The sequence below is a fragment of the Halalkalicoccus tibetensis genome, from assembly GCF_037996645.1.
Lineage (GTDB): Archaea > Halobacteriota > Halobacteria > Halobacteriales > Halalkalicoccaceae > Halalkalicoccus > Halalkalicoccus tibetensis.
On record NZ_JBBMXV010000004.1, the window covers coordinates 110,403 to 164,162 of the forward strand.

At 67.7% G+C, this 53,760-nt stretch carries 62 protein-coding genes (2 of these 62 running past the window's edge); 25 read left to right on the top strand and 37 right to left on the bottom strand.

What is annotated here, in order from left to right; all coding sequences use genetic code 11:
- The 4 genes from WOA58_RS13270 to WOA58_RS13285 form a co-directional block, all read right to left on the bottom strand.
- Positions 1–1,233 carry the 5' portion of a cbb3-type cytochrome c oxidase subunit I gene (locus WOA58_RS13270; protein ID WP_390220961.1) on the bottom strand. 507 nt of this gene lie to the left of the window's left edge, so the window shows 1,233 of its 1,740 coding nt (coding positions 1–1,233); the start codon lies at positions 1,231–1,233; its stop codon lies beyond the left edge, outside the window.
- Between the two features lie 121 nt (positions 1,234–1,354).
- The gene (locus WOA58_RS13275) at positions 1,355–1,582 is read right to left on the bottom strand and encodes a DUF6684 family protein (protein ID WP_340604723.1); all 228 of its coding nucleotides are present in this window, start codon (positions 1,580–1,582) and stop codon (positions 1,355–1,357) included.
- Between the two features lie 47 nt (positions 1,583–1,629).
- Complete coding sequence (locus WOA58_RS13280) at positions 1,630–2,013, bottom strand: DUF7541 family protein (protein ID WP_340604724.1); 384 nt, start codon at positions 2,011–2,013, stop codon at positions 1,630–1,632.
- Positions 2,014–2,051: 38 nt separating this feature from the next.
- Positions 2,052–2,315, bottom strand: coding sequence for a DUF7410 domain-containing protein (locus WOA58_RS13285; protein WP_340604725.1), 264 nt, complete (start codon positions 2,313–2,315; stop codon positions 2,052–2,054).
- An 88-nt stretch (positions 2,316–2,403) separates the two neighbouring features.
- On the opposite strand from WOA58_RS13285, the gene WOA58_RS13290 reads away from it, so the two are divergent.
- On the top strand, positions 2,404–3,309 hold the full coding sequence (locus tag WOA58_RS13290; protein ID WP_340604726.1) for a cytochrome c oxidase subunit 3: 906 nt from the start codon (positions 2,404–2,406) through the stop codon (positions 3,307–3,309).
- 109 nt (positions 3,310–3,418) lie between these two features.
- Here WOA58_RS13290 and WOA58_RS13295 read toward each other — a convergent pair whose 3' ends face one another.
- The 3 genes from WOA58_RS13295 to coxB form a co-directional block, all read right to left on the bottom strand.
- On the bottom strand, positions 3,419–3,751 hold the full coding sequence (locus WOA58_RS13295) for a hypothetical protein (protein WP_340604727.1): 333 nt from the start codon (positions 3,749–3,751) through the stop codon (positions 3,419–3,421).
- A 437-nt stretch (positions 3,752–4,188) separates the two neighbouring features.
- Positions 4,189–4,473, bottom strand: coding sequence for an amphi-Trp domain-containing protein (locus WOA58_RS13300; protein WP_340604728.1), 285 nt, complete (start codon positions 4,471–4,473; stop codon positions 4,189–4,191).
- A gap of 104 nt (positions 4,474–4,577) precedes the next feature.
- Positions 4,578–5,477 carry a cytochrome c oxidase subunit II gene (gene coxB, locus WOA58_RS13305; RefSeq protein ID WP_340604729.1) on the bottom strand — a complete coding sequence of 300 codons (900 nt, stop codon included), beginning with the start codon at positions 5,475–5,477 and terminating at the stop codon, positions 4,578–4,580.
- A gap of 101 nt (positions 5,478–5,578) precedes the next feature.
- Between coxB and WOA58_RS13310 the strand changes: the two genes are divergently transcribed.
- On the top strand, positions 5,579–6,991 hold the full coding sequence (locus WOA58_RS13310) for a heme o synthase (RefSeq protein ID WP_340604730.1): 1,413 nt from the start codon (positions 5,579–5,581) through the stop codon (positions 6,989–6,991).
- Positions 6,988–7,749: a DUF7546 family protein gene (locus tag WOA58_RS13315; protein ID WP_340604731.1), complete on the top strand. Its 762-nt coding sequence runs from the start codon at positions 6,988–6,990 to the stop codon at positions 7,747–7,749. Before WOA58_RS13310 ends, WOA58_RS13315 begins: the two co-directional genes overlap by 4 nt.
- 1 nt (position 7,750) lies before the next feature.
- On the opposite strand, the gene WOA58_RS13320 is transcribed toward WOA58_RS13315, so the two are convergent.
- Positions 7,751–8,764 carry an aldo/keto reductase gene (locus tag WOA58_RS13320; protein ID WP_340604732.1) on the bottom strand — a complete coding sequence of 338 codons (1,014 nt, stop codon included), beginning with the start codon at positions 8,762–8,764 and terminating at the stop codon, positions 7,751–7,753.
- Positions 8,765–8,887: 123 nt separating this feature from the next.
- On the opposite strand from WOA58_RS13320, the gene WOA58_RS13325 reads away from it, so the two are divergent.
- The 4 genes from WOA58_RS13325 to WOA58_RS13340 are packed head-to-tail and all read left to right on the top strand — an operon-like array spanning position 8,888 to position 11,782.
- A complete protein-coding gene (locus WOA58_RS13325) occupies positions 8,888–9,913 on the top strand; it encodes a Gfo/Idh/MocA family protein (protein ID WP_340604733.1) in 1,026 nt (341 codons plus the stop codon).
- A 24-nt stretch (positions 9,914–9,937) separates the two neighbouring features.
- On the top strand, positions 9,938–10,849 hold the full coding sequence (locus WOA58_RS13330; RefSeq protein WP_340604734.1) for an ABC transporter ATP-binding protein: 912 nt from the start codon (positions 9,938–9,940) through the stop codon (positions 10,847–10,849).
- Complete coding sequence (locus tag WOA58_RS13335) at positions 10,846–11,592, top strand: ABC transporter permease (protein ID WP_340604735.1); 747 nt, start codon at positions 10,846–10,848, stop codon at positions 11,590–11,592. Before WOA58_RS13330 ends, WOA58_RS13335 begins: the two co-directional genes overlap by 4 nt.
- 40 nt (positions 11,593–11,632) lie before the next feature.
- Positions 11,633–11,782 (top strand): hypothetical protein, encoded by a 150-nt coding sequence (locus WOA58_RS13340; RefSeq protein WP_340604736.1) that lies wholly within the window; start codon positions 11,633–11,635, stop codon positions 11,780–11,782.
- A gap of 7 nt (positions 11,783–11,789) precedes the next feature.
- Here the strand turns inward: WOA58_RS13340 and WOA58_RS13345 are convergent, their stop codons facing one another.
- Complete coding sequence (locus tag WOA58_RS13345; RefSeq protein ID WP_340604737.1) at positions 11,790–12,890, bottom strand: putative sulfate/molybdate transporter; 1,101 nt, start codon at positions 12,888–12,890, stop codon at positions 11,790–11,792.
- 181 nt (positions 12,891–13,071) lie between these two features.
- Between WOA58_RS13345 and WOA58_RS13350 the strand changes: the two genes are divergently transcribed.
- The 3 genes from WOA58_RS13350 to WOA58_RS13360 all read left to right on the top strand — a co-directional run bounded on the left by WOA58_RS13350 (position 13,072) and on the right by WOA58_RS13360 (position 15,496).
- Positions 13,072–13,488 (top strand): cobalamin B12-binding domain-containing protein, encoded by a 417-nt coding sequence (locus WOA58_RS13350; RefSeq protein ID WP_340604738.1) that lies wholly within the window; start codon positions 13,072–13,074, stop codon positions 13,486–13,488.
- Positions 13,485–14,468 carry a methylmalonyl Co-A mutase-associated GTPase MeaB gene (gene meaB, locus WOA58_RS13355; RefSeq protein WP_340604739.1) on the top strand — a complete coding sequence of 328 codons (984 nt, stop codon included), beginning with the start codon at positions 13,485–13,487 and terminating at the stop codon, positions 14,466–14,468. Before WOA58_RS13350 ends, meaB begins: the two co-directional genes overlap by 4 nt.
- Positions 14,469–14,557: 89 nt before the next feature.
- Positions 14,558–15,496: an alpha/beta fold hydrolase gene (locus tag WOA58_RS13360; protein WP_340604740.1), complete on the top strand. Its 939-nt coding sequence runs from the start codon at positions 14,558–14,560 to the stop codon at positions 15,494–15,496.
- Here WOA58_RS13360 and WOA58_RS13365 read toward each other — a convergent pair.
- The 3 genes from WOA58_RS13365 to WOA58_RS13375 form a co-directional block, all read right to left on the bottom strand.
- Positions 15,473–15,850: a Zn-ribbon domain-containing OB-fold protein gene (locus WOA58_RS13365; protein ID WP_340604741.1), complete on the bottom strand. Its 378-nt coding sequence runs from the start codon at positions 15,848–15,850 to the stop codon at positions 15,473–15,475. The genes WOA58_RS13360 and WOA58_RS13365 overlap by 24 nt on opposite strands.
- Before the next feature lie 109 nt (positions 15,851–15,959).
- On the bottom strand, positions 15,960–17,126 hold the full coding sequence (locus tag WOA58_RS13370) for a thiolase domain-containing protein (protein ID WP_340604742.1): 1,167 nt from the start codon (positions 17,124–17,126) through the stop codon (positions 15,960–15,962).
- 55 nt (positions 17,127–17,181) lie between these two features.
- Positions 17,182–17,439 carry a DUF7111 family protein gene (locus WOA58_RS13375; RefSeq protein ID WP_340604743.1) on the bottom strand — a complete coding sequence of 86 codons (258 nt, stop codon included), beginning with the start codon at positions 17,437–17,439 and terminating at the stop codon, positions 17,182–17,184.
- A gap of 231 nt (positions 17,440–17,670) precedes the next feature.
- Here WOA58_RS13375 and WOA58_RS13380 point away from each other — a divergent pair, with 231 nt between their 5' ends.
- Positions 17,671–18,519, top strand: coding sequence for a M23 family metallopeptidase (locus tag WOA58_RS13380; RefSeq protein ID WP_340604744.1), 849 nt, complete (start codon positions 17,671–17,673; stop codon positions 18,517–18,519).
- 9 nt (positions 18,520–18,528) lie between these two features.
- On the opposite strand, the gene WOA58_RS13385 is transcribed toward WOA58_RS13380, so the two are convergent.
- Positions 18,529–18,792, bottom strand: a complete 264-nt coding sequence (locus WOA58_RS13385; protein ID WP_340604745.1) for a hypothetical protein — start codon at positions 18,790–18,792, stop codon at positions 18,529–18,531.
- Positions 18,793–18,890: 98 nt separating this feature from the next.
- Here WOA58_RS13385 and WOA58_RS13390 point away from each other — a divergent pair, with 98 nt between their 5' ends.
- The gene (locus tag WOA58_RS13390) at positions 18,891–19,961 is read left to right on the top strand and encodes a phytoene/squalene synthase family protein (RefSeq protein WP_340604746.1); all 1,071 of its coding nucleotides are present in this window, start codon (positions 18,891–18,893) and stop codon (positions 19,959–19,961) included.
- Here WOA58_RS13390 and WOA58_RS13395 read toward each other — a convergent pair.
- Positions 19,952–20,224: a hypothetical protein gene (locus WOA58_RS13395; RefSeq protein ID WP_340604747.1), complete on the bottom strand. Its 273-nt coding sequence runs from the start codon at positions 20,222–20,224 to the stop codon at positions 19,952–19,954. The two genes, WOA58_RS13390 and WOA58_RS13395, sit on opposite strands and share 10 nt — an antisense overlap.
- Entirely contained in the window at positions 20,221–21,078 is an 858-nt protein-coding gene (locus tag WOA58_RS13400; RefSeq protein ID WP_340604748.1) for a 3-hydroxyacyl-CoA dehydrogenase family protein, read from the bottom strand. Before WOA58_RS13400 ends, WOA58_RS13395 begins: the two co-directional genes overlap by 4 nt.
- Before the next feature lie 183 nt (positions 21,079–21,261).
- Here WOA58_RS13400 and WOA58_RS13405 point away from each other — a divergent pair, with 183 nt between their 5' ends.
- Both WOA58_RS13405 and WOA58_RS13410 read left to right on the top strand, forming a co-directional pair.
- Positions 21,262–22,083, top strand: a complete 822-nt coding sequence (locus tag WOA58_RS13405; protein WP_340604749.1) for a class I fructose-bisphosphate aldolase — start codon at positions 21,262–21,264, stop codon at positions 22,081–22,083.
- Positions 22,083–22,937 (top strand): class 1 fructose-bisphosphatase, encoded by an 855-nt coding sequence (locus WOA58_RS13410; protein ID WP_340604751.1) that lies wholly within the window; start codon positions 22,083–22,085, stop codon positions 22,935–22,937. The genes WOA58_RS13405 and WOA58_RS13410 overlap by 1 nt, the downstream gene beginning before the upstream one ends.
- A 37-nt stretch (positions 22,938–22,974) precedes the next feature.
- Here the strand turns inward: WOA58_RS13410 and WOA58_RS13415 are convergent, their stop codons facing one another.
- The 3 genes from WOA58_RS13415 to WOA58_RS13425 all read right to left on the bottom strand — a co-directional run bounded on the left by WOA58_RS13415 (position 22,975) and on the right by WOA58_RS13425 (position 25,178).
- The gene (locus tag WOA58_RS13415; protein ID WP_340604752.1) at positions 22,975–24,066 is read right to left on the bottom strand and encodes a baeRF10 domain-containing protein; all 1,092 of its coding nucleotides are present in this window, start codon (positions 24,064–24,066) and stop codon (positions 22,975–22,977) included.
- An 81-nt stretch (positions 24,067–24,147) separates the two neighbouring features.
- A complete protein-coding gene (locus WOA58_RS13420) occupies positions 24,148–24,345 on the bottom strand; it encodes a hypothetical protein (protein ID WP_340604753.1) in 198 nt (65 codons plus the stop codon).
- Positions 24,346–24,389: 44 nt separating this feature from the next.
- Entirely contained in the window at positions 24,390–25,178 is a 789-nt protein-coding gene (locus tag WOA58_RS13425) for an NAD-dependent epimerase/dehydratase family protein (protein ID WP_340604754.1), read from the bottom strand.
- A 79-nt stretch (positions 25,179–25,257) separates the two neighbouring features.
- On the opposite strand from WOA58_RS13425, the gene WOA58_RS13430 reads away from it, so the two are divergent.
- Positions 25,258–26,958: an acyl-CoA carboxylase subunit beta gene (locus tag WOA58_RS13430; protein ID WP_340604755.1), complete on the top strand. Its 1,701-nt coding sequence runs from the start codon at positions 25,258–25,260 to the stop codon at positions 26,956–26,958.
- Positions 26,959–26,993: 35 nt separating this feature from the next.
- Here the strand turns inward: WOA58_RS13430 and WOA58_RS13435 are convergent, their stop codons facing one another.
- Entirely contained in the window at positions 26,994–27,851 is an 858-nt protein-coding gene (locus WOA58_RS13435; protein ID WP_390220959.1) for an SDR family oxidoreductase, read from the bottom strand.
- Between the two features lie 132 nt (positions 27,852–27,983).
- Here WOA58_RS13435 and WOA58_RS13440 point away from each other — a divergent pair, with 132 nt between their 5' ends.
- A complete protein-coding gene (locus WOA58_RS13440; protein ID WP_340604757.1) occupies positions 27,984–28,292 on the top strand; it encodes a DUF5658 family protein in 309 nt (102 codons plus the stop codon).
- Here the strand turns inward: WOA58_RS13440 and WOA58_RS13445 are convergent.
- The gene (locus WOA58_RS13445; protein ID WP_340604758.1) at positions 28,289–28,732 is read right to left on the bottom strand and encodes a MaoC family dehydratase; all 444 of its coding nucleotides are present in this window, start codon (positions 28,730–28,732) and stop codon (positions 28,289–28,291) included. The two genes, WOA58_RS13440 and WOA58_RS13445, sit on opposite strands and share 4 nt — an antisense overlap.
- Positions 28,733–28,804: 72 nt before the next feature.
- On the opposite strand from WOA58_RS13445, the gene WOA58_RS13450 reads away from it, so the two are divergent.
- The 6 genes from WOA58_RS13450 (at position 28,805) to WOA58_RS13475 (ending at position 32,999) form a co-directional block, all read left to right on the top strand.
- Positions 28,805–29,653: an HpcH/HpaI aldolase/citrate lyase family protein gene (locus WOA58_RS13450; protein WP_340604759.1), complete on the top strand. Its 849-nt coding sequence runs from the start codon at positions 28,805–28,807 to the stop codon at positions 29,651–29,653.
- 57 nt (positions 29,654–29,710) lie between these two features.
- Complete coding sequence (locus WOA58_RS13455; protein ID WP_340604760.1) at positions 29,711–30,967, top strand: Glu/Leu/Phe/Val family dehydrogenase; 1,257 nt, start codon at positions 29,711–29,713, stop codon at positions 30,965–30,967.
- 283 nt (positions 30,968–31,250) lie between these two features.
- Entirely contained in the window at positions 31,251–31,436 is a 186-nt protein-coding gene (locus tag WOA58_RS13460; protein WP_340604761.1) for a DUF7525 family protein, read from the top strand.
- Positions 31,437–31,476: 40 nt separating this feature from the next.
- Positions 31,477–31,701 (top strand): DUF7123 family protein, encoded by a 225-nt coding sequence (locus WOA58_RS13465; RefSeq protein WP_340604762.1) that lies wholly within the window; start codon positions 31,477–31,479, stop codon positions 31,699–31,701.
- A gap of 42 nt (positions 31,702–31,743) precedes the next feature.
- Positions 31,744–32,175: a CoxG family protein gene (locus tag WOA58_RS13470; RefSeq protein WP_340604763.1), complete on the top strand. Its 432-nt coding sequence runs from the start codon at positions 31,744–31,746 to the stop codon at positions 32,173–32,175.
- Positions 32,172–32,999, top strand: coding sequence for a carbon-nitrogen family hydrolase (locus tag WOA58_RS13475; protein ID WP_340604764.1), 828 nt, complete (start codon positions 32,172–32,174; stop codon positions 32,997–32,999). Before WOA58_RS13470 ends, WOA58_RS13475 begins: the two co-directional genes overlap by 4 nt.
- A 348-nt stretch (positions 33,000–33,347) precedes the next feature.
- Here WOA58_RS13475 and WOA58_RS13480 read toward each other — a convergent pair whose 3' ends face one another.
- Both WOA58_RS13480 and WOA58_RS13485 read right to left on the bottom strand, forming a co-directional pair.
- Positions 33,348–34,880 carry an aldehyde dehydrogenase family protein gene (locus WOA58_RS13480; protein WP_340604765.1) on the bottom strand — a complete coding sequence of 511 codons (1,533 nt, stop codon included), beginning with the start codon at positions 34,878–34,880 and terminating at the stop codon, positions 33,348–33,350.
- Between the two features lie 42 nt (positions 34,881–34,922).
- Entirely contained in the window at positions 34,923–35,720 is a 798-nt protein-coding gene (locus WOA58_RS13485) for an RIO1 family regulatory kinase/ATPase domain-containing protein (protein ID WP_340604766.1), read from the bottom strand.
- Between the two features lie 99 nt (positions 35,721–35,819).
- Between WOA58_RS13485 and WOA58_RS13490 the strand changes: the two genes are divergently transcribed.
- Entirely contained in the window at positions 35,820–36,962 is a 1,143-nt protein-coding gene (locus tag WOA58_RS13490) for an acyl-CoA dehydrogenase family protein (protein WP_340604767.1), read from the top strand.
- Positions 36,963–36,964: 2 nt separating this feature from the next.
- Here WOA58_RS13490 and WOA58_RS13495 read toward each other — a convergent pair whose 3' ends face one another.
- Positions 36,965–37,147, bottom strand: coding sequence for a YHS domain-containing protein (locus WOA58_RS13495; RefSeq protein ID WP_340604768.1), 183 nt, complete (start codon positions 37,145–37,147; stop codon positions 36,965–36,967).
- A 122-nt stretch (positions 37,148–37,269) separates the two neighbouring features.
- Here WOA58_RS13495 and WOA58_RS13500 point away from each other — a divergent pair, with 122 nt between their 5' ends.
- The gene (locus WOA58_RS13500) at positions 37,270–39,180 is read left to right on the top strand and encodes an ABC transporter ATP-binding protein (protein WP_340604769.1); all 1,911 of its coding nucleotides are present in this window, start codon (positions 37,270–37,272) and stop codon (positions 39,178–39,180) included.
- Positions 39,181–39,331: 151 nt separating this feature from the next.
- Here the strand turns inward: WOA58_RS13500 and ggt are convergent, their stop codons facing one another.
- The 8 genes from ggt to WOA58_RS13540 all read right to left on the bottom strand — a co-directional run bounded on the left by ggt (position 39,332) and on the right by WOA58_RS13540 (position 46,845).
- The gene (ggt, locus tag WOA58_RS13505) at positions 39,332–40,945 is read right to left on the bottom strand and encodes a gamma-glutamyltransferase (RefSeq protein ID WP_340604770.1); all 1,614 of its coding nucleotides are present in this window, start codon (positions 40,943–40,945) and stop codon (positions 39,332–39,334) included.
- A gap of 73 nt (positions 40,946–41,018) precedes the next feature.
- Positions 41,019–42,050: a phosphate uptake regulator PhoU gene (locus tag WOA58_RS13510; protein WP_340604771.1), complete on the bottom strand. Its 1,032-nt coding sequence runs from the start codon at positions 42,048–42,050 to the stop codon at positions 41,019–41,021.
- Between the two features lie 73 nt (positions 42,051–42,123).
- A complete protein-coding gene (locus tag WOA58_RS13515) occupies positions 42,124–43,188 on the bottom strand; it encodes an ATP-NAD kinase family protein (RefSeq protein WP_340604772.1) in 1,065 nt (354 codons plus the stop codon).
- Positions 43,189–43,531: 343 nt separating this feature from the next.
- Complete coding sequence (locus WOA58_RS13520) at positions 43,532–44,221, bottom strand: competence/damage-inducible protein A (protein WP_340604774.1); 690 nt, start codon at positions 44,219–44,221, stop codon at positions 43,532–43,534.
- A gap of 29 nt (positions 44,222–44,250) precedes the next feature.
- Positions 44,251–44,997 (bottom strand): DUF5803 family protein, encoded by a 747-nt coding sequence (locus tag WOA58_RS13525; RefSeq protein ID WP_340604775.1) that lies wholly within the window; start codon positions 44,995–44,997, stop codon positions 44,251–44,253.
- Positions 44,994–45,671 carry a DUF2110 family protein gene (locus WOA58_RS13530; RefSeq protein WP_340604776.1) on the bottom strand — a complete coding sequence of 226 codons (678 nt, stop codon included), beginning with the start codon at positions 45,669–45,671 and terminating at the stop codon, positions 44,994–44,996. Before WOA58_RS13530 ends, WOA58_RS13525 begins: the two co-directional genes overlap by 4 nt.
- Positions 45,671–46,195: a transcription factor gene (locus WOA58_RS13535; protein WP_340604777.1), complete on the bottom strand. Its 525-nt coding sequence runs from the start codon at positions 46,193–46,195 to the stop codon at positions 45,671–45,673. Before WOA58_RS13535 ends, WOA58_RS13530 begins: the two co-directional genes overlap by 1 nt.
- Positions 46,196–46,296: 101 nt before the next feature.
- Entirely contained in the window at positions 46,297–46,845 is a 549-nt protein-coding gene (locus WOA58_RS13540; protein WP_340604778.1) for a tRNA (cytidine(56)-2'-O)-methyltransferase, read from the bottom strand.
- Between the two features lie 72 nt (positions 46,846–46,917).
- Here WOA58_RS13540 and WOA58_RS13545 point away from each other — a divergent pair, with 72 nt between their 5' ends.
- Entirely contained in the window at positions 46,918–47,136 is a 219-nt protein-coding gene (locus WOA58_RS13545) for a hypothetical protein (RefSeq protein ID WP_340604779.1), read from the top strand.
- Here the strand turns inward: WOA58_RS13545 and WOA58_RS13550 are convergent.
- The 6 genes from WOA58_RS13550 to acs (WOA58_RS13575) form a co-directional block, all read right to left on the bottom strand.
- Entirely contained in the window at positions 47,133–47,594 is a 462-nt protein-coding gene (locus tag WOA58_RS13550) for a universal stress protein (RefSeq protein ID WP_340604780.1), read from the bottom strand. The genes WOA58_RS13545 and WOA58_RS13550 overlap by 4 nt on opposite strands.
- Position 47,595: 1 nt before the next feature.
- The gene (locus WOA58_RS13555; protein ID WP_340604782.1) at positions 47,596–49,263 is read right to left on the bottom strand and encodes a solute symporter family protein; all 1,668 of its coding nucleotides are present in this window, start codon (positions 49,261–49,263) and stop codon (positions 47,596–47,598) included.
- Complete coding sequence (locus WOA58_RS13560) at positions 49,260–49,727, bottom strand: DUF4212 domain-containing protein (protein WP_340604783.1); 468 nt, start codon at positions 49,725–49,727, stop codon at positions 49,260–49,262. The genes WOA58_RS13555 and WOA58_RS13560 overlap by 4 nt, the downstream gene beginning before the upstream one ends.
- A gap of 83 nt (positions 49,728–49,810) precedes the next feature.
- Positions 49,811–51,802, bottom strand: a complete 1,992-nt coding sequence (gene acs, locus WOA58_RS13565; protein WP_340604784.1) for an acetate--CoA ligase — start codon at positions 51,800–51,802, stop codon at positions 49,811–49,813.
- A gap of 75 nt (positions 51,803–51,877) precedes the next feature.
- Positions 51,878–53,524 carry a bacterio-opsin activator domain-containing protein gene (locus tag WOA58_RS13570; protein ID WP_340604785.1) on the bottom strand — a complete coding sequence of 549 codons (1,647 nt, stop codon included), beginning with the start codon at positions 53,522–53,524 and terminating at the stop codon, positions 51,878–51,880.
- 103 nt (positions 53,525–53,627) lie between these two features.
- Positions 53,628–53,760: the 3' end of an acetate--CoA ligase gene (gene acs, locus WOA58_RS13575; protein WP_340604786.1), read on the bottom strand. It continues 1,823 nt past the right edge of the window; 133 of the gene's 1,956 nt are visible here — the last part of the coding sequence; its start codon lies beyond the right edge, outside the window — the gene reads right to left on this strand; the stop codon is at positions 53,628–53,630.

Below are 53,760 nucleotides of genomic sequence, written 5' to 3' on the forward strand. Positions count from 1 at the left end.
CGCGTGGAGCACCTGGTCGACGGGGATCGAGGCGAGGAACACGCCCGTAACGCCGCCGATGATGAAGTTCGAGACGAAGCCGATACAGAACAGCATCGGCACCGTCAGCCGGAGGCGACCGGCCCACAGCGTGGTGATCCAGTTAAAGACCTTCACCGCACTGGGCACCGCGATCGCCAACGACACCGCCATGAACGCCGCGCGGATCCGCGGGTCGATACCCGTGGTGAACATGTGGTGGGCCCAGACGCCGAACGAAAGGACGCCGATCGCGAGCGTCGAGTAGACGACGAACTTGAAGCCGAACAGCTTCCGGCCCGCGAAGCGGGGCAGGATCAGGCTGACCAGCCCCATCGGCGGCAGCACGAGGATGTAGACTTCTGGGTGGCCGAAGAACCAGAACAGGTGCTGGTAGAGGATATACCCCCCGCCGTCGGTGGTGAAGAAGGTCGTCCCGAGGTTCCGGTCGAGCAGCAGCATGACCAGGACGCTACCCAGAAGCGGGAAGGCGAAGAGGATCAGTCCCGACTGGACGAGCATCGTCCACGAGAAGATGTCGAGGCGCTCCCAGCCGACGTCGGGCGCGCGCTCGGTGAAGATGGTCGCGATGAAGTTGATCGCGCCCATGGTCGCGCTGATCCCCGAGAGATGCAGCCCCAGCAGCATCAGGTCGAGCCCGAGGGTGTCCTGCTCGATTGACATCGGCGGGTAGATCGTCCAGCCCGACTGTGCGGGGTCGACCCCGACCGCGAGCAGGGCGAAGGGGATCCAGATCAGGACGCCCGCGATCGGCAGCAGCCAGAAGGCGATGGCGTTGACCCGGGGGAACGCCATGTCGTCGGCTCCGATCAGAAGCGGGATGAAGTAGTTCGCGAACGCCGAGATCATCGGCGTCCCGAACAGGAACAGCATCGTGACCCCGTGGCTCGTCATCAGCGAGTTGTACATCTCGGGCTGGATGAGCACCGATTCGGGCGAGAAGAGCTCGGTCCGCATGAGCGTCACCGCGATCCCGCCGATGGCAAGCGCTATCGTTCCGAAGAGCCCGTAGAGGAGCCCGATGTCCTTGTGGTCGACCGTCGTCAGCCAGCGGGTGATCCCGCCGGGTTTCTCCTGTGTCTCGTACGCGTCGTCGTCGATCGCACGCCCACCCCCACTGGCGAGCGGCGTGTATGAGCGCCAGTCCTCGATGCGGGTGATCCAGCCTGCGACGATCAGCAGGAAGAGCCCCATCAGGACGGTCAAGGCTATTTGCCCGTCTATCTGCATACGACTCCCTCAGTAACGGAGCGTAATGAAACGTTAGGTTCCGACCGCGCGAGAAACCGGCTGCCAGCGTAGCGCCGTCAGGTTGTTAGATGCGCTTTGCGGTCGCGTAGGTCAGATGCAACAGTCCCCAGATCATGCTGATCATGATCGTCCACATGTAGATGTCCATCAACGCCCCGTCGCGCCACCCTTCGGGGATCGTCACCGCGAAGAGGACGAAGAAGAACAACAGGATGCCGAACGGCACGAGGTTCACCGTCGAGTCGAGCAGCGTCTCCTTGTTGAAGACACGGTCGTCGAGCAGTCGGCTCATACTCGGCATTGATCGCCGCCGATCAAATAGCTAGTGGTTCCCGACGGCTACACCGGGGCCTGGCGCTGGAGGAACACGCGCCCGAGGATCGAGCCCGCGACACAGAGCAGGCCCGCGACCGCGATCGAGATCGCCCGGAAGCCGACGTCGAAGGCCCCGCCGCCGCCGAGCGGGTAGAGCGTCGTGAGCACGATCCCCACGATCGCCAGGGCGGTCCCGAGCACGCCGATGAACACCCACGGGCTATCGGCGTAGCCCGACTCGCTCATGATCCCCCCGAGGCTGCCGACGAGCAACAACAGCCCCCCGACCGCGAGCGGGATGAGGTCGAGGACGACCCCGACCTCCGAGAGGCCCAACCCCAGGGCGATGAACATTGGCCAAGGGCTGGCCTTGCGGTGTCGGTCGCTTAGTCCGTTTTCCTCTTCCATGGCCGAGCTACGGGCTAGCCGACTGAAAACCCATCGAACTACGCGAGCACGAGGTAGAGATAGAGGAACGTGAAATACATCCCGATCAGCACCGCGAGCGCCTTCAGGCGGAACCGTTTGATTTCGTCGTTCTCCGCGCGGTAGACCTCGGCGAACCGCGTCCGGTCCTCCTCGGTGAGCGTCTCGGGGTGCTCGAGACCCCGATGGAACGTCACGTACTCTGCGCGCGCGAACGGCCGCCCGCACTGTGGACAGGTGTGATCCTCCCCATCCGCGGGGCGGTCGATGACGGTCCGGTCCATGGGGGGCGTCGTCGCTCGGGCTGGTTGTAGGTTCCGGACCGCGGCGAGGTTGGGAGGATTTTTGGTAGTCGACGCGAAAGCCCCTCCCATGTCCGTTGAAGACTCCGGAGACGATCACGGCCATCACCTCCCGGCCGTCGAGGACTGGCCCCACGGGTTCGGCGAGGCCAGCTGGTGGCCCTTCGTCGCCGCGATGGGCGCCTCGGGGATTTACGTCGGGGCCGCACTGTTCATCCTCGCTCTGGGCGACCTGCCATTGCAGCCGCTCGTCGGCGGGGGCGTCCTGCTCGCGAGCGTCGCCGTCTTCCTCGTCGGGCTGTACGGCTGGACGTACCACGCGTTCATCAAGGCGTTCTGGGAGGCCGACGGCCACACCGACAACAGCAGTCTCAGATGGGGGATGTTGCTGTTCCTCTGTACGGAGGTCGCGACCTTCGGCGCCGTCTTCGTTTACTACTTCCAGATCCGGATCGCCTCCTGGCCGCCCGCCGACTTCGATGTCATCTCCGGACCGCTCGTGGCGGGGAGGTTCACGCTCGGATCGATCCAGATCCCGATCATCAACGAGCTCGTCCTGCTCAACACGCTGATCCTGATCATCAGCAGCGGGACGATCCACTGGGCGCACATCCAGCTCCGGAAGAACAACCGCCGAAACTTCATCGTCGGGCTCGGAGTCACGCTCCTCCTGGGCGTTATCTTCCTCGCCGGTCAGGGCTACGAGTACTACGAGTTCATCGTCGAGTACGGCTTCACCCTCGCCGCGGCCGAACAGGCGCTGTACGCGAGCGCCTTCTACGGGCTGACCGGCCTCCACGGCCTCCACGTCGCGATGGGTGCGGTGCTGCTGGCCATCGTCTTCGTTCGCGCGCTCTACGGGCAGTACTCCGCCGAGCGCCACACTTCCGTCTCGACGGTCTCGATGTATTGGCACTTCGTCGACGTCGTCTGGGTGTTCCTCGTCGTCGTCCTCTACCTGGGCGCGGTCGTCTGAGGATACAGTATTTCCCTGGCTTCTGCGCAAGACCTACGATGCTCCAATTGCTCCTTCCTGAGCCGGATCCACAGATAGTGTAATAACAAGCACCAGTGATCTACCAGTGCTACTCCCGTATTAGCTCATTTAGACCATTCAAATTCAAAAGGAGGTTAATTAACAAAAGGCACTTTTCGGCGATTTCTTCTGCACGGAGAGTCCCAGATGTCGTATCAAATATCTTATTTAATAGATCATTGTTCTCAACAAGAATAAGATTGTATCTAGTAACATCTGAAACCTCGTTGGCATCCACATCATAGAATTCTGCGATAGTCTCTGATTCTATACGTATATCTGTGCCCGAACCAGAAAATTCAGAATTAAACGCCTGCAGGTGAGCGTTGGATACTAGTAACCCGTATTTAGACTGGGAATCTGCTGTTGAGACGTTTACCATTTCTGTAGAGCCGCCTGCTATGTCAACGGCTATTTCATCCTCCCACTCACTTGCGTATTCTCAATAACCGTTGATTCTCCCTTATCAACGACGCTATCAAAATCACAATTCCGAATTGTGATATTCCTGCAATTCTCTCCAATCCGCATAAGTTGCATGTCTTACTATTCACGCGTGCATTAGTGTTTGGGAATTTTACATCTATATATGCGAAGAATGTTCGAACGAATCAATACATAATTTCCGAGCCGGATTGGGATTATCACCTGAGGTAACTTGGAATTTCGCGTGAGCAGCTTTTCTGGTTGTTTACTTTCGGCTGTTGAACATGTAAACCTCCGTGACCAACTACAAGCCCTTGACTTGCTGTGTCCTGGCCTTGCCCGCAATCTCTGATATTATTATTGAAACTTTTGGCCAGTACTACCGACCACCAATCACTCGATCGTTAGTTCGCCGCCCGCGCCGTCGCCCCCTTCCTGTCCCTCGTCCCACTCGAGCTCAAACTCGACGCTGAGCTCGGTCCCGTCGCTCTCCTGCTCGCGCTCGGCCTTGATCTCGAACGTCGGGCGCTCGGGGACGTCCATCTCGACGGACTCCCCGCCGGCGCTGAGCGAGAGCCGGCCATCCCCGTCGAGCTTGTCGGCGACCGTCCGGAGGTACTGTGCGATCTCGCCGCGCGATCGGGACTGTTCGGTCTCGAAGAGCACTTCTTCCGTCATGGCTCGATCTACGCGCTCCCGGGTATTAAATCACGATACGAACGAGCCGTCGCCGTCGTCAGCCACAAGTCGAATGCAGCGATGAAGAAAACCGGACCGGCGGGTTACTCGCCGTCCTCGCCAGCGTCGTCTTCCGCGTCGTCAGCGTCCTCGGTGTCTTCAGCCTCCTCCTCTTCCTCCTCGGCCTCATCGTCGGTCATCTCCTCTTCTTCTGCGTCCTCGGCGTCCTCAGCGGCTTCCTCCTCTTCAGCCTCTTCGTCCATCTCCTCCTCCTCGGCCTCCTCGTCATCGCCGTTGGCCTGCTGCTCGGTCACCCAGTCCTCGTACTCGTCCTCACCCACCGCGTCGAGAGTGAAGTACATGTTCGAGTGGCCCACGCCACAGTACTTCGAACAGTAGCCCTGGTACTCGCCCTCGTCGTAGACCTCGGTCTTCACCGTGTTGGTCTCGCCGGGGTTCGCGTCCTGTTTCAGCCCGAGATCAGGCACGTGAAAGCCGTGTATGTAGGAGTTCTGCTCCGCGTCCGCAGTTACGTTGAAGTAGACCTCCGTGTCGGTCGGGATCACCGCCTCACCAGTCGACTCGATCCCCTCGTCCTCGTAGATGAAGTCCCAGCCGTAGTTGTACGCGACGACATCGATCTCGACGTCGTCCTCGCCGGGGACGTCGTCGTGTTGGTGCGTGATGAACGGGTCGGCCATTACCTGATAGGAGGCCAGCCCGACGAACAGCAGCACGATCGCGGTCGCGACCGTCCAGGTGATCTCCAGACGGCGGTTCTCCTGGGTCGGTCGGGGTTCGTCGTTGTTCCGGAACTTGATGACCGCGTAGAGCAGGATCACCTGTACCAGCAGCGTGATCGGGATCGCGGCGTACAGCAGGACGTTGTTGAGGTCGCCGATGAGCTGATCGTTGATCGAGCTTTGGGCCGCGACGGGCTCCGCCGCGATCAAAAACAGCCCCGCGAGGAGCAGTCCCACGAGCGTGGACCGGGTCCGTTTCATACCGCGTTACTTTGCGAGGGCGGGCATAAATGTGTGCGTTTTCGGCCGGCGGCGGGCACATCGCGGAATCTAAGTAGGCCCGCTCCAAGGGCTAGACAGACGTGTCTACCGAACGGATCGGCGACCGGCAACGGTCGCGCTTCCTCGCGGTACTTGCCACGACCGCAATAGGAGCCTATCTGCTCGTGATCGCGGGCGCGACGACCGCGCTCACAGACGCGACGGCTGCCTGTTCGACCTGGCCCGCCTGCGGCGGGGGCTACCCGTTCGAGGGGACCGCGGTGACGATCGCTTGGACCCACCGCCTGCTCGCGCTGGTGGTCGGCGCCGGCGTCCTCTACAGCGCCGTCGTCGCCTGGCGAACGGAGCCGACGCGAGTCCGGGCGGCGCTTTCCGTCCCAGCGCTCCTCTATCCCGTCCAGATCGGGATCGGCGCGGTCGTCGCCACGACCGGCGCGCCCGCGACCCTCTCGGCGGTCCACCTGCTGCTCGGAACCGTCATCTTCGGCGGCCTGCTCGTCGGGCTGGCCTGGTCGCTCGAACGGCGGTTCCCGACCCGCGAGCGCGACGAGCCGCTCACGAAGTCGCCCGAACCGGCACCCGAGGCCGACGCCGCGTTCGGGCCCGAACCCGGCCCGCGACCCGCGGGGATCCGGGCCACCCTGGGAGCGTACTTCAGCCTGATGAAGCCCCGGCTGATGTGGCTGCTCTGTCTCGTCGCGGCGGCGGCGATGGCGCTCGCCGTCGGCCCCGCACTCACCGTCGACACCATCGTCGCAACCCTCCTCGGGGGCGTGCTCGCGATCGGCGCGAGCGGCACCTTCAACCACGTGCTCGAGCGCGACATCGACCGGCGCATGAAACGTACCGCCGACCGCCCGCTCGCGACCGAGATCGTCCCCGTCCGTAACGCGCTGGCGTTCGGCGTGCTGCTGGGGCTGGCATCGCTCGCGACCTTCTACGTGTTCGTCAACGCGCTGGCGGCGCTGTTGGGGCTGACGGCGATCGTCTTCTACAGCGTGATCTACACGCTCGTCCTGAAACCCAACACCGTTCAGAACACCGTCATCGGCGGGGCGGCGGGCGCGCTACCCGCGCTGATCGGCTGGGCCGCCGCGACCGGCGAGATCGGCCTGCCGGCGCTCGTGCTCGCGGGCGTGATCTTCTGTTGGACGCCCGCGCACTTCTACAACCTCGCGCTCGCGTACAAGGACGACTACGAACGCGGCGGCTTCCCGATGATGCCCGTGGTCCGTGGCGAGCGCACCACCCGGAAACACATCGTCTACTATCTGGGCGCGACCCTGATCGGCGCGAGCCTGCTCGCGGCGGTCGATACGCTCGGCTGGCTGTTCGCGGCGACCAGCGTGGTCTTCGGCGCGGTCTTCCTCTATGAGGTGATGCGTCTTCACCGCGAACAGAGCCGCGGGGCCGCGATGCGCTCGTTCCACGCCTCGAACGCCTACCTCGGTACGCTGCTGCTGGCGATCATCGTCGACGCGCTCGTCCTATGACCGACACCGAGACCCTCGACCTGTTCGACCCGCTTCCCGAGCGCTTTCGCCCCCGGACCACGACCCTCGTCTACGGCGGGCTGCTGGTCAACACTGAGGTCCTGCTCGTGCTCGTCTACTTCGCCGTCTCGGACGTCCAGGTCAACGACCTCTTCGGGGTCGTCTACCCGTTCATCTGGATCAACGTCGGGCTCTGGGCGATCGTCCGGACCGACCCCGTCGCCCGCACGCGCAGACACCGCTACGTCGCCGGCACGGTCGCCGTGGGCTACCTGTTGGCGCTGTTCGTGCTCGGCGGGATGGCCTGGACCGCCCACCCCGAGATCGCGCGGGGCTTCGACGTCTCGATGCTCCTGCCCGGGCTCGGGCCCGTCGTCGCCTACAACGGCGAGTTCGTCCGGTTCACCCTGATCCCGTTTCTCGTGATCGGCTACGCCGCGCTGACCTATCTCGTCTACGCGACCCTGTTGGACGCCGCGGGCTCGGCGATCGGCGGCGTGCTCGGGCTGTTCTCCTGTCTCTCCTGTGTCTGGCCGTTGATCGCGCCGGTCTTCATCGGCGTGTTCGGCAGCGCGGGGGCCGCGGCCGCCGCGAGCCTCCAGTCGTACGTCACGGGCACCGTCGTCTTCGTCGGCACGGTCGCGCTGCTGTACTGGCGGCCGTTCAAGCGCGAGCGCGACGAGAGCGGGGACGGTGAGGAGGGGATGAGCGATCGCGAGCGGCGGTGGCGCCGGAAACGTGAGGAGCGCAGTCAGTGACTCAGTGGCCGTACCGCTGGTCGGCCTCCTCGTAGCGCGCGTCGTCGATCCGTTCGCGCTGCTCGCGCGAGAGGTCGACCTCGACCGCGCCGACGTTCTCCTCGAGTTGGTCGGTCGTGCGCGCGCCGACGATCGGCGTACACGAGAACGCCTCCTGGTCCATCAGCCATCGCAGCGAGACCTGTGCGGGCGTCGCGCCCTCCTCGTCGGCGACCGTGCGGATCTCCTCTAAGACCTGCCAGCCCCGATCGGAGACGTAGTAGTCCTCGAAGCGGTCGTCCAGATCCGCCCGCGAGCCCTCGGGGCCGACGACCTCCTCGCCCTCGCGCTCGTACTTGCCGGTGAGGAAGCCGCCCGCGAGCGGCGAGTACGGACAGACCGCGAGCTCCTGGTCGGCACAGACGTCGAGGTAGTCCGCGACGTCGTCGCGATACGCCGCGTGAAAGAGCGGCTGGGTGACCTCGAAGCGTTCGTACCCCTCTACCTCAGACTTCCAGAGGGCCTTCGTCAGCTGCCAGGCGGCCATCGTCGAGGCGCCGAGGTAGTTGACCTTCCCCTTGTCGACGAGCGTATCGAGGGTGTCGAGCGTCTCCTCGATGGGCGTGTCCTCGTCGAAGCGGTGGATGTAGTAGAGGTCGAGGTAGTCCGTTCCCAGCCTGTCGAGCGTGCCCTCGACCTGCGCGCGGATGTGCTTTCGACCCAGCCCGGAGTCGTTCGGGCCGGGCTCGCCCCAGCCGTCGAAGGGGAAGTAGACCTTCGAGGCGAGCACGAAGTCCTCGCGGTCGTGGTCATCGAGCCACTCGCCGATGTACTCCTCGCTGGTCCCGTGGGGGGTGCCGTAGACGTTCGCGGTGTCGATGAAGTTGATCCCGTTCTCCCACGCCGCGTCCAGCAGCTCGTGGGCTTCGTCCCTGCTGGTCTCGACGGTGCCGTTGCTCTCCTTGCCGAAGCGCCACGTCCCGAAACAGAGTTCCGAGACCTGCGTGCCGGTCGAACCGAGGCTGTGGTACTCCATGGGCCTGCTGGAACCTCCACCGACTAAACGCTCCCCCTCCCGGCCATTCCTTCGGGCTGCGGGTCGCGGGCCATCGCTCGGCGTAACGGGAACCGTTTTGATCCCCGTTTCTGTAGCCGGCGTATGCCCATCCGAATCGGCGCGATCGGCCTCGGCGCGCTCGGGACGATCTCGACGCGGATCCTCGACGAGCGCGAGGACGTCCGAGTCGTCGCCGGGGTCGACACCGACCCCGACGCCAGAAGCGCGTTCGAGGCCGACTACGACGCCGCGAGCTACGACGACACCGAGTCGCTGCTCGCGAGCGAGGAGCTCGACGCCGTCTCGATCGTCACCCCGCATACGCTCCACGCACGTCAGATCCGCGCCTGCCTCGAGGCCGGCGTCTCGGTCCACGTCGAGAAGCCGATGGTGACCGACCTCGAGGAGGCGGTCGCGCTCACCGACCTCGCCGCCGAGCGCGAGCCGGTCCTCCAGGTCGGCTACCAGCGACACTTCCACCCCCGCTTTCGCGAGCTCAAGCGGATCGTCGACGACGGGCGGATCGGGACACCGCACATGATCGCCTGCCACCTCGAACAGGCCTGGCTCGACGCGGTCGGCGGCAGCTGGCGTACCGACCCCGAGCTCTCGGGCGGCGGCCAGCTCTACGACTCGGGCTCGCACCTGCTCGACGCGCTGCTGTGGGTCACCGGCTCGCGGCCCGTCTCGGTCGCGGCGACGACCGACCCGCGGGGCGAGCGCGTCGACGTCAACGGCGCGCTGGCGGCGACCCTCGAACGCGACGGGAGCCCGATCACCGCGAGCATCGGCGTCACCGGCGAGGGATCGACGGGCCCCGATACGGGCGAGGGGCTCTCGGTCTGGGGAACCGAGGGCGCCGTCGAGTACGACGGCGATCGGGTCCGGGTGCGGGAGGGAGGCGTTGACTACGAGGCGGGGATCGAGGACCCCTCCTTCGAGACGCTCACCCGGCGGAAGCTCGCGAGCTTCCTGCGTGCGGTCCGCGGCGATGAGCCGCCGGCGGTGGGCCCGGAGGTCGGACTGCGGGTCACGGCGCTGACGGAGGCGGCCTACGAGGCCGCGGAGACGGGCCGGACCGTCGACGTCGAGGAGCGGATCGCGGCCGCCCGGGATCGAACCCCTTAGGGCCGTCTCGGCGTTTCCCCCGGTATGGAGCCCGTACTCGTCGCCGAGGACGTCCACCGGAGCTACGGCGACACGACCGCCCTCGACGGCCTCTCGCTGTCGGTCGCGGCGGGCGAGGTGTTCGCGCTCATCGGCCCCAACGGCGCGGGTAAGACGACGCTCGTGCGCGCGCTGACCGGCACCACGACGCCCGATTCGGGGCGCGTCTCGGCGCTCGGGTCCGCGCCCGACGACGTCGACAGGAACCGGATCGCGCTGCTGCCCCAGGCGTTCTCGCCGCCCGAACGACTCACCGGCCGGGAGCTGCTCGACTATTACGCCGGCCTCTACGACGACCCCCGACCCGTCGACGAGGTGCTCGCGGAGGTGGGGATGGCCGGCGACGCCGACTCGTGGTACGAGACGCTCTCGGGGGGACAACAGCGCCGGATCTGCGTGGGGACGGCGCTGGTCAACGACCCGGACGTGCTCTTCCTCGACGAACCCACGACGGGGATCGACCCCGCGGGCCGCCGGGACCTCTGGGCGCTGATCGCCGACCTCGCCGCGGGCGGCACCACCGTCTTCCTCACCACCCACGACATGGCGGAGGCCGAGGAGCTCGGCGACCGGGTCGGCCTGCTCGCGGCCGGCCGGCTCGTCGAGGTCGGCTCCCCCGGGGCCCTCGTTGCCGACCACGGAGGAGAGAGTCGCCTCGTGGTCGAGACCGACGCCGGTGCCGACGCGATGGCCGGAAGAGACTACCGCGTCTCGGAATCCGGCCGGGGACTGACGATCCACGGGATCGACCCCGAGGGGATCGGCGGGGCGGTCGCCGCGCTCGAGGACGCGGGCATCGAGTACGAGTCGCTGACCTGGAGCCAGCCCTCCCTGGAGGACGTCTACCTCGAACTGGCCGGCGACCGCGCCGAGGATGCCCTCGGAGGTGGCCGATGAGCACGCTCGCGCGCACCCGCGCGGAGTTCGTCGCCGCCTGGAACTCCTTCGTCCGCCGGCGGACCGCCGTCTTCTTCACCTTCTTCTTCCCGGTGATCCTGATCGTCATCTTCGGCGCGCTCGTCACCACCGATCCGACCGGCGGCGGCCTCTTCACCGAACCGCCCGAGTACTACCTCGCGGGCTATCTCGCGGTCGTCGTCCTGTTCACCCCGCTCTCGCGCGTGGGCAGCACCGTCGCGCGCCACCGCGAGGGAAACAGGTTCGAGAAGCTGGCGACGACGCCGCTCCGGAGGATCGAATGGCTGCTCGCACACACCCTCGTGAACGCGATCCTCGTCGGGATCGCGAGCGCGATCCTGCTGGTCGTGCTGTGGCTGCTCACCGATGCGACGTTCGCGCTCTCGCCCGCCCTGGTCCCGTTCGTCCTGATCGGTTCGGCGGTCTTCTGCGGGATCGGCGCCCTATTGGGGAGAGTCGCGGACTCCCAGGACGGCGTGATCGCCGCCGCCAACACCATCGCGCTGCCGATGCTCTTCCTCGCGGAGACGTTCGTCCCGCCGGAGCTGCTCCCGGGCTGGATGGGACCGGTGATCGACCTGCTTCCCCTGACGTACTTCTCGCGGGGCGTCCGCGAGGCCACGGTGGCGGGCGGGCCTTGGCTCGCGGATCTGGCGATCCTGTCGGGGCTCGCGATCGCCTTCTTCCTCCTGGGCGCCTACGCGCTCCCCCGAACGGACTGACCGCGGGAAGACTTATACATACTCACATTAATTATCGGATATGTCCGTCGAAGGAGCGAGCGGGAACAAGGGTGGGCGGTACCGGTACACCGAGTACCGTCAGGGATCGGGGACGATCGCGGTGATCCAGGACGTCGAGAGCGACCGCGCGTGGATCCAGTCGACCGTCAGCGTCCCCGCCGATCCCTGACGCCGGATCAGGCCCCTCGGCGGTAGCGCTCCATCGCGAGGTGGGCGACGATCCCGAGCAGGAACGCGACGCCGATGTTCCAGACCAGCGCGAGGAGGCCGATCCCGATCGAGAGGGGTAGATCCGAGGACTCGGTCACGTTCGCGCCCAGCGAGACGGCGACGAGCGCCAGCAGCACCCCGAGCATCGCGAGCGGGAAGGCGGCGACGAGCGCGCCGGTCGCCACCAGGGCGAGCGCGAGATAGCCGACCCCGAGGATCACGTTCGCGCCGCCGGTGCGCGCGCCGAACTCGTACTTGCCGGCGACGCCGTCGCAGCCGTGACACATCGGGATCCCGCCCAGCGGCACGGCGAGGAGGTTCGTCACGCCCATGCTCCCCGAGAGCTCGTCGGCCGGCACCTCCCGGTCGAACAGATCGGAGAACAGCAGCGAGGTCGCGAGCGCCGCGTTGCCGATCGTCATCGCGAACTGCGCGACGATCCCGTCGGCCGCGCTCCAGGTCAGCGCACTCCCGACGGCCGGAACCGGCGGGAGGCCGGGCGACTGGACCGGCGGAACGCCGGCCGTCCAGACCGCGATCGCCGCGCCGGCCGCGAGGACGACGAGCGCGCTCGCGTTCCGATAGCCGAGCGCGACGACCCCGAGCGCGATCGCCAGCCCCACGGCGGCGAGCGGGGGGCTCCCGGCCGCGAGCGAGAGGGCGGTCTCGAGCAGGATCAGCCCCACCGCGAACTGGATCCCACGAATGACCGGCTCGCCGATCCAGCGCTCGACGACCGACAGCGCACCCGCCGCGCCGATCGCGAGCAGGACGACCCCCAACACCAGCCCGGCGAGCGCGAGCTCCGCGTACGACAGGGCTCCGGCGATCGCGAGCGCCGCGAGCGCCTTCATCGGCTCGACGGAGACCGGCAGCCCGTACCACGCCCCCCAGACGATCTGGAAGAGCCCGAAGGCGATCAGGACGTGCGGCAGCGAGATCTCGGTCAGCAGCGCCAGCGCGACGACGATCGGGAGGACCGTAAGCGAATCCCCTACCGCACCGGTCAGTTCGTCCGCGGAGAACTCGAGCCGCCGGGATCCGGTGATATCGACTGAAACGGCCACTATAGGCCCTATCAGACGGACACGTATCACGTTTCCCGGAAACCGAACGACGTGGAATCGGCGGGGGTTCGAAACCGGATTCGGTTTCACGGCGGTTTGTGCCCGCCACCATAATGGACGTCCGTTACAGTGAAAGCCCTCGACGGGGTAGTACGACCATGAACCCCTGGAGGCGATCGAAGTGAGCGTCGAGGAGGACCAGCGCGCGATCCGCTGTCTCGTCGCGAAGGTCGGCCTCGACGGCCACGACCGGGGCGCCCACGTCATCTCGCGGGCCTTTCGGGACGCCGGTTTCGAGGTCATCTACTCGGGGCTGCACAACGCGCCCGACGAGATCGTCCAGGCCGCGGTCCAGGAGGACGTCGACGTGCTCGGCATCTCGATCCTCTCCGGCGCGCACAACACGCTCGTCCCGAAGGTCGTCGCCGGGCTGAAGGAGTACGGCGCCTTCGAGGACACCCTGATCATCCTCGGCGGGGTGATCCCCGAGAAGGACCAGCCGGGGCTCAGGGACGCGGGCGTCGACGCGATCTTCGGGCCGGGGACGCCGATGAGCGAGACCATCGAGTTCGTCCGCGAGAACGCCCCCGATCGATGAGCGACGAGCTCCTCGACGACCTCCTCGACGGCCAGTACCGCGCGCTCGCGCGGGCGATCACGAGGATCGAGAACCGCTCGCCGGGCTATCGCGAGCTGGTCGCCGCGCTCCACGACCACACCGGCGACGCCGAGGTGATCGGGATCACGGGCAGCCCCGGCGCGGGCAAGTCCACGCTGGTCGACAAGCTCGCGAAGGCCTACCGCGACGAGGGGCTCACCGTGGGTGTGATCGCGGTCGACCCCTCCTCGCCCTATACGGGCGGCGCCGTCCTGGGCGACCGGATCCGCATGGCCTCGACCACCGGCGACATGGACACGTTCGTCCGCTCGATGAGCGCCCGCGGCCAGCTCGGGGGACTGTCGACGGCCACCGGCGACGCGATCAAGGCGTTCGACGCCTTCGGGATCGACCGGGTGATCGTCGAGACGGTCGGGGCGGGCCAGAACGAGATCGACATCGTCCGGACCGCCGACACGGTCGCCGTCCTCGTCCAGCCCGAGAGCGGCGACGACATCCAGATGCTCAAGGCCGGCATCCTCGAGATCGGCGACGTCTTCGTCGTCAACAAGGCCGACATGTCAGGCGCGGATAGGACGGTCAAACAGCTCTCGGAGATGCTCGAGGGCCGAGAGAACGGCGAGTGGACCCCCGAGATCATCGAGACCGTCGCGACGAGCGGCGAGGGCCTCGACGAGCTGCTCGAGACGTTCGCCTCACACCGGGAGTACCTCGAGTCCTCCGGGGCCTTGGAGGAGAAGGCCCGCACCCGCTACGCCGAGGAGGTTCGCACGCTGCTCCGCGAGGACGCCGGCAGCCTGCTCGAGGGCGAGATCGAGCGCCGGGGCGGGATGGAGGAACTGGTCGATCGGATCGTCGCCCGGGAGACCGACCCCTACACCGTCGCCGACGACGTGATGGCGCCCCTAGAGGAGTGTCTCGCCCGCGAGGAGCGCGAGCACGAGCCGTCGCCGCGCTGAGCCGTCCTCAGCGAGCCGGTGCCCGCCTACGGCCCTACCCGGGGACCGATCCGGCCAGGGTTAAGACCCCTCCGTCCGATTGTCGTCGTATGAAGCTCCGACACCTGATCGGTGGTACCGCGGCCGCCGCCGGCCTCGCCGCCGCCGGCAACCGGACGCTCGCCGGCCGCGCGGGCTCGCTTTCGGACCCCCTCCCGGGCCGCCAGCACACCTACCGCTGGCGGGGGATCGACGTCTCCTACACCGAGGCCGGCGACCCCGCGGATCCCGACCTGCTTCTGGTCCACGGGGTCAACGCCGCCGCCTCCAGCCACGAGTTCGCGGAGGTCTTCGAGGGGCTCGCCGAGGAGTTCCACGTGATCGCGCCCGACCTGCCCGGCTTCGGGAGCTCGGAACGCCCGCCGCTTCTGTACTCCGCCTCGCTCTACGAGGCCTTCCTCGCGGACTTCGCGCGCGACACCGTCGAGGACGCCACCTGCGTCGCCTCCTCGCTGTCGGGCGCCTACGCCGTCGAGGCCGCCGAGGACGCCGGCTTCTCGCGGCTCGTGTTGATCTGTCCGACCACGACGGCGATGCCGGCCCAGCGCCCCCGGCTTCGCTCGCTGCTGCGCGCGCCCGTCGTCGGCACCGCGCTCTACAACCTGATCACGAGCAGGCCCTCGATCCGGTACTTCAGCGCGGACCACGGCTACTACGACCCGGAGAACTTCACCGACGAGAAGCTGGAGTTCGAGTGGACGAGCGCCCACCAGCCCGGCGCGCGCTACGCGCCCGCCTCGTTCGTCTCCGGCTTCCTCAACAGCCAGCTCGACCTGGGCAAGGAGCTCGCCGAGATCGACGTCCCGACGACGCTCGTCTGGGGCCGGGAGGCCGACGCCACGCCGCTCAAACGGGGGCGCACCCTCGCCGAGACCGCAGACACCAAGCTGGTCGTGATCGACCGTGCCCGACTGCTGCCCCACGTCGAACACCCCCGCGAGTTCGTCGGCGTCGTCCGCGAGGAGCTACGCGGGGCGGAAGACGAGTAGCGGCTCCTCCTTCGTTTCGCGTTCCTCGACGCCGACGGCCACGCTCATTCCGACCTCGGGCTCCTCGACGTCCCGGAGCTGACCGGTCAGTCGGACGAGCCCGAAGTCCACGATCGCGACGACGTATGGCGCGTCGTCGGCGAACTCGGGGGTCGCGACGTGGATCCTGGTGAAGGTGTCGAGGCTGCCGCCGTCGGGCAGCGGCTGCCGTTCGAGGTCCGGGTCGCCACACTCGGGACAGCGCCGCCGGGGCGGCAGCGAGCCGTGTCCCTCGGGACACTCGAGCGCGTAGCCCTCCCCGCGGTCGATCGCCGCCATCCACTCGTCGAAGCCCTCGTCACGCTGTTCGCTCATGCGACCACCTCCGGGTCGGCGACCCGGCGTAGTCGCGCCAGTCGCTCACTACGTTCGCTCGCGGACGTGGTCCGCTCGCGCCCCCGAGGCGCGTGGCGCCTCGCTTCGCTCATTCGCCCACCTCCAGCACGTGAACGGTGGTACTGGCGACCGTGCCGCCGGCGTTGTGCGCGAGGCCGACCGTCGCGTCGGGGACGGCATCGCTGTTGACGTGGTCGCCCGAGAGGACGCTCGCGAGCTCGATGATCTGGCTGGTGCCGGTCGCGCCGACGGGATGACCCTTCGCCTTCAGCCCGCCCGAGAGGTTGACCGGGAGCCGACCGTCACGGGTCGTCTCGCCCGCGCGGGCCGCCCCGATCCCCTCGCCGTGCTCGAAGAAGCCCAGCGACTCGATGGCGAGCACCTCCGCGATGGTGAAGCAGTCGTGGACCTCCGCGACGCCCACCTCGTCGGGGCCGACCCCCGCGTCGGCGTAGGCCTCCTCGGCCGCCACGGTGGCGGCGGGCGTGCGCGCGAGATACTCGCGGTCGGCGAGCGCCATGCGGTCGCTGCCCTGGCCCGTCCCCGAGATCGAGACGGGCGCGTCGATCCCCTCGCGGTCGGCGTATGCGTCGCTCACGAGCACGATCGCGCTCGCACCGTCGGTGATCGGGCAGGCGTCGTAGAGCCCGAGCGGCTCGGCCACCGGCGGCGCCTCGAGCACGTCCTCGACGCTGATCGCCGTCCGGTACTGTGCGGATTCGTTCTCGAGCGCGTTCTCGTGGTTCTTCACCGCGATGTGGGCCAGGTCCTCCCGGTCGCCGCCGTACTCGTCGAAGTACGCCTGGGCCATCAGCGCGTACGCGCCGGGGAAGTTCATCCCCGCGCGGATCTCGAACAGCTCGTCGGCGGCGATCGAGAGCGCCTTCGTCGCGCCCGCGGTGCCGAGGTTGGTCATGCGCTCGGCCCCGCCCACGAGGACGACGTCGCTCTCGCCGTTTCGAATGTCCTTGACCGCCTCGCGGACCGCGACGCCGCTCGAGGCACACGCGCTCTCGAAGCGGGTCGCCGGGGCGCGGATCCCCGCCATCTCGGCCATCAGCGGCGCTTGGTGGCCCTGGTCCTCGGCGACCTCGCCCATGAAGTTGCCGTAGAACAGCGCCTCGACGTCGCCGCGGTCGACGCCCGCCCCTTCGATGGCCCCGTCGGCGGCCTCCGCGAAGAGGTCCCGTCCGGTGCGTTCGGGGAACTGCCCGAAGCGCGTGTGTCCCGTGCCGGCGATCCGAACTCCTGTCATTGGGGTTCGTAGATCATCGGCGACTAAATGGTTGCCGAATGTGAACGGTTCACATTCACATCCCCATGTCCGACGCGTCCTCGGGCACCGGGAGCGCGTTCGGGGACGTTCCCAGGCGGTCGGCGGCGTGATCCAGCGCCATGTCGAAGCCGTAGTACCGTTCGAGCTCGGTCCCCTCCTCCCGGACCATCAGCATCGCGTAGCCCTCGCGGTTCTGCGCGATTTCCACCCGCCGACCGTCACGTTCGAGCGCGAGGACGCGCTCGGTCTCGGTCTCGTGGTACTGCGCGGTCGCTCCGGTCTGGTCAGCCATACTGCTCGTAAGGACGGCCCGAAGTCGAAGCTATCGGTCGGCGTCCGGAGCCGTTCGGGATCAGAGCGGCCCGCGTCCGTCGCGGGGCGGTCGCGGGCGGCCGGTCGGCCGGAAGGGCTATCGTTCGGATCGCATCACGTTGATGGATGCTCCGGCGACTCCGATGGTTCGACCCCACCTCCCTCGGCTATCTGGGCGTGCTCTCCGTTCCCGGCTACCTCCTCGAGGCGCTTGCCCCCCCTCCAGCTGTTCGCGCTGTTCTTCCTGTTCTGGCTGTGGCCGACGATCCGGGGTCTGTTCGACGACAGCGAGGAGGAGTCGCCGCTCGAGTTCGATCGAGGGACGAAGCTCCGTTTCTGGACGAGCAGCTTCCTGACCCTGCTCAACCCGTTCGTGCTCGTCGCCTCGATCAACCAGCTGATCAGCCAGATGGCGATCTACGCCCGCCATCATGACGGGCTGCCCGCACCCGGGAGCTACGACCAAGAGACGCGGTTCTCGCTGCCGTTCTCGGGATCGTGGACCGCGATCAACGGCGGCTCCTCGAAAGGGACCTCCCACTCGTGGGAGGTCCTCACCCAGCGCTACGCCTACGACTTCGTCGTCATCGAGGACGGAAGGAGTCACGCCGGCGAGGGCGCTCGACTGGAGGAGTATTACTGCTTCGACGAGCCGATCCTCGCGCCCGCCGACGGCGAGGTGGTCGCGGCGTCGGACGGCCACCGCGACTGCCCGTATCTCGGGGGCTGGGTCGACCCGTTCCAGCGCGACCTCCGCGGAAACTACGTGACGATCCGCCACGCCGAGAACGAGTACAGCGTGCTGGCCCACCTGAAGGAGGGGAGCGTCGCGGTGTCCGAGGGCGAGCCCGTCGAACGCGGTCGGGAGATCGGCCGGTGTGGCAACTCGGGCAACTCGACCGAGCCACACCTCCACTTCCACGTTCAGGACCGCCCGGAGTTCTTCCTGGGCGCGGGGCTACCGATCACCTTCGAGCGGCTCGTCGTCGAGTCGGGCGACGAGCCGGAACGGCGCGAACGCGGGCACGTCGAGAGAGACGAGGTCGTTCGATCGGCGTAGGTCGCCGGCTCAGGCGTCGGGGTCGGCCCCGGCCGGGCCGTCGTTCGTCCCGGTCGTGTCCTCGTCGCCGCTCGCGTCGGCGCGCCGGAGCGCGCCGATCAGCAGCTGTGCGACCGACGCGACGACGAAGTACTTCCAGGTCAGCGCCGCGACGACGACCAGACCGATCCCGCGCAGGGGCCGTCCTCGAACCAGAGCCTTCCCCGCGGCCCCGAGGATGGTGAGCGCGCGCAGGCGCTTCGAGCCGAGTCCGAGCAGCCGCTTGAGTACCATATCCTGTCCTCAGACGGGCGACAGTCCTAAAGCTTCGGACGGCTCACGCCGGGTCCTGTGGGTTTTTTTGTCTTCGACGCATAGAGCGGACAACGGCCATGTCTGGATCCTCCCGGAGTTCGCTCCCCGAAGCTACCGCCGACCTCGAATGGTGTCACGAGGCCGTCGATGGCGTCTCTCGGACGTTCGCGCTGACGATCGACGTACTCGACGAACCGATGTCCTCGTACATCTGTGTGGGCTATCTCCTCTGCCGTATCGCCGACACCGTCGAGGACGCCGGCCACATCCCGCCCGAGACCCAGTCGACGCTGCTCCGGACCTATCACGCGGTCCTCGATCCCGTCGATCCCACCGGCGCCGAGGCGTTCACCGACGCCGTTTCCGAGTGGATCCCCGAGGACGGGCGACGCGAGGCCGACTGGGCGGTCGTCGCCGAGGCCCCCCGCGTCGTCCGGACGTTCGAGCGCCAGCCCGAACCGGTCAAGGAGGCGATCCGCCCGCCCGTCCTCGAGCTCGTCGCCGGGATGGCGCTGTTCGTCGATCGCTACGGCCAGCAGGGAGGGCTGCGTCTGGAGACCCGCGAGGAGCTCGAGGAGTACTGCTACTACGCCGCCGGGACCGTCGGGGTCCTCATCACGAACCTGCTCTGTCGGCGCGAAGGGGCCCTCGAGGAGTCGACCGAGCGGGTCCTCTACGAGAACGCCGAGTCGTTCGGCCTCCTGCTCCAGCTGGTCAACATCTCGAAGGACGTCCACACCGATCTCCGCCAGGAGGACAACGTCTACCTGCCCGCGGCATGGCTTGAGGGCGAGGGGATCCCACAGGAGGCGCTGCTCGCCGAGGAACACCGCGACGACGCGGCCGCAGTCGTCGACCGCACCGCCGACCACGCCCGATCGTTCCTCGACGACGCCCAGCGCTACCTCGAGGCGCTGCCCGAGGTCGACGGCAACCGACTGGCCGCGTGGGCCATCCCCTACCTGCTCGCGGTCGGCACCCTCCGGGAGCTCTCGGACCGGCCCGAGGACGCCCTTTCCGGAGAGGGCGTGAAGATCTCCCGGGCCGAGGTCCACGCGATCGTCGAGCGGATGCTCGGCGAGACCGACGCCGCCGCCGTCGGCGAGCTCCGGACGGTCATCGCCGAACGGCCCTTCGATCAGGCCTGAGCCAGCCGCTCGGCGAGCTCGCGCGCACGTCGCACGTGCTCGTCGGCCCGCTCGTTCTCCGTCCCGTCGACCTCCGAGAGCAGCCGCACCACGTCCCGCGCGCCCTCGCGGCGTACCTCCTCGGAGCTCACGTCGCGGACCTCCCGGGCGACTGCCTGGGCCTCGCCGATCCACCGGTTCGCCGTCCGTTCGATCGGGAGGTCCTCGGTCGCCGCGAGCTCGCGGTACAGCTCCGCCGCGAGATCTTGATCGTTTCCGCTCACTCGTACTCGTAGAAGCCCGCGCCCGTTTTCTTGCCCAGATCGCCCGCCGCGACCTTCCGTTTCAGCAGGTAGGCTGGCTTGTACCGATCGCCCAGCTCCTCATGGAGCGTCTCGCTGGCGTCGAGACAGATGTCCAGCCCGATGTGATCCGCAAGCGTCAGCGGTCCCATCGGGACGTTCGTGCCGAGTTCCATTCCGGCGTCGATATCCTCCTTCGAGGCGACCCCCTCGTCGAACGCGCGGATCCCCTCGTTGATCCACGGCATCAGGATCCGGTTGGTGACGAAGCCGGGCTTGTCGTCGGACTCCCAGGTGGTCTTGCCGACGTCCTCGGCGAACGCGTGGGCGAACTCGACGGTCTCCTCGCTCGTTTTCTCGCCGACGACCACCTCGACGCCCTCCATGATCGGGACGGGGTTCATGAAGTGCAGTCCAATCACCTGTCCCTCGCGCTCGGTCGCGCTCGCGATCGTCGTGATCGAGAGCGTGCTGGTGTTGGTCGCGAGAACCGTTTCCCGAGGCGTGATCTCTTCCAAATCGCTGAAAATCTCCTGCTTGATCTCCGTTTTTTCGACAGCGGCCTCGATGACGAGATCACAGTCGGCCAGATCGTCGAGTTCGGTCGTCCCGGTGATCCGTTCTTTCGTTTCTTCGGCTTCCTCCTCGCTCAGGCGCTCCTTCGAGACGAATCTTCCCAAACTATCGTCGATAGCGTCCATCCCCTTTTCGACGAACTCGGCTTCGATGTCGCGCATGAGGACCTCGTACCCATTTGCCGCACAGACCTGCGCGATCCCGTTGCCCATCGTCCCCGCGCCGACGACGCCGACCCGCTCGATCGACTCGATGTCCATGGGCCCGGTTCACGCGGGGAGGCCCTAAGTATGCTGGGCGAGCGTTTACTATTCCGGTAGTTAGTTATTTCAATGGGTCGCCCGATACCGCACGCCAGGGCGACGCTAATCGCCGGAGAGGGGAACGGGGAAACGGCACGCTGGCAGTAGATTCTTATAGCAGGTAACGGAACTGTGAAACAGATGCTGCCACTCACCGACTCCCCGATCGTCCGCGATGGGAAGGCACTGATCCTCGCCTACGACCACGGGCTCGAGCACGGGCCGGTGGACTTCGAGCCCGTCCCCGAGACGATGGACCCCGAACGGATCTTCGAGCTCGCGACCCACGACGCGGTGACGACGACGGCCGTCCAGAAGGGGGTCGCGGAGGCGTACTACCCCTCCTACGAGGACGACGCCAACCTCCTGTTGAAGCTCAACGGCACCTCGAACCTCTGGATGGGCGAGCACGACTCGGCGGTGAACTGCTCGCCGGAGTACGCCGCCGAGCTGGGCGCCGACGCGGTCGGCTTCACCCTCTATGGCGGATCGAATCACGAGGTCGAGATGGCCGAGGAGTTCCGCGATGTCCAGGAGGGCGCCCGCGACCAGGGCCTGCCCGTCGTGATGTGGTCGTACCCGCGCGGCCAGGGGCTGAAGAACGACACCAAGCCCGACACGATCGCCTACGCGGCTAGGCTCGGACTCGAACTGGGCGCCGACATCACGAAGGTGAAGTATCCCGGCGACCCCGAGGCGATGGAACACGCCTGCGCGATGGCCGCGAAGAGCAAGGTCGTGATGTCGGGCGGGTCGAAGACCGACGACCGCGCGTTCCTCGAGACCGTCGAGGAGGCGATGAACGCCGGGGCCTCGGGGCTCGCGGTCGGGCGGAACGTCTTCCAGCGCGAGGACCCCGAATCGATCCTCGACGGGCTCGAAGAGGTCATCTTCGAGGGCGCGACCGCCGAGGAGGCGCTCGACTCGATGGGGGCCGAGGCCGCGGCCGCATCCGACGACTGATGGACCGAGCAACCGTCGTCGACGAGGTCTTCGAGACGGTCGCGAGCACCGCCCCCGAGGTTCGTGCCGCCCTGCCGGGTCGGCGGACCGAGACCGAGGACCAGAACCCCAGCGGCGAGCTCCGGCTGGCCGCCGACGACTACGCCGACGAGCTGCTCGAGGAGCGGCTGGGCGCCATCAGCGGCGTCGGCCAGTACGCCAGTGAGGAGACCCAGGAGGCCGTCGACACCGGCGAGGGCCTGGCGGTCGCGGTCGACCCGCTCGACGGCTCCTCGAACCTCAAGCCCAACAACACGATGGGGACGATCGTGGGCGTCTACGACGCGCCGCTTCCGGCGACCGGCCGGGAGCTCGTCGGGGCGGCCTACGTGCTCTACGGCCCGATCACGACGATGGCCGCCGCGGTCGAGGGTGAAGTCACCGAGTACGTCGTGACCGACGGCGAGCGCGAGGCGGTCCGCGAGGAGCTCACGCTTCCCGACGAGCCGGCGATCTACGGCTTCGGCGGCCGGGTCCCCGACTGGCCCGACGAGTTCGCCGCGTACGCCGAGGAGATAGAGAGCGACGAGAGCCTCCGGCTCAGATACGGCGGCTCCATGATCGGCGACGTCAACCAGATCCTCACCTACGGTGGCGTCTTCGCCTACCCCGCACTGGAGTCCGCGCCGGAGGGCAAGCTGCGCCTCCAGTTCGAGGGCAACCCGGTGGGGTATATCGTCGAGGCCGCGGGCGGGCGCTCCTCGGACGGCGAGCGCTCGCTCCTCGACGTCGAGCCCGACGACCTCCACGGGCGCGTTCCCGTTCACGTCGGCTCGACCGGGCTGATCGACCGGCTCGAGGACGCCCTGAACTGATCGATTCGAGGACGCCGAAGGCGGAAAAGCCGGGCTCTTATTCGATCTCGAAGCGCAGCAGGGCGCCGTAGCCGTCAAACCCTTCCTCGAACTGCTCGCCGCGCTCGATGTCGGTCGGGACGATCACGTGGTCGGCCTCGATCTCCTCGGCGCGCTCGGCCAGCTCGCTGGCCTCCTCGGCGGGGACCGATTCCGAGAGCAGCAGCGTCTCGACGGCGTCGTAGGTCAGCGCCTCGTCGACTGTCTCGCGCCCGTAGACGACTCCGTCGTCGTCATCGACCCGATCGAAGAACTCGTCGAGCGCCTCGCGGGCGGGGAGGTCCTCGGCCTCGGTGAGTTCGTCCTCGGCGCGCTCGGCGAGCTGTCGGAGCCCCTGCTCGGAGGCGTACTCGACGCTGTAGGTGCCGGCGAGCAGGTCCTGCAGCCGGTGGTCGAGCCGGTCGTCTCCGGTGAAGTCCTCGACGGTGATCTCGGTGCCGCCGACGAGCAGGCCGTCGACGGGCTCCTCGCCGAGGAACGCGCGCTCGGCGGCGTCAGCGACGTCGTCGAAGAAGCCCTCCTTCCACTCGGCCTGGCGGTCCTCGAGGGCCCCGCCCTCGGCCTCCTCGGGCGCGCTGTCGAGCGAGGGCGTCTCCTCGGCGACCTCGTTCTCGAGGGTCTCGACGGGGACGACCTCCTCGCCCTCGAGGTGGCCCAGCGCCGCGCCGCCGCGCTCGACGACGAGCAGGCCGTAGGTCGCCGAGGGCTCGGTCATGCTCTCGAGGGGGTCGGTGTCGAACTCGTTGCCCTGTTCGTAGACGAACTCCTCGATCGGCGTCGGGAGGTCGTCGAAGACGTACTCGACGGACTCCTCGTCGACGACGCCCGCGTAGACGACCAGGCCGTTCGGCGGGACCTCGTCGTACTCCCGGAGGATCCCCCGCAGCTCCTCGAGGGCCTCCTCGACGAACTGGTTGGTCGGCTCCGAGTCGCCGTACTCCGACTCGGCGTGGTCGTGCTCGATACGGTTGCGGACCGCCTCGAGGTCCTCCTCGGGCGGGATGGCGACCGTGACGAGGCTCGTCCGGTCGGCCGACGCGTTCTCTACGGTCTCGATCCGTTCGCGGAGATCGGGTGTCGCCGTGCTCATAGTGGTCGTTCGACTCGAACGTGATCGCCGGCACGCCTAAACGCTGGCCTTGTGTCTGCCGTTCGGGACACGGTACCGAACCTACGCCGGCGGGTGGACGACGAGCGCGTCGAGCAGTCCCGTGGCCGCGACGAGGGAGGCCACCAGAAGCACCAACGGCAGGGAGACCGAAAGCACCGCCTGTGCGGCGAAGCCGAGCACGTACACGCCGGGAATCATCCCGAGGATCAGGTCGTACCGCGAGATCCCGTCGTCGTCGCTCGTGTGCTCGTGGGACATCGTAATTAGATCTAATTACGCCCGTTCACTAAAGAGTTGTGACACTATGGGGGTTCGTCCCACTCCTCGCCGTCGTCCCGCGGGTCGTAGCCGACCGCCGCGCGGGCGTGATCGATGTCGAACCAGCGTCGCTCGTTGTCACTGACGCCGTAGAGCACCTCGAAGCGCCGGTCGGCCGAGAGACAGCGCTCGACGAGGCTCGCACAGTCCCGCCGCGAGAGCCACGTCCCCTTCATCCGGGCGACCTGCCGGTCGTAGGCCTCGCTCCCGCGCTCCCATTCGCCCCTCTCGACGCCCAGTTCCGCGTCACCGTAGGGGTGGTCGTACCCCGGGTCGTTCACGGTGCCGATCCGTAGGGCGAGAAACCGGATCCCGTGGTTCTCGGTGTACTGGCGGCCGAACGCCTCGCCGCAGGCCTTCGAGGCGCCGTAGTGGGAGTCGGGCCTGATGGGATCCGTGTGATCGATCAGCAGGTCGTAGCCGGGCTCGTACAGCTCGGGCGCGTGGTCGGCCTCGTACATCCCGACGACGTGGTTCGAGGAGGCGAAGACGACGCGGTCGACGCCCGCGTCGTCGGCCGCCCGGAGCACGTTCGCCGTCCCCACGACGTTGTTCGTCAGGGCCTCCTCCCACGTGGCGTCGGTCGACGCGTAGCCCGCGAGGTGGACCACCGCGTCCCGGCCCTCGAAGGCGGGTCGGATCGCCTCGTAGTCGGCGACGTCGGCGTGGTAGTCGGCCTCGCCCGCCGCGTCGAGCGTGGCGAACCCCCGATCGAGCCCGTCGGCGATCGCGGTCCCGACGGTCCCGTTCGCGCCGGTCATGAGGACGTCCATGCCTGTCCGTTGTCCCGTCGGCGCCATAGTCCTACTCCTCAATGGAAAACTGTTTCAAATCACCCCTCACAAACGGGGTATGAACGTCCGGATCAGTGCGGGTGCGAGCGAGGAGGAGGCCTCCGCCATCGCCGCCGCGCTCGCAGAGCACGTCGACGGCGAGGTCGAGGTCTATGTCGGCGACAGCGACGAGCCGACCGCCGTCCGGGAGGCCGTCGTCGAGTACGAGGACGACCTCGGGCCGACCGAGCGCGAGGAACTTCTCGAGGAGGAGATCGCCGACATCGAGGCGGGCGGCCCCGAGAAGTACAAGGACCGCCTCCCCGAGCAGGGCAAGCTGTTCGTGCGCGACCGGCTCGACCTCTGGTTCGGCGAGGACGGACTGCTGTTCGAGGACGGGAAGTTCGCGGAGTTCGACGCCGAGGACCGCCTGCCCGCCGACGGACTGCTGACGGGCGCCGCGGAGTTCGACTCTCGAGAGGTCCACTTCATGGCCAACGACTTCACCGTGAAAGCCGGCAGCATGGCCGGAAAAGGGGTGGAGAAGTTCCTCCGGATGCAACAGCGCGCCCTGAAAAGTGGCAAGCCGGTGCTCTACCTGATGGACTCCTCCGGGGGACGGATCGACAAGCAGCGGGGCTTTTTCGCCAATAGGGAAGGAATCGGGAAGTACTACTACAACCACTCCATGCTCTCGGGGCGAGTTCCCCAGATCTGCGTGCTCTACGGCCCCTGCATCGCCGGGGCCGCGTACACCCCCGTCTTCGCCGACTTCACCGTGATGGTCGAGGGGATGAGCGCGATGGCGATAGCTAGTCCCAGAATGGTGCGGATGGTTACCGGCGAGGAGATCGACATGGACGACCTCGGCGGCCCGCAGGTGCATGCCGAACACTCCGGCTCGGCGGACCTGGTCGCGCGCGACGAGGAACACGCCAGAGAGCTCGTCGCACAGCTAATCACGTACCTGCCCGACAAGGCCGGCGAGAAACCCCCGCGGGGCGAGTCGAAACCGCCGAAACGCTCGCCCGAGGGGATCGATTCCGTCGTGCCCCAGGAGCCAAACCGGGGCTACGACATGGTCGACCTGATCGAACGGGTCGTCGATCGCGGCAGCTACTTCGAGCTCAGGCCCGACTACGGGAAGGAGGTCATCACCGCCTACGCGCGGATCGACGGCCGTCCCGTCGGGATCGTCGCGAACCAGCCGGACCACCGCGCGGGGGCGATCTTCCCCGACGCCGCCGAGAAGGCCGCGGAGTTCGTCTGGAAGTCCGACGCCTACGACATACCCCTCCTGTATCTCTGTGACACGCCGGGGTTCATGGCCGGCTCCGGGGTCGAGAAGGACGCGATCCTCGAGAAGGGCAAGAAGATGATCTACGCGACCTCCTCGGCGACGGTACCCAAACAGTGCGTGGTGGTGCGCAAGGCCTACGGGGCGGGCATCTACGCGATGAGCGGGCCGGCCTACGACCCCGAGAGCACGATCGCCCTCCCCTCGGGCGAGATCGCGATCATGGGCCCGGAGGCGGCGATCAACGCCGTCTACGCCAACCGGCTCGCCGACATCGACGACGAGGAGGAGCGCGCCGCCCGCGAGGCGGAGCTGCGCGAGGAGTACCGCGAGGACATCGACGTCCACCGGATGGCCAGCGAGGCGGTCATCGACGAGATCGTCCCGCCGAGCACGCTGCGCGAGGAGCTCGCCAACCGCTTCGCGTTCTACGAGGACCTCGAGAAGGAGCTGCCCGAGAAGAAACACGGGACGGTGCTCTGAGGCCGGAACGACGCCGACGGCGGGGGCTTTGGCGTTCAGGGAAGCCGTTTGAGCAGCTCCAGGGCCCGATCGCGCACCCCGTCCGGGAGGACGTAGCCGAGCCAAACCATGTACTTCCAGGGGCCGACGATCCGCCGGCGCGGGCGGTCCTCGCTCTCGGCGATCTCGATGACCACCTCCGCGACGTCCTCGGGCTGGACGTGACCGAGCGCGCGGTCGATGAGCCGTCGGCCGTACCTGCGGGTGTCGAAGAGGGTGTAGAACCATTCGTAGGCGCCGGTCCGCTCGAGCTTGTCGATCTCCCCGATCGCGCGCTCGCCGAACTCCGTCTCGACGGGGCCGGGTTCGAGCGAGACGACGTCGACGTCGTGGTCGGAGAGCTCGACCCGAAGGGTGTCGCTCAGCGCCTCGAGGGCCCACTTCGAGCTCGCGTAGGCGCCCTGGCCCATGAGTATCGTCCGTCCGTAGACGCTCGAGGTGTTGACGATCAGCCCCGAGCCCTGCTCGCGCATGTAGGGAAGGACCGCCCGGGCGACCCGATGGGCCCCGAAGTAGTTGACCTCGAACTGTTCGCGCAGCTGCTCGGTCGGGAGCTCCTCGAGGGGGCCGATCTGGCCGTAGCCCGCGTTGTTGAACAGGCAGTCGATCCGGCCCTGCTCGTCGACGATCCGATCGGCGACGACCCCCGCGTCACCCGGATCGGTGACGTCGAGCTTCGCGACGTGACAGCCCGCCTCCTCGAGGTCGTCGATCGACGACCGATCGGGGGCGGTGGCGTACACCTCCCAGCCACGCTCGTTGAAGGCGAGGGCGGTCGCATGGCCGATTCCCGACGAACAGCCGGTGATGAGAACGGTTGGACTCACGTCTCCCGACTCGCACGCGACGGTCATACCCGTGCTGCCGGCAGCTGATCGGGTTTCGGGAACCCGGCTTAGGATCCCTCCTATCGGTGTATAGGGAATAGATAACAATACCGACAGGTCGCGTAGATCGAACGGATGTCGACACACGAGGGGGGAGCGATGAGCGCGCTCTCACGACACGAGCCGGCGCTGTGGGGGATCGTCGTCGTTTCGATGGTCGCGGACACCGTCCTGACGTACTACGGGGTCGAGCGGGGGCTGGTCGAGGGCAATCCGATCGCGCGCTACGGCCTCGAACAGTTCGGATACGCGTCGTTGGGCGTCCTCAAGCTGTTCGCGCTCGGTGTCGGGCTCGCTGGGCGCGCAGTGTTACCGGCGGGCTACACCGCCGTCGTCCCGCTGGGGCTCGCGATCCCCTGGACGATCGCCTCGCTGATCAACGTGACCCTGATCGTCGTGGCCACCTAGGCCTTCAGCGAGAGCACCGTCCGGTCGAACTCACAGACCAGTTCGTCGTCCCCGTTGAACGCCTCGACGTGCATGGTGACGACGCCGCGCTCGCCGTCGCTGGTCTCGCGTTTGTCGGTGACGGTCGAGCGCGCGCGGATCGTGTCGCCGTGGAAGACGGGCGCGGGATGTGAGACGTCGTCGTACGAGAGGTTCGCGACGATCGTTCCATCCGTCGTCTCGGGGATCGTCAGCCCGACCGCCAGCGACATGGTGTAGAGGCCGTTGACGACGCGCTCGCCGAACTGGCTCTCGGAGGCGAACTCGCCGTCGAGATGCAGCGGCTGCTGATTCATGGTCATGTCACAGAAGCGCTGGTTGTCGGCCTCGCTCACGGTGCGGCGTTTGTCGTGCTCGATCGTCTCGCCGACCTCGAACTCCCCGTAGTACAGTCCGGGCATGGGCTGGCGTCGGCCGGATCGGGCAAAACCCTGCCGGTGGGGGTTTATGCCCCGCCCGGCCGTCGCGCCGGCATGATCGGACGCAGCGTGCTGTTCACGCCGGGCGACCGTCCCGAAATGCTTCGCAAGGCACCCGCGGCGGGCGCGGACGTGGTCGTTTTCGACCTCGAGGACGCCGTCGCCCCCGGCCGGAAGGCCGAGGCCCGCGAGGCGGTCGCCGAGGTCCTGTCGGATCCGGAGTTCGATCCCGCCTGCGAGGTCCGCGTGCGGGTCAACCCCGAGTTCGAGAACGACCTCGCGATCCTCGACCGCACCCGGCCCGACGGCCTCATGCTGCCGAAGGCGGCGAGCGGGGCGGACGTCGCGGCGCTCGACGAACGGGTCCGCGAGCACGGCGACTCGCTTCCCGTCATCGCGTTGATCGAGAGCGCCCGGGGCGTGCTCGCGGCGCCCGAGATCGCCGCCTACGAGGCGACCGACGCGCTCGCCTTCGGTGCCGAGGACCTCGCGGCGGACATCGGGGCCACTCGGAGCGAGGAGGGGACGGAGGTGCTCTACGCCCGCGAGCGCGTCGTGATCGCCGCGAGCGCCGCCGGCTGTGGGGCGGTCGACACCGTCTACACCGCGATCGAGGACCGGGAGGGGCTCGCCGAGGAGACCCGGTTCGCCGCCGGACTGGGCTACGACGGCAAGATGGCGATCCACCCCGCTCAGGTCGGTCCCATCAACCAGGCCTTCTCGCCCGATCCGGAGGACGTCGAGTGGGCGAAGCGCGTCCTCGAGGCCCGCGAGCGGGCCGAACGCGAGGGACGGGGCGTCTTCCGGGTCGACGGCGAGATGATCGACGCGCCGTTGGTCGCCCGTGCCGAGCAGGTCCTCGAGCGTGTCCGCCTCGCCGAGGGCGATCACGGGAGCCGCTAAACAGCTTCGAGGTCTGCTCCGGCATGCTTAACATCGCGCTGGGAGTGATGATAGACCATGGCCGAGCAGACGAACCCGTTCGAGAGCTTACAGGAGCAGATCGACGACGCCGCCGCCTACCTCGACCTCGGGGAGGACGTGCTCGGCCGGCTGAAACATCCCGAACGCGTCCTCGAGACGAACCTCTCGGTCGAGCTCGACGACGGATCGCTCGGGCGCTTTCGGGCCTTCCGCTCGCAGTTCAACGGCGATCGCGGCCCGTACAAGGGCGGAATCAGATACCACCCGGACGTCTCCCGGGACGAGGTGAAGGCCCTCTCGGGATGGATGGTCTACAAGACCGCGATCGTTGGCATCCCCTACGGCGGCGGCAAGGGCGGGATTGTCATCGATCCCCGCGAGTACTCCGAGGCCGAACTCGAGCGGATCACACGGGCCTTCGCGACCGAACTACGCCCCTTTATCGGCGAGGATCGGGACATCCCCGCGCCGGACGTCAACACCGGCCAGCGCGAGATGAACTGGCTGAAGGACACCTACGAGACCCTGGAGAACACCACCGAACCCGGCGTCGTCACCGGGAAGGCCATCGAGAGCGGCGGCAGCGAGGGCCGTGTCGAGGCGACGGGACGCTCGACGATGCTCACCGCCCGCGAGGCGTTCGACTACCTCGGCCGGGACGTCGCGGACGCGACCGTCGCGGTCCAGGGCTACGGCAACGCCGGCTGGGTCGCCGCGAACCTCTTGGAGAAGCAGGGCGCGACGATCGTCGCCGTCAGCGACTCCTCGGGGGCGATCCACAGCGAGTCGGGCCTCGACACCCGAGCGGTGCGCGAGCACAAGGACGAAACCGGCAGCGTCTCGGGTTTCGAGGGCGCCGACGAGGAGTTCTCGGGCGAGGAGCTGCTGACGCTGGACGTCGACCTGCTCGTGCCCGCGGCCCTCGAAAACGCCATCGACGAGGAGCTCGCCCGCGAGGTCGGGGCCGACGTGATCGTCGAGGCCGCCAACGGCCCGCTGACGCCGCGGGCCGACGACGTGCTGACCGACCGCGACGTGGCGGTCTTCCCCGACATCCTCGCGAACGCCGGCGGCGTCACGGTGAGCTACTTCGAGTGGGTCCAGAACCGCCAGCGCTTCTACTGGGACGAGGAGCGCGTGAACGACGAGCTCGAGACCGTCATCGTGAACGCGTTCGATGACCTCGTCCAGACCTACGAGACCCACGACGTGCCGAGCTTCCGCATCGCCGCCTACGTCGTCGCCATCGACCGGGTCGCGCAGGCCTTCGAGGAGGGCGGCACCTTCCCCTGAAAGCCCTCAGAATCGACTGGCGTCGATTCTTCGCCCTTTTCATTTCCAAGAAAAGACCACGACTGGTCTTTTCGGGTCCAGAAAATCGCGAAGCGATTTTCGAGACCACCAGGCCGCGTTGCGAGGGGTTCGGATCCGAACCCCTCGCTGGGGACGCCAGCCCTTCCCCGTCCCGCGCGTGCGGCCGCCGAGGTGGCGGCCGCACTCGCGCCGGCCACCGCACCGCGCGATCGGTTCGGATCGAACCACAACGAACTAAGCGTCCGGTTTCGTATGGCGCGCCATGGCACGTACGACGCAGGCGACGACGGACAAGGGACTGGGATTCGGGCTGCTGTTCGGGCTGCTCGCGGTCGGCGGGGCGCTCGCGATGGTCGCCGCGCCCGTCGACCTCCTCGCGGCGTGGGGGTTCGCGGCCGCGGTGCTCGCGGGCTGTGTCCTGATCGTCGCCGTCCACGCCTACGCATAGCCGGGAAATCGTTAAGGCCGTCAGCGCCCTACTCCGTGTAATGACCGACATCACGGACGAGGACCAGCGCATCGTCGCCTACCTCCGTGACAGCGTCTCGGCCGGCGAGAGCTACTTCCGATCGAAGAACATCGCGGAGGCGCTCGGCCTCTCCTCGAAGCAGGTCGGCGCGCGGCTCCCCCATCTCGACGAGAAGACCGACGAGGTCGAGATCGAGAAGTGGGGCCGGTCGCGCTCGACCACCTGGCGAGTCACCCTGAGCTGACCGATCCAGCGGCTTTTTGATCACCGAGCCCTGCCTCCCTGTATGACTGTCCGTGTCCAACGACGGTTCGAGCTGCCGGCGACGTGCGAGGAGGTCTGGGAGTTCATCTCGGACCCGGAGCGACGGGCACGGGCCATCAGCGTCGTCTCCGACTACGAGGTCACCGACGAGGCGGGCCGGGAGGCGATCTGGCACATCGACATCCCGGTCCCGGTGATCCGGAAGGCCGCCCGCGTCGAGACCGAGGATACCGAGCGCGACCCGCCGAGCTACGTCGAGTTCGTCGGCCGGTCGAGGGTGATGCGCGTCACGGGCCAACACAGCCTCGAGGGGACCGACGACGGCTGCCGGCTCACCAACGAGTTCGTCGTCGACGGCAAGCTCCCCGGCGTCGAGCGCTTCTTCAAGAAGAACCTCGACTCGGAGCTCGAGAACCTCGAACGCGCGATCCGCGACTACCTCGACCGACGATGAAGCTCGCACTTGCCCAACTCGACATCGAGCACGGCGACGTCGAGGGGAACGTCGAGCGTGCCGCCGAGGCGGTCGAGGAGGCCGCCGGCCGCGGGGCCGATCTGGTCTGCTTACCCGAGATCTTCAACGTCGGCTACTTCGCGTTCGACGAGTACGCCGGGGCGGCCGAGGGGCTCGCCGGCCCGACGCTCTCGCGGCTCGCCGACGCCGCCGCCGACCACGGGGTCGACGTCCTCGCGGGGACGATCGTCGAGGACCTCGCGGCCACCGCCGCGGCACCCGAGACCGCGGACGTCCCGCGGCCCGCCGACGAGGGGCTCGCGAACACCGCGGTCCTGTTCGACGCCTCGGGCGAGCGCCGGGCCGTCTACCGGAAACACCACCTCTTCGGCTACGAGTCCGACGAGGCCGAACTGCTGGTCCCCGGCGAGGACCCGACCGGCGGGATCTGCGAGGTCGGCGGGTTCACCGCCGCGATCACGACCTGCTACGACCTGCGCTTTCCCGAACTGTACCGAGAGCTCGTCGAGCACGGGGTCGACCTCCTGCTCGTGCCGAGCGCGTGGCCCTACCCGCGGATCGAACACTGGACGACGCTCTCGCGGGCGCGGGCGATCGAGAACCAGTGCTACGTCGCGACGGTCAACGGCAGCGCCGAACACGAGGGCAGTCGGCTGGTCGGCCGTTCGACGGTGTTCGACCCGTGGGGGACGACCCTCGCGAGCGCGGCCGACGACCCCACGTTCGTGGACTGCGAGATCGAGCCCGACCGCGTCGAGCGGGTCCGCGATGAGTTCCCGGCGCTCCGGGACCGCCGGCTGTAGGCCATGCTTTAGCGTCCCACGGATCCGTCACTCAACGGACCGATCGAGACACGTTTATAAGGCTCGACGCCCGAGGGACAGTTGCCCGAGAGCGCTTTTCTCGCTTGACGGCAAACACAAATCCCGGCCGTCGCGCCCCACCGGATCGCTTCGGCGATCCATCTCCCGCCTCGCTTCGCCTCTACTCACCCCCTAACGCCCCGTTAGCATCACCATACTGATACCTATCGGCGCGGTACGTCTAATCGCTGGTGAGGAACCAGCGCAGTGCCCTATCGGGACACGGGGTCTGGCCCGGCCCCGCCTCTGTCCTTTCGGAACTCGAACCCGTGAGCGGGACGCTTCTACTCAGTCCTCGCTCGTCGTGATGTCCGCCGAGAGCCCCTGTGCCATCTCGATGTCCCGCGAGTTGTTCAGGGTAAAGGCCGTCCGCTCGGTAACCGCTTCGATCACCTCGCGCGCGCTCGGGTAGCCGTTGCCCGATTTCTTCACGCCGCCGAACGGTAGGTGGACCTCCGCGCCGATACACGGCAGGTTCGCGTAGCCGAGTCCGACCTCGCCGTAATCCCTGAAAGCGTTGATCTGGCGGTAGTCCTCCGAGATGATCGCGCCCGCGAGCCCGTAGGGCGTGTCGTTGTGGATCTCGATCGCCTCCTCGACGTCGCCCTCGTACTCGACCAGTGCGACGTGCGGCCCGAAGACTTCCTCCTTCAGGCAGCGCAGCTCGGGATCGTACTCGACCTCGTAGACGAAGGGCCCGACCCAGTGGCCCTCCTCGGAGCCCTCGGGGAGCTCCTCGGAATCGGGTTCGGCACGGTCGACCAGCACCTCGGCGCCCTCCGTCCGGGCGAGCTCGTTGTACTCGTGGAACTTCTCGACCTGGCTGTCGTCGACGACGGGGCCCATGAACGTGTCCTCGTCCATCGGATCGCCGATCTTGACCGACTCGGCGAGCTCGACGTAGCGCTCCTTGAACTCGTCGTAGACGTCGGAGTGAACGATCAGGCGCTCCGAGGAGACACAGCGCTGGCCCGTCGTCTTGAAGCTCGACATGATCGCCGAGTGGACCGCCGTGTCCATGTCGGCCTGCTCGGTGATCACGATCCCGTTCTTCCCGCCCATCTCGCAGGCGGCCAGTTTGCCGGGCTCGCTTCCGACCTTGCCCGCGATCTCGTGGCCGACCTCCGCGCTCCCGGTGAAGAGGACGGTGGAGACGCGCTCGTCCTCGACGATGGCGTTGCCGGCGTCGCCGAATCCCTGGACCATGTTGAACACGCCCTCGGGGATGCCCGCGTCCTCGAACATCTCGGCGATGATCTGTCCGCAGCGGGGGGTCTGTTCGGCGGGCTTCCACACCACCGTGTTACCCTCGACCAGCGTGACGGCCATGTGCCAGAACGGGATGGCGACCGGGAAGTTCCACGGGGTGATGCAGCCGACGACGCCGCGTGGCTTGCGGCGCATGTAGGCGTCCTTCGCGGGGATCTCACTGGGGACGACGTCGCCATGGGGGTGGCGGGCGTTGCCCGCGGCCCACTCGACCATGTGCCAGGCCTCGGCGACGTCGGCCTTCCCCTCGCTGATCTCCTTGCCACACTCCTCGGTGACGACCCGGCCCAGTTCCTCGTGGCGGTCCTTCAGCTCGTGGTAGATGTCCCAGAGGTACTCCGCGCGGTCGATGTACGAGAGGGCGCGCCACTCCTCGAAGGCCTCGTCGGCCGCGGCGAGCGCGCGGTCGACGTCGGATTCGGTCCCCCGTCGGAACTCGCCGAGCGTCTCGCCGGTCGCGGGGTTGGCGCTCTCGAAGGTCTCGCTTCCCTCGCCGTCGGTCCACTCCCCGGCGATGTAGTGCTGCGAGGCGCTTGTGGCTTGTTGACTCATGAACGTTCGGGGGTTTGCGAGGCGAGGGTAAAAAGTTGCCCGTCAGTCGGCCCGCCGTTCGATCTCGCCCTTCAGCCCGGTGGCCTCGAACTCGTGGTCGGGGCGCAGCCGGACGAAGTCGAGGAAGTCACGCGCGGCGAGCAGGTCCTCGACGCTGTAGGCCCGCGCGGCGATCTCGATGGCGCGCTTGCCTCCGAGCACCGGTTCGAGCGTCGCGAGCGCGCTCGCGATGTCGTAGGCTCGCGCGGTCGAGCGGCCGTCCTCGCGGACGTTGGTCGCGTCGATGAAGAACAGCTCGTCGTCCTGGAGCAGGACGTTCTCCGCCCGGAGGTCGCCGTGGGCGAGGTCGTGATCGTGCATGGTCGCGAGCGCGGCGAAGAGCTCGGGCGCGACGGCCTCGACCTCCGCGGGCGAGAGCTCGTCGAGGGTCCGGAAGTCGGGGAGATACTCGAGGACGAGCACGCCGAACTCGTCGACGCCGAACGCCTCGATCGGTTCCGGGGCGTTCAGCCCGATCTCCCGGACCTTCCGCGTGGCCTCGAGCTCGTGCTGGCTCATCTCGAGGGGGTCCTCGAACCGCCCGAAGAACCCCTCCTCGCCACGCGAGAAGACCCCGAGGTTGCGCGCGCCGGTGAAGAGCGCGTGGACCAGCGCGTTCTGCGGGCTGATCACCTTCACGAACCACTCCTCGTCGACGACGCAGGGCGTCGAGAGCCAGTTGTCGGCCTCGAGCACCGAGATGTGGACGCTCTCGCGGTCGTAGCGCTCGGCGAGCTCGCGGCCGATCCGCTCGAGCTGTGGCTCGTCGACGCGTCCACGGATCAACCGACGGAACTCCATTCACCGGGTGGAGGCGCCCGAGAGGTATAGACCCTGCCCTTCCATCGGTCTGTCACGGTCGTACCCTGTTTTTAAGCCGCCGCTCGCGCAACGTGGGACATGGACCTCAGGCTCCCCGACGAACACCGGATGATCCGCGATACGGTTCGTGACTTCTGCGAGGAGGAGATCGAGCCCATCGCCCAGGAGATCGAGGACGAACACCGCTACCCCGAGGAGGTCTTCGACCAGCTCGCGGGGCTCGACGTCATGGGCGTGCCGATCGCCGAGGACTATGGAGGATTGGGCGGCGACCAGCTCATGTACGCGCTGGTCACCGAGGAGCTGGGGCGGGTCTCGGGCTCGGTCGGGCTCTCGTATGCCGCCCACGTCAGCCTCGCCTCGAAGCCCATCGAGCTGTTCGGCACCGAGGAACAGAAGGAGCGCTGGCTGAAACCGCTCGCGGAGGGCGAGTACGTCGGCGGGTGGGCGCTCACCGAGCCCGAGAGCGGGTCGGACGCCTCGAACATGAGCACGACCGCAGAACGCGAGGGCGACGGCTACGTGCTGAACGGCACCAAGCAGTTCATCACGAACGCATCGGAGGCCGGCTCGATCCTCGTGAAGGCCGTCACCGAGCCCGAGGCGGGCTACGACGGCATCTCCACGTTCATCGTCGACCCCCGCGAGGACGACGGCTTCGAGGTGACGACGATCTGGGAGAAGATGGGGCTGAACGCCTCGCCGACCTGTGAGATCCGGTTCGACGACGTCCACCTCCCCGAGGAGCGCCTCTTAGGGAACGAGGGCGAGGGCTGGGAGCAGACGAAGAAGACCCTCGACGGGGGACGGATCAGTATCGCGGCCCTTTCGGTGGGACTCGCCCAGGGTGCCTACGAGGCCGCCCACGAGTACAGCACCGAGCGCGAACAGTTCGGACAACCCATCTCGGGGTTCGACGCGGTGCGGGACATGGTGGTCGGGATGCACCGAAAGACCGAGCGTGCCCGGCTCCTGACCCACGATGCCGCCACGACTTACGACCGGGGCGAGGAGGTCACCCGAAAGAGCGCGCTCGCGAAGCTCGACGCCAGCGAGGCCTGCCGGGAGGTCGCCGAGGACGCGGTGCAGGTCCTGGGCGGCTACGGCTACACCACCGATTTCGCGCCCCAGCGGTTCTACCGCGACGCGAAGCTGATGGAGATCGGCGAGGGGACCAGCGAGATCCAGCACCTCGTGATCGGCCGGGAGATCGGGCTGTAGTCCTACGAATCGGCGTACTCCTCGGGGTCGCTCTCGAAGGCTTCCTTGTGGTCCGAACAGCAGAAGTAGTGGACCTCCCCCTGGAACTCGGTCTGGGCCGGGGCGTAGCTCTCGCCGCCGTACCCCTCTTGCGGGCCGGGGGTCTCCTGTTCGATCTCGTCGTCGCAGACGGAGCAGTCGGTCATCGTGGCGGCTGGTTGCGCGTCCGAGGCCAAAAGCCATCGGCACGCGAGTGCCAGCGGACCGTGGGGCCGTCCCTCGCCGGGTTCGAGGGATACATACCCCCCGCGTTCGTCGCCATCGGTAGATGGGAGCGAACGACGAGAGCGTCTTCGACGTCTACCGCGACCGGGTCGACCGGCCGCTCGCCCGGCTCTTTCGCGTCTACGGCCGCCCGGAGGTCGAGTGGTTCGCGCTGGGCATGGCCGCGAACGTCGTCGCCCGGGTCGCGAGCCTCCTCCCCCCGTTGATCCTCGGAATCGCCATTGATTCGATCTTCGTCGATACCGAGCCCTTCACCTTGCCCGTGGTTCCCGACGCGTGGCTGCCCGCCACCCAATCGGGCCAGTTCTGGTTCTCCGCCGCGATAATCGCGGGCGCCTTCCTCACCACCGCGGTGTTCACCTGGATCTACGGCACCGCCGCGAACGTCTTCGCCCACCGGGTAATGCACGCGGTCAGGACCGACAGCTTCGAGCGGATGCAGCGCCTCGACATGCCCTTCTTCGACGACAAGCAGACCGGCGAGGTGATGAGTGTGCTCAACAACGACGCCTCGAACCTCGAGGTCTTCCTCGACGACGCCCTTCAGAACTCCTCGCGACTGGGCGTGATGCTCGTCGGGATCGCGGCCGTGCTCTTCTATCTCAACGCCCAACTCGCCTTCGTCACCCTGATCGCGATCCCCGCGATGGTGCTGTTCACGGTCTGGTTCATGCGGGCCGTCGAGCCGATCTACGTCGCCCAGCGCGCGAGCGTCGGCGACCTCAACACCCGCCTCGAGAACAGCCTCGGGGGGATCCAGCTCGTCAAGACCGCGAGCACCGAGGAGTACGAGACCGAGCGCGTCCGGCGGGCCTCCCGGGAGTACTTCGATCGGACGATGGACGTCATCAAGCTCAACTACGTCTACCGACCCGGCATGGAGCTGCTCGCGGGGGTCGCGTTCGCCGCCACGTTCGTCGTCGGCGGGATCTGGCTGTTCTCGGGGGCGCCGGGTCCCTTCACCGGCGAGCTCACCGTTGGAACGTTCGTCACGTTCCTGCTGATGACCCAGCGCTTCGTCACGCCGCTCGCGGAGGTCTCGAACATCATCGACCAGTACGAGAACGCGAAGGCCTCGAGCGAGCGGGTGTTCGGGCTGATGGACATCCCCGTTCGGATCACCGACGCGCCCGACGCCGTCGCGCTCGAGGAGCCCGAGGGCCGCGTCGAGTACCGCCACGTCGACTTCGCGTACCCCGAGAACGCGCTGGCCGCGGCCGAAGAGGAGGACTCGGGCGAGCGGGTGCTCCACGACGTCGACTTCGAGGCCGAGGCGGGCGACACCGTCGCGCTGGTCGGTCCGACGGGCGCGGGCAAGTCGACCCTTCTCAAGCTCCTTCTTCGCCTTTATGACGTGAACCGCGGGGAGATCCGCGTCGACGGCCACGACGTCCGCGAGCTGACCCTCTCGAGCCTGCGGGGCGCGACCGGCTACGTCGGCCAGGACGCCTACCTCTTCGACGGTAGCGTCGCCGACAACGTCCGGTACGGGAACTTCGACGCGAGCGAGCGGCGGGTGAGGGAGGCCGCCGAGGCCGCGGAGGCCGACGAGTTCATCCGGGACCTCCCGGAGGGCTACGACACCCGGATCGGGGAACGGGGCGTGAAGCTCTCCGGGGGCCAACAACAGCGCCTCTCGATCGCGCGGACGATCCTGCAGGACCCCGAGATCCTGATCCTCGACGAGGCGACCAGCGACGTCGACACCGAGACCGAGCGGCTGATCCAGGAGAGCCTCGACCGCCTGACCGCCGAACGCACGACCTTCGCCATCGCCCATCGACTCTCGACGGTGAAGGGCGCGGATACGATCCTCGTGATCGAGGACGGCCGGATCACCGAGCGGGGGACCCACGAGGAGCTCCTCTCGGAGGGCGGGACCTACGCGACCCTCTGGGGCGTGCAGGCCGGCGAGGTCGAGATGGTCCCCGATTCGGGCAGCTCTGAGGACTGAACGTCGAGGAAAGCGGTGCGGTGGCCGGCGCGAACGGAACACAAAGCGTTCCGTGAGCGGGGCGGGGAAAGGCTGGTACCCGGAAGCGGGGGGGGGGGACNAAGGACATGAAAAGGGCGAGGCGCGAGTGCCAACGAGCGCCGAGGGCTTTCTAGAACCCGATCGCCTGTCCGTCCTTTCGGGGATCGGAGCCGCCGATCAGGGTCCCCTCGTCGTCGCGATGGACGATCTGGCCGCCGCCCCAGTGGCCGCCGTCCTCGAAGAACTCGCTTTCCTCGACGATCTCGTGGCCCCGCTCGCGCAGTCCCTCGACTACCTCGTCGGGGATCCGCGTCGTCTCCAGTGCGACTCGCTTGCCCTTGAGCCACCGGAACCGCGGCATGTCGAGGGCGGCCTGGGGGTTCAGCCCGTCGACCATGTGCGCGGCGACCTGTAGGTGGCCCTGGGGCTGCATCGAGCCGCCCATCACGCCCCATGAGGCGCGAAAGCCGCCGTCCTCGCGCAACATTGCGGGGATGATCGTGTGGAACGGGCGTTTCTCGGGCGCCAGCCGGTTGGGATGATCGGAATCGAGGCTGAAGGAGTGGCCTCGGTTCTGGAGGGCGAACCCGCCGGCGGTGAGCCCGCTGCCGAAGCTCATGTAGACGCTGTTGATGAAGGAGACGGCGTTGCCCTGCGGATCGACGACGGTGAGGTACACGGTGTTCGCGTGCTCGCCCGCCCGCGCGCCGTACTCGCCGGCCTCGCTTCCGACCTCGTCCGCGCGCTCGCTCGCGTACTCCGTCGAGAGCATCGTTTCGGTGGGTACCTCGACGTGTTCGGGGTCGCTTACGTGGGCGTAGCCGTCGGCGAACGCGAGCTTGGTCGCCTCGATGAGCCGGTGTATGCGCTCCTCGTTCGTCGGCTCGCCCTCGATCCCCAGCGCCTCGGCGACGTTCAACGCCTCGAGCGCGACGATCCCCTGGCCGTTGGGCGGGTGTTCGAGCACCTCGACGCCGCCGTACTCCGTGCTGATCGGTTCCTCCCACGTGCTCTCGTGGGCCTCCAGGTCGGAGAGCGAGAGGGTACCGCCGTGCTCGCGGACGGTCTCGACGACCTCCTCGCCGAGTTCGCCGCCGTAGAATACCTCGGGACCCTCGCGGGCGATCAGCTCGAGCGATTCGGCGAACGCGGGGTTCCTGAACCGTTCGCCGGGCTCGGGCGCCCGGTCCTCCGGGAGGAACGTCTCGGCGCTCGCGTCGAACTCGGCGATCCGATCGGCGGCGTTCCCCCACTGGCGGGCGACGTACTCGGTGACCGGCGCCCCGCCCTCGGCGTAGCCGATCGCGGGCCCGAGCAGATCGTCGAGCTCGAAGGTGCCGTAGGCGTCGAGAAGCGTCGCCCAGCCGTCGAGCGCGCCCGGTACCGTCACGGGCAGGCCGCCGTCGGCGGGCATGACCGGCTCGCCGTCCTCGCTCTCGTCGGTTCGCTCGCGGTACTCCTCGAGCTCCGCTTCGGCGGGCGCGCGCCCGCTGGCGTTGAGCGCGCGGTACTCGCCGTCGAACTGGGTCAGCGCGAAGGCGTCGCCGCCGATCCCGGTCATGTGTGGTTCGACGACGTTCAACACCGCGGCGGTGGCGACCGCGGCGTCGGCCGCGTTGCCGCCGTTCTCCAGCACCTGTGTTCCGGCTCGGGCCGCGAGCGGGTGGCTCGTGGCGACCATGCCGTTCGGCGCCATCGTCGCCGATCGCCGGCCGGCGAACTCCCACGGGTAGTCGAACTCCATGGCTGGCGTCCGTCCCCCTGGGTCTTGAAAGGTGAAGAAGGGGCAAGTTCCGACCGGGCGTTCACGAGCCGGTCTATTTGATGGTCACGTGCTCGCTTTCCTCGTTGAGCGCGAGGTTTGCGGCAATCTCGGCGTTGCGCATGGCGAACTGGGCGGTCTGCTGGAGGCTCACCAGCACCTCCCGGACCTGTAGCAGGTCCTCGTTGTCCATCTCGGGGAGGTCGCTCAGGATCTCGTCCTCCCGATCCGAGATCTCCTTGAACAGTTTGCGCACCTGGATCGTCAGATCGTAGTCGCGTTCGACGGCGGCCTCGACCGCCAGCGCCGTGATCTCGTCGACCTGATCGGTGAACTCCCGGATCCGACGCATCGTCGCGCTGTCAACCGCCAGCCCGTGGTCTTCGGACTCCAGAACGATCTCGGCGATGTCCTCGGCGTTATCGGCAGTGAGCTCGAGGTTCTTCGCGATCGAGCGATAGCCGATCAGGGCAAAGCCGTCGTCTAACCCCACCGCCCGCGCCAACGTCGGGTTCTGGTAGGCGGTGAAGATCAGGCGAAGCAGGAGGACGAAGATCTTGTTGGCCTGTCGTTCGCGGTTGAGCGCACGCTGGGCCAGGTCGGGGTTGCCCATCGCGAGCGCCTTGACGGCCTCGCCGCGCATCGTGCTGCCGGTGTTCTCGAGGCGTTTAAGTAGGTTGTCGAGCGTGAAGTCCTCGGGATCGACCGAACACCGGATCGCGATGTCCTCGGGAGTCTCCTCGATGACCCCGAGCCCCATGAGCTGGGTTTCTGCCTCGTAGACGGCGTTGATGTGGTCCGAAGAGAGCGCTCCCTCCTCCTGTTGGACGTGGATGATCCGTCGGCCGAGGACGTACTGGGCGACGATCGCCCGTTCGATGGCCTGCGCGTCGAGTTCGTCGGCGTGGATGATCGCCTCGCTTTCCTCCCGGTCGGCGGACTCGGGCATCACGGTCAGCGCGCCCTTGCTGCCGCGTCGCAGCGTCACCTCGTCCCCTTTCTCGACGTAATGCTCCTTCGCCCAGTCGGCCGGCAACGTCATCGCGAGCGTCGAGGGCCCCAGTCGCTGGACCTTGCGTGTATCCATGTCACCAGTATATCCTGAGTGGTCTTAATATTCACTCATTTCCCATTATATGTAACATAATCTATCCGGTGGGTTAGGAGACCTGCAACATACGCCGTTCGACCCGACCGACGCGGACGCGGGTCCAGCTCCGCAGCTCCTCGTCGAGCTCGGGATCGCCGGTGTCGACCCTGAGGACGCCCGTCTCGTCGAGCTTCGACCGGGAAGCGACGATCTCGACCTCGCACCGACGGATCACGTCGGGCGAGAGCTGCTGGTTGCCCCGCCCGAAGACGAATCCCTGGCCGCCGATCGGCGAGACGACGATGACGTTTCGCTCGCCCAGCGCCGCGAGGACCTCCGACTCGCTTCCGTCCCGGACGAGCAGCTCCCCCTCTCGCCAGACGTCGACACCCAGCGCGCTCGCGTCGATCCCGAGCTCCGCTTCGATCGCGCCGACGGTGCTGCCGGGCGCGAAGACGTACGTGGTGTCGGGGTCGACCTCCGCGGCGAACCCCTTGACGAGCCCCTCGACGCTGCCGCCCCCGAGCTGTTTCGAGGACTGTAGCTCCTCGGCGACCGGGACGTCGACGACGGCCCTGAGGCTCGTGCGTACCTCACCCTCACGGTAGGCGTCCTCGTCGATGTCGCTGACCTCCCGCGATTCCGTGGCGTCGAAACTCGCCGCGATCCGGCCCGCGTCCTCCGGTGTGACGCCGAAGACCGACGAGTAGACCTTCACCCCGGCGGGAACCCCGAGCACCGGCGTTTCGCTTCCTGCATCGGTCACTGTCTCGGCGACGTCCGTCGCGGTGCCGTCCCCGCCGACGAACAGGACGAGGTCGACCCCCCGCTCGAGGAACCGCCGAACTGCCTCGCGGGTGTCGGCCGCGGTCGTCCCTTCGTCGGGTTCGTGGATGATCTCGGGCGAAAAACCCGCCTCCCGGGCCTCGACCTCGCCCATCGGATCGCCGGCGGTCAGGAGCTCGACGTCGGAGGAGCGCTCCCGGAGGGCCTCCAGCGCAGCGACGGCCCGTTCGGGCGCGCGGGGTTCGGCGCCCCGTTCGCGGGCCTCCTCGACCTTGCCGTCGGTCCCCTTCAGCCCGACCCGCCCCCCCATGCCCGCGATGGGGTTCAGCACGAAGCCGATGCGTCGCATACCGACGGGTTCGATCCGACGGACAAAGAACGACCGGGTCGGCCGGCGTCGACCGGAGGCGGTTGTCAATACTTATAAAACAGGGAAACACAGGTCGAGGCATGTACCCGCTCCCGCTCGACCAGCACGGCACGATCCCGATCGAATACCTCGGCCTCCCGGTGCTCGTGGTCTGTCTCGTCGTGACGCTCGCGTGGCTGCTCTACTTCTACAGGTAACATAACGGTCGTTAATCACATATACTCCGGCGTCGTGAGGGTGGCTACTGGCGGTCACGGACCGGCCGATAACCGCGATAGGGTGCCTCTGATAGAGGCCGGTCCGCTGGCCGCCAGCCTTCCCGCTACCCGTCGAGTTCGACGCGCTCGCGGAGCCAGTCTGCCGCGGCCTCGACGGTCGCCTCGTCGGTCCCGATGAGCTTCAGACTGACCCCGTCGCCGGGGTAGCTCCCCACCGAGACGTCGAAGCGCTCCCGGAGCTCCGCCAGACGCGGAACGAGCTCGCTCTCGGGCTCGCTCGTCTCGACCCGGGCGACGTACCGGGGCTCGCCCTCGAACTCCCCCTCGATCGACTCGAACATCGCCTTCATCTCGCTCGGCACCCCCGGCAGGACGTAGATCCCCTCGACGACGGCGCCGGGGGCGACACCCGCCTCGTTGTGTAGCGGGCGCGCACCACGGGGCAGGTCCGCGGTCCCCGCGGTGAGTTCGTCGCGCTCGTAGCCTCCCTCCTCGACGAGCCACGCCAGCGCCTCCTCGTTTCGCTCGACCCCGCGGCCGATCGCCGCGGCGACCCCCTCCATGGTGACGTCGTCGTGGGTCGGGCCCAGCCCGCCGGTGACGATCACCGCGTCGTACTCCGCGCGGTACTCGTTGACGACGCGGGCGATCTCGCCCACACGATCCGGCAGTACCGTCACGCGTTCGACGTCGACGCCCCGCTCGGCGAGGCGTTTGCCGAGCCACGCGGCGTTGGTGTTGATCGTATCGCCCGCGAGGATCTCGTCGCCGACGGTGACCACCGCGACGTGCATGCCCGCCGTTAGGGACGGCGGAGTAAAACTCACCCCATTCCCGGCGGCGGCCCGCTGTCGTCGTCGATGTCCACGTCGAGCCCCGCCTCCTCGCGCCGGCGCTGGAGCTCCTGGATCTGCCGGTAGACGTACGCCCCGGCGATCGTCGCGCCGATCGAGGCGACCACGATCAGTCCGCCGAACAGGTAGACGTCACGTTCCTGGTAGTAGCGCACGGAGATGGCGTCGGCGTCCATCTCGTCCCAGGTGATGTGGGTCTGGTCGTCGACGACCTCGGTCTCGTGGCCGCCCGGCCGGATGTTCGCGAGCACGAAGTTGTCGACGCGGTAGCCCGGCGGGAGGATCACCTCGTAGGAGCCGTCGACGAAGGTGTCGGTCGCGAAGTTCCGGGTCTGGGAGTCGGAGGTGAAGGCGAGCTGGCCGTTCTCGGCGGGCAGGTGGACGTAGACCTCGGAACGTGTCTCCTCGACCTCGATCTCGTCCATCCCTACCACCGTGCCGTCGGGATACCGGAACTGCACCGCCCGGACGTCGATCGGGTTGTCGTCACCGTAGCGCGTCGACTGATGGAGCCGCACCGTCTCCCGGTCCTCGATCGTGTAGACCGCCTCGTACTCGCCGTCGGTGACCTCGATGGTTCCGTCGGCGTCGGTGTCCCAGTCGTAGTCGGCGTCCTCCTCGAGCCCCTCCTCGCTGGTCGTCGAACCGAACCCCGCACAGCCGGCCAGAAACAGCAGCGCGACCAGCGAGACCAGCGCGAGCAGTCGGCGGTTCATGAACCGATGACACACCGCAGTTCCGAGGTGAGGTACGGCCCGATCGCCGAGAGCAGCCCCGGCGGGTCGGTCCCCTCACGGCAGACGACGCTCTGCTCGAGCAGGCCGAGCCGCTCGACCGTGACGATGTCGTTTGCGTGGCCCGCACGGTTGACAGTCGCGCGCACCTCCCCACGGGTGGCGTTGTTGACGTTCACCCGGCCGGTACCCCGGGTCCAGTCGTAGAGCCGGTCGCGCTCGGCGTCGGCCAGCCTGGAGGGTTCGTCCCCGTCCCCGTAGACGAATCTCATGGGAAGGTGCTGGACGAGGCCGAAGCGCTCGACGAGCTGGGCGGGCCGCCCCTGGCCGAGGCCCAGCTCCCCGGCCGGGATCCGTATCTCGCGGCCGGCGTCGAGGACGAACCCCTCGTCGTCCCACGACTGTAGCGTGCCGACGTAGCTCTCTCCCTCGGTGAACTCGTCGGTGATCTCGCCCCACTCCTCGCGCAGCGCGTTGCGGGCGACGGTGGCGTCCTCGCCGTCGACGCTCACGGTGGGGAAGTCGTCGTGGCGAACGCCGACGTCGTACTCCACGTCGAGCTCGCCGATCGCGTTCTCGACGAGCGACCGGAGCCCGTCGAGCGCCTGCTCGCGCGACTCGCCGTGGACCGTCACCTTGGTTGCGAGGACGACCATTAGGCCTCGCTCTCGACGTTGAGCTCGCCCCGTAGTTCGTCGATCCGGCGTTCCATCGCGTCGACGAGCCTGTCGTTGTCCATCGATTCCAGCGGCGAGCCACACTCGGGACACTCGAAGCCGAAGTCCATCGCCTCGCCGAACTCGAAGCGGATCGAGCAGACCTCACAGAGGTAGAACTCGTGGTCGCTCTCGTAGCCCTCGCGGTCCTCTAGGGCGTCGAGCAGGCGCTCCATCTCCTCGGCCAGGTTCTCCGGGATGTTCTCGTACTCGAAGGTCCACAGGTAGGTCAGCCAGCCCGAGTCCTCGTCGCGCAGCCGACGGTAGCTCGCGAGGTCGTTCTCGTAGAGGATGAACAGCGCCCGGCGTACGTCGTTGAGCTCCAGGTCGAGCTCCTCGGCGAGCTCCTCGTCGGTGACCTCCCCGTCGGGCGGCGCGGCGGCGACCGGCATTCCCTTCGGCCCCACCAGCTCGTGCAAATACTTCTGTATGACGGGGTCCTCGAGTAGATCCTCAAAAGCCATTAACCGCCATTACATTGCTCCCCGGTTAAGTCTTGCCAACTACTCCGTTCTACGGGGCGTGCCTGACGACCCCGATCGTAGGGGAGGGCTCGTGGACCCGTTCACCCCGAGTCGGTAGACTCGACCTTCTTCCCCGTCTCCTGTGGGATCACCCGCTGGTCGGCGTCCTCCCACTCCCGCTCCAGCTCTCGGCCCTCGAACAGCCGGTCGAGGAACACCGCGAGACCCGCCACCTCCGAGTGGGGCTGGTTGGTGACGCCGACGTTCCAGTCGGCGTGTTCGTAGATCCCGAACGGGACCTTCTCGCCGCCGACGACGACGAGGAGGGGCTCACCGGACTCGCCATGGGCCGCGCGGATCTCGCTCTCGACGTCCTGGACCCGCTCGCCGTACATCGTCAGGTGAACCACGCTCCCCTCCCACCCCCGAACGAGCGCCTTCTGCGAGCTCGAGAGCTCGACCGCGAAGGGGCCGCCGAAGCGGGTCGTGATGTCCTCGACGGTCTCCTTCGACTGGCCGGCGTTGTCGGGGAGGATCGCCCGGTCGGCGCCGAGCGCGCGGGCCGTGAGCCCGACGTGGGTCGTCATCCGCTCGTCGCGGCCCGGCCGGTGGCCCAGCCGGCAGACGGCGACCTCCGGTGTGTCGTGCATGGGACCGATCGGCCCGGCAACGGGTAGGCGGTTTCGGTTCGGTTTTTACCCCGGCGACGCCAGTGATCGACAATGAGCGCGCTCGATCGTCTCGGCGAGTACGTCCGCGAACACCGCGGGGGACTGCTGACGGATTTCGTCTTCGCCCTCGCGTGGGTGACGCTGGTCAACGTCATCTTCGTCGTCGTCGACGGCCCCCAGTGGGCCTACTACATGCTCATGCTCGCGGGCGTCCTCGCGTACTTCGGGTTCGTCTGGAGCCTCGAGATCGCGAGAGAAGGGAGCGGTTAGTCGTCCTGGCGGGCGTCGACGACGAGCACGGGTCGGTGGGTCGTCCGCAGGACCCGTTCGGCGACGCTGCCCAGCAGGACCCGCGAGACGCCGCTGCGGCCGTGCGAGCCCATGACGATCATGTCGGCGTCGTGCTCGTCGGCGTAGCTCGTGATCACGGTGTGGGGGCGCCCCGCGGCGATATGTTCGACCGTCGGAACGCCGCTTTCCTCGGCGCGCTCGACGACACGGTCGGTCGCATCGCGGGCCTTCCGTTCGACCTCCTCCATCTCGCCGAACTTGCCGGCCCGGATGCGATCGACCTGTTCGGTGCCGAGGCTGAGGTCCATCGCGTCGGTGTCGACGACGTACAGCGTGTGCAGCGTCGCGCCGTACGTCTCGGCGAGATCGATCGCGCGTTCGACCGCCAGTTCCGCGACGTCGCTTCCGTCCGTCGGGACGAGTATCGTGTCGTACATATCAGTTCTCCGTCTGGGTGTTCGAGACGTCCTCGCCGCCGTCGGTGGCGGCGACCTCTTCGGCGCTCTGCATCCGGCTCATCGGCTCGGGGCTGTGACACTGGCGGACCAGCCGCTTGACGCGCTCGGGCGGGTCGTCCGTCACGAGCGAGACGCCGATGATGATCGCGAAGACCGTCGGCACGGTCACCAGCGACGAGGACGTCGCCGGGATCGCGGCCGCGAGCGCGGGGACGAACGGCTCCTCGAGCCCGATCCCCTGTGCGCCGAACTCGTTGACGATCGTCACGACCGAGACCGTCAGCCCGAAGACCATGCCGGCGAGCGCTCCTTCCCTCGTCGTGCGCTCCCACCACAGCCCGAGGAAGAAGACGGGGAACATCACGTTGCCCGCGATCGCGAAGGCCGCCGCGACCAGCGCCGCGATCAGGCCGACGTTTGCGACGCCCGTCAGCGTCACCAGGATGCCGAGGGCGACGATCGTCACGCGGCCGACGATGATCTGCTCGCGCTGGCTCGCGTCCTCCTTGTAGAGGTTCGTGTAGATGTCGTGGGCGGCCGCCGAGGAGCCCGAGACGAACAGCCCGGCGGTCGTCGCGAGCGCCGCGGCGATCGCGCCCGCCGCGACGAGGCCGACGAGCCACTCGGGCAGGCCCGCCAGTTGAGCCGTCAGGACGACGACGACGTCACCCTGGTCTCCCGAGAACGGGAACTCCAGGCCGGCCGTCTGGTCGAACAGGATGGTCCCGAAGGCGGCGTAGGCGGCGGTGCCCCAGTAGAGCAGGCAGATGAAGAAGAGCCCCCAGACACAGGACCACCGGGCCGTGCGCTCGTTGTCGACCGTGTAGAACCGAACGAGGACGTGGGGGAGCCCACACGTCCCGAAGATCAGCGTGAAGGCCAGCGCGACCCATTCGTAGTAGCCCGCGTTGGCGAAGGGCTCGGTGAACTCGGCGGCGATCATGTCCGAAACGTACGCGGCCTCGGTGCCGAACTCGAGGAACGGCATCACCGTCGAGTAGCCCTGCGAGAAGCCGACGGCGTACATCCCTGCGATGAACGCTCCGATCAGGATGACGTACTGGATGGCCATGTTCTTCGTCGTGCCCAACATTCCCGAGAGCGCGACGTAGATGATCGTGATCGTCATCAGCATGACCACGCCGACCTCGTAGCTGGTGCCGAAGACGTACATCGACATCAGCCCCATGCCACGGGCCTGGCTGACGGCGTAGACGTACGCGATGACGATCGTCGTCACCGCCGCGATCGCGCGGCCGGTCTCGGAGTAGAAGCGGTCGGCGACGAAGTCCGGCGCGGTGTACTTCCCGAACCGGCGGAACTGCGCGGCCAGGAAGATGAGCAGGATGAAGTAGCCCGTCGTCCAGCCGACGAGATACGCCAGTCCGAAATAGCCGGAGACGGCTATCGTTGCGGCCACGCCGAGGTAGCTCGCCGCGCTCATCCAGTTGGCACCGATCGCCATCCCGTTTTCGATGTTCCCGATACCGCGACCGGCGACCCAGAGGTCGTCGACGTCGGCGACACGGAAGAACAGCCCGACGCCCAGGAACAGCGCCAGCATGGCGAAGACGGTGATCGCCGGGATCAGCTTGAACCCGATGTCGAGCCCCTCGGGGATGACCTGTAGCGCCACGGCGTCGATCATCGCGTCTCACCGCCGTCGGATCGCGGCTCCGACGAGGATCCGGAGCCCTCGGCTCCCTCACCGCCGTCGGCCGCCGTGGCCTCTTCGGTGGATTCGGGCTCGGGCTGGCCGTGTTGGACGTCATATTTCTCGTCGAGCTTGTCGCGTCGCCAGGCGTAGAACACCGAGAGCAACAGCGCGCCAAGCGGGATCCCGATGGCCGTCACCATGAACAGCGTCGGGGTGCCCGCGATCCGGTGGGCGTCGGCGGCCTGAGGCGCGATCGCCGCGACCGTCACCGGGCCGAAGACGATCACGATCCAGGCGGCGAACGTCGCCCAAACCACCTTCAGGTGGTCCCGCATGAACGGGGTTTGGGGCTTGAACAGGTTGATCCGCGTGTCCAAGTAGTTGGCCGTCTGGACGGTCCCGCCGTCGGGTCTGGTCTCCGCAGGGTCGTCGTCTGAGTCGGGTTCGGTCGACATTTTTTGGTTTTTAATGGTGTTAGTTGGGGTCGGCGCGGATCCCCGGCTGTCCGCGTCGAACCGGAGAGAAGCGCGCCGGGTGGTCAGTCGTTCTGCACTCGCTGTTGGATCTCGCTGACGACGTCGGGGTTGCGCAGCGTCGACGTGTCGCCGAGCTCCTCCTCGTTGGCGATGTCCTCGAGCAGCCGGCGCATGATCTTGCCCGAGCGGGTCTTGGGCAGCTCGTCGGTGAAGACCACCTGCTCGGGACGGGCGATCGGCCCGATGGCGTCCTCGACGCCCGCGACGATTCCCTTACGGAGGTCCTCGTCGCCCTCGTGGCCGTCCTCGGTGATCACGTAGGCGTAGACCGCCTCGCCCTTCATCTCGTGGTCGCCGCCGACGACGGCGGCCTCGGCGACGCCCTCGACGCCGACGATCGCCGACTCGATCTCCATCGTTCCCAGCCGGTGACCGGAGACGTTGAGCACGTCATCGACACGGCCCAACACGGTGATGTAGCCGTCCTCGTCGATCTTCGCGCCGTCCTCGGGGAAGTACACCCACTCGTCCGAATCGGGATCCGAGTACTCCCGCCAGTACTCGTCGATGAACCGGTCGTCGTTCTTATAGAGCGTCCGCAACATCCCGGGCCAGGGCCGGTCGATGGTGAGATAGCCGGCCCGGCCGGCCTCGACCTCCTCGCCGTTAGTGTCGACGACGTTCGCGCTGATGCCCGGCAGGGGCGGACCGGCCGAGCCGGGTTTCATGGTGCCGATGCCCGGTAGCGTCGTGACCATGTGACCTCCGTTCTCGGTCTGCCACCAGGTGTCCACGACCGGGCACTCCTCGTCGCCGATGTGCTTGTAGTACCACTTCCAGGCGCGGGGGTTGATGGGCTCGCCGACGGTGCCGAGCAGCCGCAGGCTCGAGAGGTCGTGTTCGTTGGGGTACTCCTCGCCCCACTTCATGAACGCGCGGATCGCCGTCGGCGCCGTGTAGAGCTGGGTGACGTCGTAGTCCTCGACGATCTCCCAGAGGCGGTCCTTCTCGGGGTAGTCGGGCGTCCCCTCGTACATCACGCTGGTGGTACCGAGCGCGAGCGGCCCGTAGACGATGTAGGAGTGGCCGGTGATCCAGCCGATGTCGGCCGAACACCAGTAGGTGTCCTCGGGCTTGACGTCCAGCACCGCGTGGGTCGTCCACGCCGTGTAGGCGAGATAGCCGCCGGTGGTGTGTTTCACCCCCTTGGGCTCGCCGGTGGTGCCCGAGGTGTACATCAGGAACAGCATGTCCTCGGCGTTCCGGGTCACCGGTTCGACCTCCGCGCCCTCGTGGTCGGCGATCAGGTCGGCGTAGTCGAGCTGGTCCTCGCCCAGGTCGTGGCCGAAGCCCTCCTCGCCGAGGCGGTCGACGACCACCGTCGTGGTGTCGTGGTCGACGTCATCGAGCCCCTCGTTCGCCTTCTCGAGGTGGTCGAGCGCGTCCCCGCGGCGGTAGTAGCCGTCGCAGGTGATCAGGAACTCCGAGTCCGCAGACTTCATCCGGGTCGCGAGCGCGTCCGCGGAGAAGCCCGCGAACACCACCGAGTGCGGTGCGCCGATCCGGGCACACGCGAGCATCGCGATCGGGAGTTCGGGGATCATCGGGAGGTACATCGTCACGACGTCGTCCTCCTCGACGCCCAGCTCCCGGAACGCCGCCGCCGTCTGGTTCACCTCCTCGTAGAGCTCGTCGTAGGTGTAGGTGCGCGTCTCGTCGGTCGGTTCGCCCACCCAGTCGATGGCGACCTCGTCGCCGCGGCCCTCCTCGATGTGGCGGTCGATGCAGTTGTAGGCGGCGTTGAGCTCGCCGTCGCCGAACCACTCGTAGAACGGTGCGTCCTCGTCGTCGAGCACCTCCGTGTACTCCTCGTCCCAGTCCAGCAGATCCGCGGCCCCCTCCCAGCAGTCGGGCCAGTTCTCCTCGAACTCCTCGTAGATCCCCGGATCCGAGACGTTCGCCTGCTCGACGAACTCCTCCGACGGCTCGAAGGAGTCCTGTTCGGCCAGCCGTGCCTCGAGTTGAACGTCCTCGTCCTCGTTGTCACCAGCCATGGTATAAACGGTCAATACGGAACATGGGTAGTAAACATGGGATCTAGCTGTGCAAAACGTCCTGATATTCCGTGATCATTCCCCCTCGAACAGCAGCTCGAGGAGCTCGCGCTGGCCCTTCCGGAGGTGGCTGTGCAGCGTCGGCGAGGAGACGCCCATGGCGTCGGCGACCTCCTCGGCGGTGCTGCCCCGCGGCCAGTCGAAGTAGCCCCCGAAGTACGCCGCCCGCAGCGCCGCCCGCTGACGGTCGGTCAGGCGGTCGATCGCCCCTCGCTTGAACCCCTCGACGGTGTTCGCGTCCCGTTCCGCCGCCTGTTTGCCGGCGAGCCGGGTGTCGGGAAACGCCTCGGTCAGTCGGTCGACGAGCGCGCGGAGGTCGGTATCGTAGGCGCATTCGGCGAGGATCCGCGCCTCGCCGCCCTCGATCGTCGCCTCCTCGACGGTCGCGCCGTAGTCGGTCAGCAGGAGGAGCGGACAGTCGCCGGAGACGACCAGCTCCACCAGCGCCCCCGAGTCGCGCCCCTCGACGAGCCGCCCGTCCTCGATCCCGCGGCGTTCCGCGAGATACTCGAGGACCGCCGACGCGCTCGCGTCCGATAGCGTCAGATAGTAGACGAGCGCCGACTCCGAGGTCGAGACGATCGACTCGAGGACGAACCGACAGTCGAAGCGCCCGGCGGCCGCGACCAGCGCCGAGCGCGTGTCGTCGCTGTGGAACTCGAGCTCGAGGACCGTATCGGCGAGCAGCAGCTTCCGGCGGCGGATCGCCGTGATCGCGTGGCCGACCCGCCGGCCCACGACCCCGAGGCGCTCGCGATCGTCCCCGTCGGTCGGGCGGCGGAACCCGACGCTGAGCGTCCCGTATCGCGTCTCGCCGTAACGGATCGGAGCCGTGACGACGTTCGCGGCGTCGGGCCCCCCAGTCTCGCTTCCCCCGTCCGCTTTCTCCCGGAGGTCCCGAACCGATTCGGGGTCGATCCCCGAGACGGCCGCCGGCTCGCCCCCCGAATCGAGCTCCGGCGAGTCAATCCAGGCGAACCCGTACCGATCGGCGAGCGCCTCGCAGACCCGCGCCTCGACCTCCTCGCGCGTCGAGGCGTCGAGCAGCGCCGAATCGAGCGCCGGCGTCCCGACCGCCGCCTCCCGCCCCCCGTCCTCGAAGGCGTCGAGCAGCTCCTCGGTCGTCGGCGCCCCGAGATAGGGCTCGAGCGCCTCGAGGCTCCCCCAGCCCCCGATCGCCCGGACCACCCGCGGCGGGATCCCTTGCTCCTCGATCAGGGTTCGGGCGAAGCGTCGGCGCAGGTCCTGCACCGTGATCCCCTCGAAGCGCGCCTCGCCGGTCCGCTCGGCCGCGCGGTCGGCGACCCCCCGGACGAGCATCTGGACGCGCCGGGGCGTCACGTCGACGACCCGCTCGTCCTCCCCGATCCCGTTGCTGTTGACGTACCGCGAGAGCTCGCGCTCGACGTCCGGCGGCAGGTACGCTTCGCGGCTCCCCTCGCCCTCGGGGACGGTCAGGAGGAACCGATCGGGGTCGCTCCGCACGCGCGAGACGTGCGAGGGACGGATCGCGGCCATCTCGGCCGCGCTGAGGCCGACCTCGGCCCCCAGGCGGACGAGCAGCCGTTCGCGGTAGGTCGCGGCCGCCTCCAGCAGCCGATCGTAGTCCGCCCCCTCGAGCTCCCTCCCCGCTTCCCCCGTTCTCGCGACGCTTTCGACCATGTTTCGTATCTCTCCCGAAACGCGAAAGGGAGATAGGGTTGTCGGTCCGACGGCCCGCGAAACCGTATTCGGGATCCGTTTCGCGTTTCAAGAGAAACGCGAATCAGAGCTCGTCGTCGGTGGCCTCGATCTCCCCGACGACCTCGGGGTTTCGCAGCGTCGAGGTGTCGCCCAGCGGCTCCTGGTTCGCGATGTTCTCGAGCAGCCGGCGCATGATCTTGCCCGAACGGGTCTTG

Coding starts and splice junctions, on each gene's coding strand:
- WOA58_RS13445 (WP_340604758.1), bottom strand. CDS start 28,732: ATGCCCGGACTGTACTACGGGGAGTTCGAGGTCGGCGAGACGATCGAG.
- WOA58_RS13280 (WP_340604724.1), bottom strand. CDS start 2,013: ATGGAAGAGGAAAACGGACTAAGCGACCGACACCGCAAGGCCAGCCCT.
- WOA58_RS13435 (WP_390220959.1), bottom strand. CDS start 27,851: ATGACCGTCGCGTGCGAGTCGGGAGACGTGAGTCCAACCGTTCTCATC.
- WOA58_RS13385 (WP_340604745.1), bottom strand. CDS start 18,792: ATGGTACTCAAGCGGCTGCTCGGACTCGGCTCGAAGCGCCTGCGCGCG.
- WOA58_RS13535 (WP_340604777.1), bottom strand. CDS start 46,195: ATGGCTTTTGAGGATCTACTCGAGGACCCCGTCATACAGAAGTATTTG.
- WOA58_RS13320 (WP_340604732.1), bottom strand. CDS start 8,764: ATGGAGTACCACAGCCTCGGTTCGACCGGCACGCAGGTCTCGGAACTC.
- WOA58_RS13485 (WP_340604766.1), bottom strand. CDS start 35,720: ATGGAGTTCCGTCGGTTGATCCGTGGACGCGTCGACGAGCCACAGCTC.
- WOA58_RS13560 (WP_340604783.1), bottom strand. CDS start 49,727: ATGTCGACCGAACCCGACTCAGACGACGACCCTGCGGAGACCAGACCC.
- WOA58_RS13330 (WP_340604734.1), top strand. CDS start 9,938: ATGGAGCCCGTACTCGTCGCCGAGGACGTCCACCGGAGCTACGGCGAC.
- WOA58_RS13510 (WP_340604771.1), bottom strand. CDS start 42,050: ATGGATACACGCAAGGTCCAGCGACTGGGGCCCTCGACGCTCGCGATG.
- WOA58_RS13525 (WP_340604775.1), bottom strand. CDS start 44,997: ATGAACCGCCGACTGCTCGCGCTGGTCTCGCTGGTCGCGCTGCTGTTT.
- WOA58_RS13405 (WP_340604749.1), top strand. CDS start 21,262: ATGCTGCCACTCACCGACTCCCCGATCGTCCGCGATGGGAAGGCACTG.
- WOA58_RS13555 (WP_340604782.1), bottom strand. CDS start 49,263: ATGATCGACGCCGTGGCGCTACAGGTCATCCCCGAGGGGCTCGACATC.
- WOA58_RS13455 (WP_340604760.1), top strand. CDS start 29,711: ATGGCCGAGCAGACGAACCCGTTCGAGAGCTTACAGGAGCAGATCGAC.
- WOA58_RS13570 (WP_340604785.1), bottom strand. CDS start 53,524: ATGGTCGAAAGCGTCGCGAGAACGGGGGAAGCGGGGAGGGAGCTCGAG.
- WOA58_RS13465 (WP_340604762.1), top strand. CDS start 31,477: ATGACCGACATCACGGACGAGGACCAGCGCATCGTCGCCTACCTCCGT.
- WOA58_RS13450 (WP_340604759.1), top strand. CDS start 28,805: ATGATCGGACGCAGCGTGCTGTTCACGCCGGGCGACCGTCCCGAAATG.
- WOA58_RS13410 (WP_340604751.1), top strand. CDS start 22,083: ATGGACCGAGCAACCGTCGTCGACGAGGTCTTCGAGACGGTCGCGAGC.
- WOA58_RS13290 (WP_340604726.1), top strand. CDS start 2,404: ATGTCCGTTGAAGACTCCGGAGACGATCACGGCCATCACCTCCCGGCC.
- coxB (WP_340604729.1), bottom strand. CDS start 5,477: ATGAAACGGACCCGGTCCACGCTCGTGGGACTGCTCCTCGCGGGGCTG.
- WOA58_RS13530 (WP_340604776.1), bottom strand. CDS start 45,671: ATGGTCGTCCTCGCAACCAAGGTGACGGTCCACGGCGAGTCGCGCGAG.
- WOA58_RS13515 (WP_340604772.1), bottom strand. CDS start 43,188: ATGCGACGCATCGGCTTCGTGCTGAACCCCATCGCGGGCATGGGGGGG.
- WOA58_RS13390 (WP_340604746.1), top strand. CDS start 18,891: ATGTCTGGATCCTCCCGGAGTTCGCTCCCCGAAGCTACCGCCGACCTC.
- WOA58_RS13540 (WP_340604778.1), bottom strand. CDS start 46,845: ATGCACGACACACCGGAGGTCGCCGTCTGCCGGCTGGGCCACCGGCCG.
- WOA58_RS13490 (WP_340604767.1), top strand. CDS start 35,820: ATGGACCTCAGGCTCCCCGACGAACACCGGATGATCCGCGATACGGTT.
- WOA58_RS13295 (WP_340604727.1), bottom strand. CDS start 3,751: ATGGTAAACGTCTCAACAGCAGATTCCCAGTCTAAATACGGGTTACTA.
- WOA58_RS13470 (WP_340604763.1), top strand. CDS start 31,744: ATGACTGTCCGTGTCCAACGACGGTTCGAGCTGCCGGCGACGTGCGAG.
- WOA58_RS13340 (WP_340604736.1), top strand. CDS start 11,633: ATGTCCGTCGAAGGAGCGAGCGGGAACAAGGGTGGGCGGTACCGGTAC.
- WOA58_RS13460 (WP_340604761.1), top strand. CDS start 31,251: ATGGCACGTACGACGCAGGCGACGACGGACAAGGGACTGGGATTCGGG.
- WOA58_RS13375 (WP_340604743.1), bottom strand. CDS start 17,439: ATGGCTGACCAGACCGGAGCGACCGCGCAGTACCACGAGACCGAGACC.
- WOA58_RS13430 (WP_340604755.1), top strand. CDS start 25,258: ATGAACGTCCGGATCAGTGCGGGTGCGAGCGAGGAGGAGGCCTCCGCC.
- WOA58_RS13370 (WP_340604742.1), bottom strand. CDS start 17,126: ATGACAGGAGTTCGGATCGCCGGCACGGGACACACGCGCTTCGGGCAG.
- WOA58_RS13360 (WP_340604740.1), top strand. CDS start 14,558: ATGAAGCTCCGACACCTGATCGGTGGTACCGCGGCCGCCGCCGGCCTC.
- WOA58_RS13335 (WP_340604735.1), top strand. CDS start 10,846: ATGAGCACGCTCGCGCGCACCCGCGCGGAGTTCGTCGCCGCCTGGAAC.
- WOA58_RS13550 (WP_340604780.1), bottom strand. CDS start 47,594: ATGTACGACACGATACTCGTCCCGACGGACGGAAGCGACGTCGCGGAA.
- WOA58_RS13425 (WP_340604754.1), bottom strand. CDS start 25,178: ATGGACGTCCTCATGACCGGCGCGAACGGGACCGTCGGGACCGCGATC.
- WOA58_RS13325 (WP_340604733.1), top strand. CDS start 8,888: ATGCCCATCCGAATCGGCGCGATCGGCCTCGGCGCGCTCGGGACGATC.
- WOA58_RS13440 (WP_340604757.1), top strand. CDS start 27,984: ATGAGCGCGCTCTCACGACACGAGCCGGCGCTGTGGGGGATCGTCGTC.
- WOA58_RS13285 (WP_340604725.1), bottom strand. CDS start 2,315: ATGGACCGGACCGTCATCGACCGCCCCGCGGATGGGGAGGATCACACC.
- meaB (WP_340604739.1), top strand. CDS start 13,485: ATGAGCGACGAGCTCCTCGACGACCTCCTCGACGGCCAGTACCGCGCG.
- ggt (WP_340604770.1), bottom strand. CDS start 40,945: ATGGAGTTCGACTACCCGTGGGAGTTCGCCGGCCGGCGATCGGCGACG.
- WOA58_RS13475 (WP_340604764.1), top strand. CDS start 32,172: ATGAAGCTCGCACTTGCCCAACTCGACATCGAGCACGGCGACGTCGAG.
- WOA58_RS13300 (WP_340604728.1), bottom strand. CDS start 4,473: ATGACGGAAGAAGTGCTCTTCGAGACCGAACAGTCCCGATCGCGCGGC.
- WOA58_RS13420 (WP_340604753.1), bottom strand. CDS start 24,345: ATGTCCCACGAGCACACGAGCGACGACGACGGGATCTCGCGGTACGAC.
- WOA58_RS13315 (WP_340604731.1), top strand. CDS start 6,988: ATGACCGACACCGAGACCCTCGACCTGTTCGACCCGCTTCCCGAGCGC.
- WOA58_RS13495 (WP_340604768.1), bottom strand. CDS start 37,147: ATGACCGACTGCTCCGTCTGCGACGACGAGATCGAACAGGAGACCCCC.
- WOA58_RS13500 (WP_340604769.1), top strand. CDS start 37,270: ATGGGAGCGAACGACGAGAGCGTCTTCGACGTCTACCGCGACCGGGTC.
- WOA58_RS13365 (WP_340604741.1), bottom strand. CDS start 15,850: ATGAGCGAACAGCGTGACGAGGGCTTCGACGAGTGGATGGCGGCGATC.
- WOA58_RS13520 (WP_340604774.1), bottom strand. CDS start 44,221: ATGCACGTCGCGGTGGTCACCGTCGGCGACGAGATCCTCGCGGGCGAT.
- acs (WP_340604784.1), bottom strand. CDS start 51,802: ATGGCTGGTGACAACGAGGACGAGGACGTTCAACTCGAGGCACGGCTG.
- WOA58_RS13480 (WP_340604765.1), bottom strand. CDS start 34,880: ATGAGTCAACAAGCCACAAGCGCCTCGCAGCACTACATCGCCGGGGAG.
- WOA58_RS13415 (WP_340604752.1), bottom strand. CDS start 24,066: ATGAGCACGGCGACACCCGATCTCCGCGAACGGATCGAGACCGTAGAG.
- WOA58_RS13545 (WP_340604779.1), top strand. CDS start 46,918: ATGAGCGCGCTCGATCGTCTCGGCGAGTACGTCCGCGAACACCGCGGG.
- WOA58_RS13275 (WP_340604723.1), bottom strand. CDS start 1,582: ATGAGCCGACTGCTCGACGACCGTGTCTTCAACAAGGAGACGCTGCTC.
- WOA58_RS13400 (WP_340604748.1), bottom strand. CDS start 21,078: ATGGACATCGAGTCGATCGAGCGGGTCGGCGTCGTCGGCGCGGGGACG.